The organism is Arthrobacter pityocampae, assembly GCF_002927275.1.
GTDB classification, from domain to species: Bacteria; Actinomycetota; Actinomycetes; order Actinomycetales; family Micrococcaceae; genus Arthrobacter_D; species Arthrobacter_D pityocampae.
Genome location: NZ_PRKW01000005.1, coordinates 283230 through 338051, shown reverse-complemented (window position 1 = coordinate 338051; position 54822 = coordinate 283230). Strand labels below are relative to the sequence as shown.

59 protein-coding genes (1 of these 59 cut by a window edge) are annotated in these 54822 nt (G+C 68.8%); 27 read left to right on the top strand and 32 right to left on the bottom strand.

Annotated elements, in window-relative coordinates; translation table 11 throughout:
- Nucleotides 1–115 precede the first annotated feature (115 nt).
- Complete coding sequence (locus tag C4K88_RS13050) at nucleotides 116–1270, top strand: MFS transporter (RefSeq protein ID WP_104122054.1); 1155 nt, start codon at nucleotides 116–118, stop codon at nucleotides 1268–1270.
- 10 nt (nucleotides 1271–1280) lie between these two features.
- Here the strand turns inward: C4K88_RS13050 and C4K88_RS13045 are convergent, their stop codons facing one another.
- Entirely contained in the window at nucleotides 1281–2660 is a 1380-nt protein-coding gene (locus tag C4K88_RS13045) for an MATE family efflux transporter (protein ID WP_104122053.1), read from the bottom strand.
- Between the two features lie 76 nt (nucleotides 2661–2736).
- Between C4K88_RS13045 and C4K88_RS13040 the strand changes: the two genes are divergently transcribed.
- Entirely contained in the window at nucleotides 2737–3093 is a 357-nt protein-coding gene (locus C4K88_RS13040; RefSeq protein ID WP_104122052.1) for a hypothetical protein, read from the top strand.
- Between the two features lie 129 nt (nucleotides 3094–3222).
- Nucleotides 3223–4281: a S1C family serine protease gene (locus C4K88_RS13035; RefSeq protein WP_104122051.1), complete on the top strand. Its 1059-nt coding sequence runs from the start codon at nucleotides 3223–3225 to the stop codon at nucleotides 4279–4281.
- A 24-nt stretch (nucleotides 4282–4305) separates the two neighbouring features.
- Here the strand turns inward: C4K88_RS13035 and C4K88_RS17425 are convergent, their stop codons facing one another.
- Together C4K88_RS17425 and C4K88_RS13030 are read right to left on the bottom strand one after the other, a co-directional pair.
- Complete coding sequence (locus C4K88_RS17425; protein ID WP_167399048.1) at nucleotides 4306–4479, bottom strand: hypothetical protein; 174 nt, start codon at nucleotides 4477–4479, stop codon at nucleotides 4306–4308.
- A gap of 104 nt (nucleotides 4480–4583) precedes the next feature.
- Nucleotides 4584–5318 carry a GAF and ANTAR domain-containing protein gene (locus tag C4K88_RS13030; protein WP_241521918.1) on the bottom strand — a complete coding sequence of 245 codons (735 nt, stop codon included), beginning with the start codon at nucleotides 5316–5318 and terminating at the stop codon, nucleotides 4584–4586.
- Between the two features lie 225 nt (nucleotides 5319–5543).
- On the opposite strand from C4K88_RS13030, the gene C4K88_RS13025 reads away from it, so the two are divergent.
- On the top strand, nucleotides 5544–6377 hold the full coding sequence (locus tag C4K88_RS13025) for a putative protein N(5)-glutamine methyltransferase (protein WP_104122049.1): 834 nt from the start codon (nucleotides 5544–5546) through the stop codon (nucleotides 6375–6377).
- Here C4K88_RS13025 and C4K88_RS13020 read toward each other — a convergent pair.
- From C4K88_RS13020 to C4K88_RS13005, 4 genes are all read right to left on the bottom strand, one after another.
- Nucleotides 6345–6752: a hypothetical protein gene (locus C4K88_RS13020; protein ID WP_104122048.1), complete on the bottom strand. Its 408-nt coding sequence runs from the start codon at nucleotides 6750–6752 to the stop codon at nucleotides 6345–6347. The genes C4K88_RS13025 and C4K88_RS13020 overlap by 33 nt on opposite strands.
- A 223-nt stretch (nucleotides 6753–6975) precedes the next feature.
- Entirely contained in the window at nucleotides 6976–7323 is a 348-nt protein-coding gene (locus tag C4K88_RS13015; RefSeq protein ID WP_104122047.1) for an iron chaperone, read from the bottom strand.
- Between the two features lie 52 nt (nucleotides 7324–7375).
- The gene (locus C4K88_RS13010; RefSeq protein WP_104122046.1) at nucleotides 7376–8254 is read right to left on the bottom strand and encodes a DUF4031 domain-containing protein; all 879 of its coding nucleotides are present in this window, start codon (nucleotides 8252–8254) and stop codon (nucleotides 7376–7378) included.
- Nucleotides 8255–8295: 41 nt separating this feature from the next.
- Nucleotides 8296–8847, bottom strand: a complete 552-nt coding sequence (locus tag C4K88_RS13005; protein WP_104122045.1) for a dihydrofolate reductase family protein — start codon at nucleotides 8845–8847, stop codon at nucleotides 8296–8298.
- A 134-nt stretch (nucleotides 8848–8981) separates the two neighbouring features.
- Between C4K88_RS13005 and C4K88_RS13000 the strand changes: the two genes are divergently transcribed.
- A complete protein-coding gene (locus C4K88_RS13000) occupies nucleotides 8982–10010 on the top strand; it encodes a sigma-70 family RNA polymerase sigma factor (RefSeq protein ID WP_104122044.1) in 1029 nt (342 codons plus the stop codon).
- A 19-nt stretch (nucleotides 10011–10029) separates the two neighbouring features.
- Here the strand turns inward: C4K88_RS13000 and C4K88_RS12995 are convergent, their stop codons facing one another.
- The 3 genes from C4K88_RS12995 to C4K88_RS12985 all read right to left on the bottom strand — a co-directional run bounded on the left by C4K88_RS12995 (nucleotide 10030) and on the right by C4K88_RS12985 (nucleotide 14320).
- Nucleotides 10030–11157 (bottom strand): AI-2E family transporter, encoded by a 1128-nt coding sequence (locus C4K88_RS12995; RefSeq protein ID WP_104122043.1) that lies wholly within the window; start codon nucleotides 11155–11157, stop codon nucleotides 10030–10032.
- A 25-nt stretch (nucleotides 11158–11182) separates the two neighbouring features.
- Nucleotides 11183–11602 (bottom strand): SHOCT domain-containing protein, encoded by a 420-nt coding sequence (locus C4K88_RS12990; RefSeq protein WP_167399047.1) that lies wholly within the window; start codon nucleotides 11600–11602, stop codon nucleotides 11183–11185.
- A 99-nt stretch (nucleotides 11603–11701) separates the two neighbouring features.
- Nucleotides 11702–14320, bottom strand: a complete 2619-nt coding sequence (locus tag C4K88_RS12985; protein ID WP_104122041.1) for a LuxR C-terminal-related transcriptional regulator — start codon at nucleotides 14318–14320, stop codon at nucleotides 11702–11704.
- A 269-nt stretch (nucleotides 14321–14589) separates the two neighbouring features.
- On the opposite strand from C4K88_RS12985, the gene C4K88_RS12980 reads away from it, so the two are divergent.
- Together C4K88_RS12980 and C4K88_RS12975 are read left to right on the top strand one after the other, a co-directional pair.
- Nucleotides 14590–15018: a DUF6325 family protein gene (locus C4K88_RS12980; RefSeq protein WP_146065688.1), complete on the top strand. Its 429-nt coding sequence runs from the start codon at nucleotides 14590–14592 to the stop codon at nucleotides 15016–15018.
- Between the two features lie 163 nt (nucleotides 15019–15181).
- Nucleotides 15182–15517, top strand: coding sequence for a histone-like nucleoid-structuring protein Lsr2 (locus C4K88_RS12975; RefSeq protein WP_104122039.1), 336 nt, complete (start codon nucleotides 15182–15184; stop codon nucleotides 15515–15517).
- Nucleotides 15518–15560: 43 nt separating this feature from the next.
- On the opposite strand, the gene C4K88_RS12970 is transcribed toward C4K88_RS12975, so the two are convergent.
- The gene (locus C4K88_RS12970) at nucleotides 15561–15908 is read right to left on the bottom strand and encodes a hypothetical protein (protein WP_146065687.1); all 348 of its coding nucleotides are present in this window, start codon (nucleotides 15906–15908) and stop codon (nucleotides 15561–15563) included.
- A gap of 286 nt (nucleotides 15909–16194) precedes the next feature.
- On the opposite strand from C4K88_RS12970, the gene C4K88_RS12965 reads away from it, so the two are divergent.
- From C4K88_RS12965 to C4K88_RS12955, 3 genes are all read left to right on the top strand, one after another.
- Nucleotides 16195–17289: a WD40/YVTN/BNR-like repeat-containing protein gene (locus C4K88_RS12965; protein ID WP_104122037.1), complete on the top strand. Its 1095-nt coding sequence runs from the start codon at nucleotides 16195–16197 to the stop codon at nucleotides 17287–17289.
- Between the two features lie 13 nt (nucleotides 17290–17302).
- Entirely contained in the window at nucleotides 17303–17599 is a 297-nt protein-coding gene (locus tag C4K88_RS12960) for a MoaD/ThiS family protein (RefSeq protein WP_104122036.1), read from the top strand.
- A 169-nt stretch (nucleotides 17600–17768) separates the two neighbouring features.
- Nucleotides 17769–19055, top strand: a complete 1287-nt coding sequence (locus C4K88_RS12955) for an ammonium transporter (RefSeq protein ID WP_104122035.1) — start codon at nucleotides 17769–17771, stop codon at nucleotides 19053–19055.
- Between the two features lie 54 nt (nucleotides 19056–19109).
- Here the strand turns inward: C4K88_RS12955 and C4K88_RS12950 are convergent, their stop codons facing one another.
- The 5 genes from C4K88_RS12950 to C4K88_RS12930 form a co-directional block, all read right to left on the bottom strand.
- Complete coding sequence (locus C4K88_RS12950; protein ID WP_104122034.1) at nucleotides 19110–19481, bottom strand: GNAT family N-acetyltransferase; 372 nt, start codon at nucleotides 19479–19481, stop codon at nucleotides 19110–19112.
- Between the two features lie 110 nt (nucleotides 19482–19591).
- Entirely contained in the window at nucleotides 19592–19858 is a 267-nt protein-coding gene (locus tag C4K88_RS12945) for a CDGSH iron-sulfur domain-containing protein (RefSeq protein ID WP_306418619.1), read from the bottom strand.
- Nucleotides 19858–20889 (bottom strand): iron-containing redox enzyme family protein, encoded by a 1032-nt coding sequence (locus C4K88_RS12940; protein ID WP_104122033.1) that lies wholly within the window; start codon nucleotides 20887–20889, stop codon nucleotides 19858–19860. The genes C4K88_RS12945 and C4K88_RS12940 overlap by 1 nt, the downstream gene beginning before the upstream one ends.
- Before the next feature lie 199 nt (nucleotides 20890–21088).
- The gene (locus tag C4K88_RS12935) at nucleotides 21089–21550 is read right to left on the bottom strand and encodes a DUF4383 domain-containing protein (RefSeq protein WP_104122032.1); all 462 of its coding nucleotides are present in this window, start codon (nucleotides 21548–21550) and stop codon (nucleotides 21089–21091) included.
- Between the two features lie 33 nt (nucleotides 21551–21583).
- Nucleotides 21584–22465, bottom strand: coding sequence for a manganese catalase (locus tag C4K88_RS12930; RefSeq protein ID WP_104122031.1), 882 nt, complete (start codon nucleotides 22463–22465; stop codon nucleotides 21584–21586).
- Between the two features lie 279 nt (nucleotides 22466–22744).
- Here C4K88_RS12930 and C4K88_RS12925 point away from each other — a divergent pair, with 279 nt between their 5' ends.
- Genes C4K88_RS12925 through C4K88_RS12915 form a run of 3 tightly spaced genes read left to right on the top strand, consistent with a single transcriptional unit; the run spans nucleotide 22745 to nucleotide 24770 of the window.
- Nucleotides 22745–23605 carry a hypothetical protein gene (locus C4K88_RS12925; RefSeq protein ID WP_104122030.1) on the top strand — a complete coding sequence of 287 codons (861 nt, stop codon included), beginning with the start codon at nucleotides 22745–22747 and terminating at the stop codon, nucleotides 23603–23605.
- Complete coding sequence (locus tag C4K88_RS12920) at nucleotides 23605–24057, top strand: phage holin family protein (protein WP_104122029.1); 453 nt, start codon at nucleotides 23605–23607, stop codon at nucleotides 24055–24057. Before C4K88_RS12925 ends, C4K88_RS12920 begins: the two co-directional genes overlap by 1 nt.
- Nucleotides 24054–24770 (top strand): DUF3618 domain-containing protein, encoded by a 717-nt coding sequence (locus C4K88_RS12915; protein WP_104122028.1) that lies wholly within the window; start codon nucleotides 24054–24056, stop codon nucleotides 24768–24770. Before C4K88_RS12920 ends, C4K88_RS12915 begins: the two co-directional genes overlap by 4 nt.
- Nucleotides 24771–24850: 80 nt before the next feature.
- On the opposite strand, the gene C4K88_RS12910 is transcribed toward C4K88_RS12915, so the two are convergent.
- The gene (locus C4K88_RS12910) at nucleotides 24851–25444 is read right to left on the bottom strand and encodes a cysteine hydrolase family protein (RefSeq protein ID WP_104122027.1); all 594 of its coding nucleotides are present in this window, start codon (nucleotides 25442–25444) and stop codon (nucleotides 24851–24853) included.
- A complete protein-coding gene (locus tag C4K88_RS12905) occupies nucleotides 25431–25811 on the bottom strand; it encodes a hypothetical protein (protein WP_104122026.1) in 381 nt (126 codons plus the stop codon). Before C4K88_RS12905 ends, C4K88_RS12910 begins: the two co-directional genes overlap by 14 nt.
- A 415-nt stretch (nucleotides 25812–26226) precedes the next feature.
- Between C4K88_RS12905 and C4K88_RS12900 the strand changes: the two genes are divergently transcribed.
- Together C4K88_RS12900 and C4K88_RS12895 are read left to right on the top strand one after the other, a co-directional pair.
- A complete protein-coding gene (locus C4K88_RS12900; protein WP_104122025.1) occupies nucleotides 26227–27099 on the top strand; it encodes a DUF2382 domain-containing protein in 873 nt (290 codons plus the stop codon).
- Nucleotides 27100–27305: 206 nt separating this feature from the next.
- Nucleotides 27306–27728, top strand: a complete 423-nt coding sequence (locus tag C4K88_RS12895; RefSeq protein WP_167399046.1) for a MarR family winged helix-turn-helix transcriptional regulator — start codon at nucleotides 27306–27308, stop codon at nucleotides 27726–27728.
- On the opposite strand, the gene dnaB is transcribed toward C4K88_RS12895, so the two are convergent.
- The 6 genes from dnaB to C4K88_RS12865 form a co-directional block, all read right to left on the bottom strand.
- Complete coding sequence (dnaB, locus tag C4K88_RS12890) at nucleotides 27725–29101, bottom strand: replicative DNA helicase (RefSeq protein ID WP_104122023.1); 1377 nt, start codon at nucleotides 29099–29101, stop codon at nucleotides 27725–27727. The two genes, C4K88_RS12895 and dnaB, sit on opposite strands and share 4 nt — an antisense overlap.
- 668 nt (nucleotides 29102–29769) lie before the next feature.
- Nucleotides 29770–30219, bottom strand: a complete 450-nt coding sequence (gene rplI / locus C4K88_RS12885) for a 50S ribosomal protein L9 (RefSeq protein ID WP_104122022.1) — start codon at nucleotides 30217–30219, stop codon at nucleotides 29770–29772.
- A 15-nt stretch (nucleotides 30220–30234) separates the two neighbouring features.
- Nucleotides 30235–30474, bottom strand: coding sequence for a 30S ribosomal protein S18 (gene rpsR, locus C4K88_RS12880; protein ID WP_005273147.1), 240 nt, complete (start codon nucleotides 30472–30474; stop codon nucleotides 30235–30237).
- A gap of 116 nt (nucleotides 30475–30590) precedes the next feature.
- Nucleotides 30591–31154 carry a single-stranded DNA-binding protein gene (locus C4K88_RS12875; protein WP_104122021.1) on the bottom strand — a complete coding sequence of 188 codons (564 nt, stop codon included), beginning with the start codon at nucleotides 31152–31154 and terminating at the stop codon, nucleotides 30591–30593.
- 60 nt (nucleotides 31155–31214) lie between these two features.
- The gene (gene rpsF / locus C4K88_RS12870; protein ID WP_043442549.1) at nucleotides 31215–31520 is read right to left on the bottom strand and encodes a 30S ribosomal protein S6; all 306 of its coding nucleotides are present in this window, start codon (nucleotides 31518–31520) and stop codon (nucleotides 31215–31217) included.
- A gap of 165 nt (nucleotides 31521–31685) precedes the next feature.
- Nucleotides 31686–32969 carry a M18 family aminopeptidase gene (locus C4K88_RS12865; RefSeq protein WP_104122243.1) on the bottom strand — a complete coding sequence of 428 codons (1284 nt, stop codon included), beginning with the start codon at nucleotides 32967–32969 and terminating at the stop codon, nucleotides 31686–31688.
- A gap of 243 nt (nucleotides 32970–33212) precedes the next feature.
- Between C4K88_RS12865 and C4K88_RS12860 the strand changes: the two genes are divergently transcribed.
- Together C4K88_RS12860 and C4K88_RS12855 are read left to right on the top strand one after the other, a co-directional pair.
- Nucleotides 33213–33872, top strand: coding sequence for a TasA family protein (locus tag C4K88_RS12860; RefSeq protein ID WP_104122020.1), 660 nt, complete (start codon nucleotides 33213–33215; stop codon nucleotides 33870–33872).
- A gap of 78 nt (nucleotides 33873–33950) precedes the next feature.
- Nucleotides 33951–34388: a hypothetical protein gene (locus C4K88_RS12855; RefSeq protein ID WP_104122019.1), complete on the top strand. Its 438-nt coding sequence runs from the start codon at nucleotides 33951–33953 to the stop codon at nucleotides 34386–34388.
- Between the two features lie 27 nt (nucleotides 34389–34415).
- Here C4K88_RS12855 and C4K88_RS12850 read toward each other — a convergent pair whose 3' ends face one another.
- The 8 genes from C4K88_RS12850 to C4K88_RS12815 all read right to left on the bottom strand — a co-directional run bounded on the left by C4K88_RS12850 (nucleotide 34416) and on the right by C4K88_RS12815 (nucleotide 43395).
- Nucleotides 34416–35117 (bottom strand): response regulator, encoded by a 702-nt coding sequence (locus C4K88_RS12850; protein WP_104122018.1) that lies wholly within the window; start codon nucleotides 35115–35117, stop codon nucleotides 34416–34418.
- The gene (locus tag C4K88_RS12845; RefSeq protein WP_104122017.1) at nucleotides 35065–36387 is read right to left on the bottom strand and encodes a sensor histidine kinase; all 1323 of its coding nucleotides are present in this window, start codon (nucleotides 36385–36387) and stop codon (nucleotides 35065–35067) included. Before C4K88_RS12845 ends, C4K88_RS12850 begins: the two co-directional genes overlap by 53 nt.
- A 34-nt stretch (nucleotides 36388–36421) precedes the next feature.
- Entirely contained in the window at nucleotides 36422–37300 is an 879-nt protein-coding gene (locus C4K88_RS12840) for an ABC-2 transporter permease (RefSeq protein WP_104122016.1), read from the bottom strand.
- Nucleotides 37301–37302: 2 nt separating this feature from the next.
- Nucleotides 37303–38250, bottom strand: coding sequence for an ABC transporter ATP-binding protein (locus C4K88_RS12835; RefSeq protein WP_104122015.1), 948 nt, complete (start codon nucleotides 38248–38250; stop codon nucleotides 37303–37305).
- Nucleotides 38251–38394: 144 nt separating this feature from the next.
- Nucleotides 38395–39180, bottom strand: coding sequence for an ABC transporter permease (locus C4K88_RS12830; protein WP_104122242.1), 786 nt, complete (start codon nucleotides 39178–39180; stop codon nucleotides 38395–38397).
- Nucleotides 39181–39269: 89 nt separating this feature from the next.
- Nucleotides 39270–40259, bottom strand: coding sequence for an ATP-binding cassette domain-containing protein (locus tag C4K88_RS12825; RefSeq protein WP_104122014.1), 990 nt, complete (start codon nucleotides 40257–40259; stop codon nucleotides 39270–39272).
- Between the two features lie 34 nt (nucleotides 40260–40293).
- The gene (locus C4K88_RS12820) at nucleotides 40294–41484 is read right to left on the bottom strand and encodes an MFS transporter (protein ID WP_104122241.1); all 1191 of its coding nucleotides are present in this window, start codon (nucleotides 41482–41484) and stop codon (nucleotides 40294–40296) included.
- A gap of 228 nt (nucleotides 41485–41712) precedes the next feature.
- Complete coding sequence (locus C4K88_RS12815; RefSeq protein WP_104122013.1) at nucleotides 41713–43395, bottom strand: ABC-F family ATP-binding cassette domain-containing protein; 1683 nt, start codon at nucleotides 43393–43395, stop codon at nucleotides 41713–41715.
- A 155-nt stretch (nucleotides 43396–43550) separates the two neighbouring features.
- Here C4K88_RS12815 and C4K88_RS12810 point away from each other — a divergent pair, with 155 nt between their 5' ends.
- From C4K88_RS12810 to C4K88_RS12765, 10 genes are all read left to right on the top strand, one after another.
- Nucleotides 43551–44531: a sensor histidine kinase gene (locus tag C4K88_RS12810; RefSeq protein WP_146065686.1), complete on the top strand. Its 981-nt coding sequence runs from the start codon at nucleotides 43551–43553 to the stop codon at nucleotides 44529–44531.
- Complete coding sequence (locus C4K88_RS12805; protein ID WP_104122011.1) at nucleotides 44531–45217, top strand: response regulator transcription factor; 687 nt, start codon at nucleotides 44531–44533, stop codon at nucleotides 45215–45217. The genes C4K88_RS12810 and C4K88_RS12805 overlap by 1 nt, the downstream gene beginning before the upstream one ends.
- A gap of 148 nt (nucleotides 45218–45365) precedes the next feature.
- Entirely contained in the window at nucleotides 45366–46424 is a 1059-nt protein-coding gene (locus C4K88_RS12800; protein WP_104122010.1) for an ABC transporter substrate-binding protein, read from the top strand.
- 53 nt (nucleotides 46425–46477) lie between these two features.
- Entirely contained in the window at nucleotides 46478–48217 is a 1740-nt protein-coding gene (locus tag C4K88_RS12795) for an ABC transporter permease (protein WP_241521917.1), read from the top strand.
- A gap of 35 nt (nucleotides 48218–48252) precedes the next feature.
- A complete protein-coding gene (locus C4K88_RS12790; protein ID WP_104122009.1) occupies nucleotides 48253–49404 on the top strand; it encodes an ABC transporter ATP-binding protein in 1152 nt (383 codons plus the stop codon).
- Between the two features lie 45 nt (nucleotides 49405–49449).
- Nucleotides 49450–50850, top strand: coding sequence for an MFS transporter (locus C4K88_RS12785; protein ID WP_104122008.1), 1401 nt, complete (start codon nucleotides 49450–49452; stop codon nucleotides 50848–50850).
- A 451-nt stretch (nucleotides 50851–51301) separates the two neighbouring features.
- Nucleotides 51302–52297 carry a hypothetical protein gene (locus C4K88_RS12780; RefSeq protein WP_241521915.1) on the top strand — a complete coding sequence of 332 codons (996 nt, stop codon included), beginning with the start codon at nucleotides 51302–51304 and terminating at the stop codon, nucleotides 52295–52297.
- Entirely contained in the window at nucleotides 52298–53920 is a 1623-nt protein-coding gene (locus C4K88_RS12775; RefSeq protein ID WP_241521913.1) for an efflux RND transporter periplasmic adaptor subunit, read from the top strand.
- On the top strand, nucleotides 53917–54594 hold the full coding sequence (locus C4K88_RS12770; protein WP_104122006.1) for an ABC transporter ATP-binding protein: 678 nt from the start codon (nucleotides 53917–53919) through the stop codon (nucleotides 54592–54594). Before C4K88_RS12775 ends, C4K88_RS12770 begins: the two co-directional genes overlap by 4 nt.
- Nucleotides 54591–54822, top strand: partial view of an ABC transporter permease gene (locus C4K88_RS12765; RefSeq protein WP_104122005.1) — the beginning only. Its footprint extends 1097 nt past the window's final position; only the first 232 of its 1329 coding nucleotides appear in the window; it begins with the start codon at nucleotides 54591–54593; the stop codon falls past the right edge of the window. The genes C4K88_RS12770 and C4K88_RS12765 overlap by 4 nt, the downstream gene beginning before the upstream one ends.

Here is a 54822-nt window from a genome sequence, read left to right as displayed (position 1 = left end):
TGCCGCTCCGCCCCCGGGACGTGGCGTGGCGACCATCGATCCGACCCGCCGTGTGCCCTCGCCCATGGCCGGGATCGTCGGAACACCAGTGCACGACCGAGGATGAGGGGTAGTCATGACGCTTTCGGCAGGTGGCCGTGTCGGTCTGGCAGGAGCGGCGGTGGTCGGGGTCGCCTTCGGCATGGCCCGCTACGGCTACGGTCTGACACTGCCGGGAATCCGGCAGGATCTGGGACTCTCGGAGCTGGTCCTCGGCCTGATCTCCAGCGCGACGTTCGCGGGCTATCTGGCGGGACTGCTGCTCGCCGGGCCGCTCGCGGCGCGCCACGGTTCACGTGCCCCGACCACCGTGGGCGGCATCTGCGGCGCCCTGGGCGGGGTAATCGTGACGCTTGCCCAGTCCCCGTGGCTGCTCGCCCTCGGTGTGATCCTGGCTGGCAGCGCGGGCGGCTGGGTGTGGGCGCCCTACTCCGACATCGTGACCCGGTCGGTCCCCCTGCAGCAGCGGCCGAGGACGCTCGCGATCATCACGACCGGCACCAGCGGCGGACTGGTGCTGCTGGGCGGTCTGGCCGTCCTCGCCGCGCTCGGCTCGTGGCGACTGGTCTGGGCCGGTATCGCGATCGCCGCCGTGGTCGCCGCGGTGGTGAACCTCCGCCTGGTGCCACGCAACCGACCGGACCGCCGACCGGAGAAATCGGCGGGCACCTCCTCCCTGGCGAAAGCGCTTCGCGTCCCGGCTGCCTACTCCGTCGTCTACTTCGCGGTCGCGGTCATCTACTTCACCTACGCGGCGGACATCCTGGACAGCGGCCCCCTCCTCGCGGCGGCCGTCCCGGCGCTCTATGCCGCCATCGGCCTCAGCGGCATGGTCGGCATCGCGACCGGGGCCGTCGCCCAGCGGGTGGGCACCTCGCGGGTCGCTGCCCTGTGTCTCGTGACGGTCGGGGCGGCCCTGGCGCTCCTCGGTCTGGCCAGCGACTCCCTGGCGGCGATGGCGGTCTCGGCATGCATTTTCGGCGTCGGATACATGATGGGGTCCGCGGTCCTCGCGGTCTGGACCGCGGAGCTCGTGCCCGACCGCGCAGGCACGGCCTTCACCGGCTGCCTGGTCGTCGGAGCCTTCAGCTCGGTGGCAGCGCCCGCCCTCGCCGGGGCAGTGATCCCCGGTCTGGGACTGGGCCCGCTCCTCGTCCTCACCGCCGCGGTGTCGCTGCTCGGCGGGATGGCCCTGATGCCGTACCGGTCGCTGCGGGGAAGAACCGCCTGACGGTCCACCCTCACGGCGGTCCGGGCAGCCGGGCGTCCCGCGGCACCGCGCTGCGCGTCGCCCCTGTCACCATCCAGCGGTCATCCCTGACCCGCCACCCCAGCGTCGCAGCGCGTGCCAGCATGTACCCGCCGAACGCGAGCCACAACCAGACGATGCCGGCACCCCCCGTCAGGTCCGCCAGACCGACGAGGCCGAGCAGCGGCAGGTACACGATCAGGTTCACGACGCCGGCGATCGCCAGGTAGCGTGCGTCGCCGGCGCCGATCAGGACACCGTCGAGCACGAAGACGAGGCCGCAGGCCGGCTGGAACGCGGCCAGTACCCACAGTCCGGCCGCGAAGGCCGCCTGGACCGCCGGGTCGGACGTGAAGATCCACCCGGCGAACGGCGCGACGACGGCCAGAAGGCAGCCGGTGACACCACCGAACGCCACACCCCACACGATCATGCGTCGCGTGAGCGCCGCCGCGAGCGGCCGGTTCCCGGCCCCGAGCTCCTTGCCGATCAGGGCCTGCGCGGCGATCGCGAGGGCGTCGAGGGCGAAGGCGAGGAAGGTGAAGACCGTCATGACGAGCTGGTGCGACGCGAGACCGAGAGGCCCCTGCGCCGTCGCGACGAAGACGGTTACGAGGATCGCCACGCGGAGCGACAGCGTACGCAGCATGAGCCAGGAGCCGACGCCGGCGGTGCGCCGGATGCCGCGCAGGGACGGCACCAGGGGCACCCGCTGCCCGCGGGACGCACGGATGATCATGACGAGGTAGACGGCCGCCATACCCCACTGGGCGAGGCTCGTCCCCAGCGCCGACCCGGCCACGGACATCCCGGCGCCGTAGACGAGCAGGTAGTTAAGCACGATGTTGACGCCGAACCCCGCGCCCGCGACGATCAGCGGCGTGCGCGTGTCCTGCAACCCGCGTAGCACGCCGGTCGCCGCGAGCACCACCAGCATGGCCGTCAGCCCCGGCATCGACCAGCGGAGATAGTCGACGGCGAAGGCGTGCACCGCCCCCTCGGCGCCCATGAGCGACGCCAGCCGCGGAGCGGTGGCCCAGCCGAGAACGGACAGGAGGACCCCGAGGACGACGGCGAGGCCCACGCCGTCGCGCCCCGCCGCGAGCGCCTCGGGCAGGCGTCCGGCACCGAGCAGGCGGGCGACCGCGGGCGTGGTGGAGTAGGCGAGGAAGACCATGAGCCCGACGGCGGTCTGCAGCACCGTGGACGCGAGCCCCACGCCGGCGAGCTCCTCGACGCCGAGGTGTCCCACCATCGCCGAGTCGGCGAGCAGGAACAGTGGCTCCGCGATCAGGGCGCCCAGTGCTGGGACGGCGAGCCTGAGGATACTGCGGCTGAGCCGGCGATTACTGGGCAGGGAGGAACGCACCAGTCCAGCGTAGGGCTGTCAGTGCCAGGGCCTAAGCTGGAGGGAGCCCGCCCCGACCGCTAGGACACCCTGGGAAACCATGAAACTCGGCGTCAAGCAGTACCTGACAGGCCTCGCCCTACTGTTCGTCAGCACCCTCTTCGTTCCGCAGGCGGTCTCGGACTTCGCCCGGGCCGACTCGACGGGCACGCCGGCGCCCGCGGAGGCGCCGATCCTCCTGGCCATCGGGTTCCTGATCATCCTCACTGCCGCAGCCGTGATCGGCTGGGGGTACTGGCTCAGCCACCGCGCGGGCGCACCCCGCAGCCCGCACCCCGAGGACGATCCCGACGAGCCGCTGCTGCGCCCGGGTTACGGCCCGGCCCCTTCGGACCGCCCGGACTGGCGTGAGAATCCGCTCCGCCGACGCGACCAGGACACCGACCGGCGCTCCTGACGCCACCATCCTCCCTGCCGCGGCGGGGTCCTTTCGGCCCTTGTCACGGGCTGCTGCCCTTCATAGCGTTCCAGACAGCGACCGCGCGGAAGCCTGCCGGCCTCCGCCGACAGTGGAGAGGACCCGCTCATGCCCCGGACCTGCACGTTCCTGCCCGCCCTGGTATGCGCCGTCCTGCTGGGCGTGACCGGCTGCACGGCCACCGGCGGAGATGACGCCGACGCCCCGGCGCAGGTGCAGGGCGGCACCGACTCCGGCGGCGGTACGACAGGCTCAGGGACCGGGCAGGACCTCGGCATCCCCGAGATCGTCGAGGCCGTGCAGCCCTCGGTGGTGACCATCTTCACCGGGGAAGGTCTCGGCAGCGGTGTCATCTACACCGAGGACGGGCTCATCCTCACCAACGAGCACGTGATCCGCGGCAACGAGGACGTCGAAGTGGCCTTCGCCGACGGCCAGCGCGTGTCCGGGACGGTCGAAGCCGCCGACACCGTGACCGACCTCGCCCTGGTCCAGGCAGAACGGACCGACCTCCCGGCCGCGACGTTCCGGTCCGATCTGCCGCGCATCGGTGACCTCACCGTCGTCATCGGGTCCCCGCTCGGCTTCGAGAACACCGCGACGTCGGGGATCGTCTCCGGACTGCACCGGGAGATCCCAGGCTCGGCGGCCACGAGCCAGTCCCTGGTGGATCTCATCCAGACGGACGCGGCCATCAGCCCCGGCAACTCCGGCGGCGCCGTCGTGAACGGGCAGGGCGAGATCATGGGGATCAGTGAGGCCTACATCCCGCCCTCGCAGGGCGCCGTCGCGCTCGGTTTCGCGATCCCCGCCGCCATCGCCACGGAAGTGGCGGAGGAACTCCGGGCGGACGGCACCGCGGACCACGCGTTCATGGGACTGGTGCCCGGCCCCATCACGCCCGAGATCGCCGCGCAGCTGGATCTCGGGGACACCCGCGGCGCGGTGGTCCTGTCCGTATCGCAGGGCGGGCCCGCCGACGACGCCGGCATCCGACCGGGCGACATCATCACGAAGATCGGGGACCAGGAGATCGCCACGGCCGAGGACCTCCTCTCCGCGCTGCGCCAGTACGATCCGGGGCAGACGGTTCCCGTCGAGATCCAGCGCGGCGCAGATACGCAGTCGGTGGACGTGACGCTCGCTGATCGTCCACCGGAGCCCTGACGGGCCCATCCGGGACAGCGCGGCTCAGAACAGGTTCCAGGCCTTCCAGCCCGGAAAGACCTCGTGCTGCATCTCCTGCGCGTCGCGGCCGATCAGGGCCAGCGTCGCGATCTCGCAGCCGAAGCGCTCCGCCGCACGCCGGGTGATCGCATCGAACCGCTCCTCGGCTGGCGTGTCGAGGAGGCCCAGCTGCTCCAACGAGTCGAGGCGCCCGCGTTCTGCCGCCTCCGCGTCGAGGAAGACGGAACCGGCGGTGCCCAGGGGGCGGAGGAAGTCCGGGGTGCCGCCGTCGGCCGCACTGGCTACTGGAAGTGCGACTTCACCGGCCCCTGGCCCAGGGACTGCAGCACGGACGCGGCGACGTCGCGCAGCTTGATGTTCCTGGCGCTGGATGCGGCCTTGAGGATGGACATGGCGGCATCCTGGGAGCACCGGTTCTGGCCCATGATCACGCCCACGGCGAGGTCGATGGTGGTGCGGCTCTGCATGGCGGCACGCATGTCGGCGCTGGACTCGGTCAGCTCCGCGATGCGCACCGCGAGGCGGAGCGACGCCGAGACCTCCTCGGCGAAGGCGCGTGCGTCAGCGATGGAATCCTCGGTGAAGGCGTCCACGAGTGGTGAGTAGAAGTTGAGGGCCGCCTTCGTCTCGCCCTCGAGCGGGATGGGCACGCCCAGTGCGGACCTGATCCCCTGGCCGGCGATCGCCCGGCTGTACTCGGGGAACCGTTCCTCGACGTCGAAGTCGCAGACGTACTGGACGGAGCCCTCGCGCGCGGCACGGAGGCATGGACCGTCGTCGTATGCGTACTGGACCTCGTCCAGTTTCTGGGCTTCCGGACCGTTACTGGCGACCGTGGTCTTGGTCCGCGCCCTCAGGAGCGTGACACCGCACAGCACCTCGTCGTCGGCCGACAGGCTCCGGCCGGCGACGGTGACGAGCTTCGTCAGGAATTCCTCGACGTCGCGGCTGTCGAGGACCATGTCCTGCAGCAGGCCCGGAACTCCTGGACCATTGTCATTCTGGTAACCACCCAACAGGCAACCCTTTGCATCAACCCCTGCCGGTGGCGTGTGCTGCCGGTCATGGGGAAGGTGAGGAGCCGCCTGCTGCTAAACGACCAAGAGAATAGTACCCGCAGAAAACCGGTCCGGGCACCGTGCCCGGAGTCCCCTCCGTACGTGGGGATGCCTGTACCGACAGGGACCCCGACCGCCGCTATCCTCGTGGTGGCCAGGTCGCCTCCCCTGAAGGGCCCTCCCATGCACCAGCCGAACGGGCGCGCCGCGCCCTCCCGCCCGGACGAGCGGGAGATCGCGGCGCGACTCCGGGCTGCGGGCTGCGTCTTCGCGGAGGACGAGGCACGCCTGCTGGCAACCAGCGGGGCCTCCGACGAGGCTCTGGCGGTCATGCTCGCCAGGCGCGTGGCCGGGCATCCCCTCGAGCATGTTCTGGGTTGGGTGGACTTCTGCGGGCTGAGGCTGGACGTGGCCCCCGGTGTCTTCATCCCACGGCAGCGCTCCGCCCTGCTCGTGCGCTGCGCGGCGGAGCTGACCCCGACGGGCGCCACGGTCCTCGATCTATGCTGCGGCTGCGGCGCGCTCGGCGCTGCCCTCGCCGCCGTCGTCGAGGACCTCCGCCTGCATGCTTCGGACATCTCGGGCACCGCGGTCGAGCTCGCGCGGCACAACCTGACCCCCTGGCGGGCCGCATGCTACGAGGGGGATCTCTTCGACCCTGTACCCCGGGCGCTCAGGGGCAGCTTCGACACGATCCTGTGCAACACGCCCTACGTCCCCACCCGTCGCCTGCCGTCACTGCCCCGCGAGGCACGGGTGCACGAGCCGCGGGCGAGCCTCGACGGCGGGCCGGACGGGCTGGACGTGCAGCGGCGCGTGGCAGGCGAGGCCCGGGAGTGGCTGGCGCCCGGCGGCCATCTCCTGTTCGAGGTGGCGCAGGATCAGGAACGTCGGAGTGCCCGGCTGCTCGAGGACGCGGGCCTGCGGACCCGGGTGTGCCGCCTCGAGGAGATCGACGCCACCGTGGTGGTGGGGCGGGCGCCGTCAGCGGTCCCGACGGAGGGGCGGCACGGGTGATAGCCCCTGGGGCCGGCGCCCGGAGGATGAGGCCGGACGCCCCGGGGTGGCGATCCGCCGTCCCCACCGGCCGCGCCGGGACACCCTGCACGACGGGTAGGCCAGGGCGCCGCGCGCCGTCGCGTCCTCGTCGACGGCGCTGTAAGGCGCGCGGCAGCAGGCACTGTGGCCCGCCGCCTCCTCATCGTCGAGCAGCTCGTTCACCGCCTGGGTGAGCGCATTGCGGTCGCCGCGCGGCAGGAACATCAGCCCGTGCAGGTAGGCGTCGACCTCGAGGTGACCGATGGCGCCGCCCAGGTTCTGGAAATGGTCCCAGACGGCCGGCAGGGTGAGCCCGGCGTGTCTCATGGCGGTATGGGTGTGCAGACCTTGCATCAGCGGATTCCTTCGGGTGGCCCGGACGGGGCGAGAAGCCCGTCGATGGCCATCCCCGGGACGGCGACGCGACAAGGCTTCCCGGCAGCCGGCTTCCTGACTGCCTGGACAGGTGCCGACGCACGCCGGCTGTCCTCGATCCATCCATCGTGGCATCGGCCCGGACGCCGGGACAGCTGTACTCCTCCGTCTGGGCGGGGTTGCGCTCCGGATCGGCACCCTGTTATGTGCCCTCGATCTCCCGGCTCCGCAGGCGGACGATCTCACGGACCAGCTCCTCCGGGAGCGGGTGGTCGGCCGTGAAGCGGATGGTCCCCCGCGACCGGGAGAAGCCCTCGAGCCGCGGCGCCACGGCCTCGATCACGGTCGACGAGAACGGGTACAGCGAGAGGTGCCGGGCGGTGGCGCCCACGGCGAGCAGGGGTTTCCCGGCGAGGACGAGGGCCGGCATGCCGTAGCTCACGCCGTCGACGGCGTCCGGACGGGCGTCCCGGGCCGTTGCGACCACGGCGCGCAGGCACCTCTGGTCCGGTTCCCCTACCACGGCGAGTGCGTCCTCCACTGATCCCATGCGGTGAGCATAGGGACCTCGGTGGAGCCCGGGCAGGGCCGATGGACCGGTGTCACAGCGACCCGAGCTCCTGCGCCAGGTTCCCGCGCGCCCGTTCCGTCCACTCCACCTGTGCCCTCGCCGTCCGGTACAGCGGGTCGAGCGCCAGGAGGCGCTGCAGTACGGCGCGCCGCCCGTCGGCGAATGCTTCGGGCGGAAGATGGCGGTACTCGGCGCGGATCGCGGCGGCGTAGCGGGCGTAGTCCTCCGGCGCGCCGGCGAGGACCGCGAGGTCGGCGTCGCACAGGAGGTGGCCGGCGCGGTCCTCCGGCGCCGGGTCGTGCGTCGCGGTCAGGAGGACCAGTCGCTCGACGTCCCGGACCGCGGCGTCGGGCATGGTGCCCTCGAGGCGCTGCACGGCGAGCGACGCCGATGCGCGCTCGTCCTCGCCCGCCCTCCCCTGGTACACGGCGTCGTGGAACCAGGCCGCCAGGAGCACAGGGCGCCGCAGGGGGTCGTCGGCGGGCTCCAGCAGCACGTCCAGCGCCTCGAGGACCGCCAGCAGATGGGCGGGCGTGTGGTACGCGCGGTGCGCCTCGGCCCAGCGGTCGAGCAGCTCCCCGCCGAGACCCGGCGCCCCCGGCAGCAGCGCCTCCCAGCGGGCCAGCAGCGCGGCGCGGAGCTTCGGCGGGCGCCGTCGGGCCGGGATCCGGAGGCCGCTGGCGATCAGGGCGCGCACCAGGTCCGCCCCGGCGACCTCCTGTGCCCCCCGTGCCACGAGGTCGCGGTACCGCCGTTCCGGGACGTCGTAGTGGTCTTCGTCGAAGGCCCGGCGCGGGATGCCCGCGGCGGCGGCGAAGGCATGGAGTTCCTCGAGGGAGGAGGTCGAGACCAGATGGGAGAACACGGTTCCGTGCGCGGGCCACGTCGGCGGATCGATCAGGACGGCCATGACCAGCAGTCTAGGCGCGTCAGCACGCCGCCGAGGAGCAGCTAGTCCGTGCGGAGGCCGTAGGAGGCCAGGACGTTGCCCTTGCTGGTGACGCTCGTCTCCTGCAGCTGCAGCCTGGTGACGGGATCCGAGGGCTCGAACAGGCGGCGGCCCGCCCCGGCGACCACCGGGTGGATCATCAGCATCAGCGAGTCGAGCAGCCCGGCGAACAGGAGCTGCCGGACCAGGGAGATGCTGGCGCAGACCGCGATGTCCCCGCCGTCGGTCTCCTTCAGATCGGCGACGAACTCCTCGAGGGGCGCCGGCATGAGGGAGGCGTTGGTCCATTCCAGCGCGCCGCCGAGGGTGCGCGACGCCACGAACTTCTGCACCGGTGTGATGAAGCTGCCGAACGGGTCGTCCGCCGCGGCCTGCGGCCAGTAGCCGGCCCACTCCTGGTAGCCCCGCCGGCCCAGCAGCACCGTGTCCACCCTCTCGATCATCGCGCCCATGCCGGCGCCGAGCTCCGGGTCGAAGCTGTCGAACTGCCACAGATGCGGGGATTCGACGACGCCGTCCACGGAGGAGAAGAGACCTGCTGTGAGTCTGCGCATGAAGTGCTCCTGATCGGGGGTCGTGGTGGTGTGTCCACACAGTAGACGGTGCGGCAGGCCCGGTCTCATCGATCGGACGAGGAATTCCCGGCGGTACCCTCCCGTTCGCCGAACAGCGTGGCTAGGCTCGGGGCATGCAGCAGCCTCCTCCTCCTCCGGTACAGGACACGGTGCAGGACGCAGCGCCCGGAGCGGTGCCGTTCGAGCAGCTCATGGAAGCGTCGCGGCGCGAGCTGACCGGCTACTGCTACCGGATGCTCGGGGCGGCGTCGGAGGCCGAGGACGCGGTGCAGGAGACGATGCTCAAGGCCTGGTCCAGGAAGGACACCTTCGGGGGCCGGTCCACCCTGCGTACGTGGCTCTTCCGGATCGCCCACAACGTCTGCGTCGACATGCTCCGCAGCCCGCAGCGCCGCGCCCGCCCCATGGACCTCGGCCCGTCCACACCCACCGCCGACGCCGTCCTGGGCGCGCCCCTCACCGAGCGCGTGTTCGTGCAGCCGATCCCCGACGAACGGGTGATCGACACCTCCGGTGATCCCGCCGTCGTCGCCGAGGTCCGCGACACCGTGCGCCTGGCCTTCGTGGCGGCCCTGCAGCACCTTCCACCGCTCCAGCGCAGCGTCCTGATCCTGTGCGAGGTGCTGCGGTGGTCCGCGGCCGAGGTCGCGGCACTGCTGGACGTCACCCCGGCGTCCGTCAACAGTGCCCTGCAGCGGGCACGCCGGACGATGGCCGACCAGGAGCCCGCACAGCGCATGCCCCTGGAGGACCCGGCCCACAAGCTCCTGCTCGCCCGGTACCTGCGGGCCTTCGAGGCCTACGACATGGACCTGCTCGTCTCCCTGCTGCGGGAGGACGTGGTCCTCTCCATGCCGCCGTTCGACCTGTGGCTCCGCGGGCCCGCGGACGTCCGGGCCTGGTTCGTCGGTGAGGGCAGCGTCTGCGAGGGCGACCGCCTGATCCCCCTCGCCGTGAACGGTGCCGCCGGGTTCGCCAACTACCACCTGGTGGAGCCCGGCCTGTGGGAGCCGTGGGCCATCCAGGTCATCGAGACCGACGGCGAGCGCATCATCGGACACCACAACTTCCTCTTCCCGGAGATGTTCGAGGCCTTCGGCCTGCCGACGGTCATCGACGAGCGGCAGGCCCCGGAGGACTAGACCCGCACGGGATCGTGGCCTACTGGATCCGACGGAGCGGGACGACCAGGTTGTCGACGAGCAGTCTGCACGCCGCGGCGGTCGGGATGGCGACGAGCGCCCCCGGCAGACCCAGCAGTGCCCCGCCTGCCGTCGCGGCGATCAGCACCCAGGCCCCAGGCACCTGCACGGCCTTGGTCATCACGCGGGGAGTCAGAATGTATGCCTCGATCTGCATGTAGATGAGCATGGCGATCAGGACGATGATGGCTGCGGTCAGCGAGTCCAGCAACGCCGCGAGGGTCATGACGATGGTCGTCAGGATGGTCCCGATGAGGGGGATCAGGGTGATGAAGAAGGCCGCGATCGAGATGAGCGCGGCGAACGGGACCCCGGTGAGGGTGAGGAGGATCAGGCTGTACGTCGCGTTGAGGAGCGCCAGGACCACCATCCCGCTCAGGTACTTCCCGACCGAGTCGGCGATCCTCTCGGTGAGGTACACCGAGGTCCTGCGCCGGGACGCCGGGAGGAGGGCGTAGAAGCCGTGCTTGATGCGCGGCAGCCCGGCCAGGAAGTAGAGCGTGAGGATGGCGATGAAGATCATCGACGCGACGACGTTCGCGGCTCCCACGCCGGCCCCGACCACGCCGTTGGCGATGGTGGTCAAGGAAGCCGGGGTGACGAGCGACTGCCCCGCCGATTGCAGGGCTCCGGTCAGCGCCCCGCCGGTCCGGCCGTCGATCCGCTGGAACCACTCGTCCTCCGTAAGGCCGCGGATCGCCTCCGGCAGCGCCTGGGCGAAGGCGGCCAGCTGCGTGACGACGAACGGGACGAGGACGGCGACCAGACCTGCGGCGAGGAGGGCGACGGCAACCCCGATCACGGCCACTGCGCTGTTCTTGCGTAGCCCGGCGCGGCGGAGGCGATGCACCAGCGGATTGAGGCCGAGTGCGAGGAACAGCGCGGCGCAGACGGACAGTACGACCGAGCGCAGGGAGAACAGGACGAAGGCCAGGAGGATCGCCGTGAGGACCCCGCCCGTGACCCGGAACCCGATGCCGAAGAGAGTCGGTGTCCGCACCCGAGGGGGCTCCGGCGTCGACGGCTTCGGCGTCGACGGCTCCGCAGGACCGGCCGGGACGTGAGCCGGGCCGCCGTCGGGCTCCATAGGGCCTCCTCCGCCGGCCGGGTGGTCAGCCGGCCGGCGGGTGCGCCGCGGGATCGGTGGGACGCGGGCCGGGTGCCTGCTCGAGCGCGTGCCGTTTGAGACGCTCGTACTCCTCCTGGGTGATGGCGCCCTGGCGCAGCAGATCGTGTGCGGAGGCGACCTGCGCCGTCGGATCGTGGGAGACCGGGACAGTTGCGGCGCCGGGATCGGGACGGGTCCCTCGGGCGTTCCGCAGGACCATCGTCTGGCCGTGGGCGAAGAGGTAGGCGAGCGCGGCGAGGAAGGGGAGGAGTACCAGCAGGACCACCCAGATGGCCCGCGACCAGCTGGAGAGTGACTCGTTCCTGAAGATGTCGACGAGGACGATGAACAGGAAGGCCAGATAGGCGGCGAACAGGGCAGCACCGAACACCACCCACACGACTTCCCAGAAGTTGATGTCCACGCCACGTCCTGTTCTCGACTGTCCCAGCATGGTACGGGGCCTCACCCTTCCAGGGCGGGCCTCCTGGCAGGCTCATCCTTGGGGGGTGAGTCTGCTGCGCTAGCGTGCCCCTGCACTCCTCAGGACGCGCAGCGGCGCAGGCGTGGGTGCGAGGAGCCCGAGCTTGTCGGCCGCCGCGATGGCTTCGCGTCGTGTCCCGACCCCCAGCTTGCGGTAGATGCCGCGCAGGTGGGTCTTGACCGTGTTCGTGGAGATCTGGAGATCCAGCGCCAGCTCGTCGACGGTCGCGAAGGTCGGCAGGAGGGCCACGAGTTCGATCTCCCGCGGGGTGAGTGGCGGACCGGCGATCTCCTGGACCGGCCGGCGCCGCTGGTTCACGAGCAGGTCCACCTCCCGGGCGAAACGCGGGTAGTGATGCCGGTCCCGTTCCAAGGCACTCCTGACGGTCTCACCGGCGAACCTGATCCCGCGCACGGATCCGCGCGCGGAGGCCAGGGCGAGGGCACGCTCCAGTGCTTCCCTTGCCTTGAACGGCCGGTTCTCGAGCAGCTCGAGACGCGCGAGCATCGCCAGGGCTGTCGTCATGCCGACCTTGCTCTGGCTCTTCACGTACTCGGAGGCCACCGGGGTCAGCAGTTGCCGTGCGCGGTTCAGCTGTCCGGCCAGCAGGTGCTCCCAGGCCGAGATGACCTGCAGCTCCCCGCTGATGCCCTGGTACCTGCGCAGGTCCACCTTCAGCATCGTCAGGTCCTCCACCCGGCGCAGGGACAGCATCATCTCGGCGACCTGCAGCGAACACACGGCGACGTCCTGCGGCTGTGCGCCGTGCGCGAGGTCGAAACGGATCCGCTCCAGCAGCCCCTCGGCCACCTCGACCGGTTTCGCCGAGGAGGGGAAGGACAACATGAGCCGGAGCTTGGACGCGGAGTGCGCCACGCTCGGCGGGGTGGACGTCGCCCTGAAGACGAAGGCGTTGTGGAACCGGGCGCCGTCGTCGTCGAGCTGGTGGTAGGCGCCCCACGCGAGGACGAGGTGGGCGGGACGCAGTCGCGGACTGTAGCGCAGCCCCTGCAGCTCGCCCTCCCGGATGGCGGTCCAGGCGTCGCGGGCAGCGGGAGTGAAATCCTCCATGGCCGTGGCAAGTGCGGCACGGGTGATGTGGGCGTCGATCCGGGCGCCCGGATTGTCCCGTTCGTCGGCGGTGGCAACACAGCCCCGTGCGGCGTCGGCGGCCTCGTTCAGGCGCGTGGTGGCGATCAGCGCCGCAGAGAGGGCGTTCGACACGAAGAGCCCCACGTCGGGTGGCAGGGCCTCCACGGACACTCCCCGGAGATGCTCGAGAGCTTCCTCCGGGCGCCCCCGGCCGAGCATGAGGTGCGCCTCGAGCGCGGTGCGCAGCGCACTGAACGGCGCATCGAGGCTGCCCTGCTGATCCATCTGGTCGGCGCGTTCGAGCTTGCGCCGGGCACGCCCCGGCTCGCCCATGGCGAAGGACAGGAGGCTGTCGAGCAACCCGAGCTCCACCGACTCGACCGAGCCCAGATCGCGCAGGACCGCGTCGAGGGCGGCGAGGTCGTTGCTCCACAGCAGGTGCAGGCCCGAGACGGCGGCGACGTCACGCAGCAACCCGCCGTCGCCGGCCCGACCGGCATGGGCGAGCGCCTCGGCATGCCGCGCCTGACGGAGGCGGCGGCGCGCCATGCGGGCATGCACGAGGGGGCGGTCGATCGCGGTAGCACCCGACCCTCCGTCCAGGAGCCACCGGGACAGCAGGCGGTGCAGCCGGAAGGACCCGGGGGCGTGGGCGGGGACGACGAGGCCGGACGCCCGGACGGCGGCGTCGAACACCCGCGGGGCGTCCGTGCTGGCAAGCGCCGTGCAGAGGTCGTCCACCGTGAAGGGTTCGATCAGCGCCATGACGGCGAGTGCGCTGCGGACCTCCTCGGAGAAGGACGGGAAGAGCTGCCCGCACAGCCGGTCGAGGTAGGCCGTGGAGTGCGTGACCGCGGCCGCCGGGGCCTTGCCGTCCCCCATCGCCTGGGCGAGGACGACGGCGGCGGGCCAACCCTCCGTCGCATCGAGAAGCAGGTCCACGTCCGGGCACGCGGACGCGAACAATCGTGCGACCTCTCGCCGCCGCAGCATCAGTTCCTCCTGCCCCACCCGCCCGAGGGCGCCGTCGAGGTCCAGGCGGTAGAACGAGGGCAGCTCCGGCAGCTGACGGCCGCAGAAGACCACGGTGAAGCCCTGCGGTGCTCGCTGGACCGCGTAGTCGACTTCGAGGAGCAGCCCGGTGTCACGCAGGTACTCACAGTTGTCGAGGACCAGCACGGAGTTCACGGTTCCCCCGCCCGCATGGTCCAGGAGGGCATCGAGCCAGCCGATCCGCGCGGCCGGTGCGGCCGGCGGGGGTGAGGTCCAACGGCCCGGTGTCCCGTCGGAGGGTTCGAGCGCCTCGGTCACGAGACCCCAGAAGCGCGCTGGGACGTCGTCGGAGGGATCGAGGGACACCCACGCGACGTGGTCCCCGGAACCCACACGCTTCCGTGCCCACTGGACGGCGAGCGTCGTCTTCCCCGAGCCTGCAGCAGCACCGATGGTGACAGCGCCGCACCCGGCCTCCCTGAACGCGTCCAGGCGCGCGATCAGTCGGGGCCTGTCCAGCTCGTGCGCACCGATCCCGGGAACGGTCGTCTTCGCCCTGATGATGCTGTTCATACCTGACCACCTGTCCGGCGTCGTACTCCTGCCGCGCACTCACCCGTACGGGCGGGTGAAGCATCGTCGACCGGAGGGCGCCCACCTCCAAGGGTTCACCCCCGACCCGATTCCGGCCTGAGTCAAAAGTCCCGCGTCGCTGGGCCAATCACCCCGGGCGGGTGGCGATCTGCCGCCCGCCCGGACGGACGATTACACCATCGGTGGCAGCACGGAATGCAGGACAGGGTGCAGCGACGAACAGGATCCGGCCGGGCGGGAGGGAAGTCATGAGGGTTGGCCCCGTGGACGTCCTGGTCTTCTCCACGCCGACCCTGGACGGCTCCTCGTGGATGGTGGAGGCGCTGCGGGACGTCCTGGACAGCGGCGCCGTGGCGCTGATCGACATCGTGCTGATCGCCCGCGCGATCGACGGCACCGTGTCCTTCGCCGACGCCGACGACGGCCTGCCGACACCCCTGCAGGACCTGCTGGCCCACCCCTCGCCGATGACCCTGCTCAGCGACCGGGACGTCGCCTTCGCCTCCGCCTCCGTCCCGGACGGGGAGGTCGGCCTCCTGCTCGTCCTGGAGCACCGGTGGGCGCGCCGACTGACCGAGCGGATCCAGGACGAGGGGGGCGCCACCCGGCTCCACCAGCGCGTGCCCCACGATGCGGTGGTCCGCGCGTTCAACGCCGACGGCGCGGCAGCCACCTGACCCGCCCGTCGAATAACACATCGACGCCCGGACGCATCATTCCCATTCCTGCATTCACCCCCAATGGGGAATGTGCGGCTTTCTTCCGTTCGAACTGCTCCTCGCGATAGAGTCGACACAATGGGGCTAATGATCTGGACGTCGGACGACACAGGAGAAAATGATGGCCCAGCGTGTACAGGTGCAATTGGTCGATGACCTCAGCGGCGATGAAGCACAGGAGACCGTGCGCTTCGCCCTCGACGGCACCGATTACGAGATAGATCTCACGGCCCAGAATGCGGAATCCCTGCGCAACGCTTTGTCCGCCTATGTGGACAAGGGACGCAAGGCCGCCTCCGGCAAGCCGCAGTCCTCCGGCCAGAAGGCGGCATCGTCCCGCTCGAAGCGGGAGGACACGCAGCAGATCCGTAAATGGGCCCAGGAGAACGGATACAACCCCAGTTCGCGGGGGCGGATCACGCAGTCGATCATCGACGCCTACAACGAAAGCCGCTGAGGCGGCCCTTCCTTTTCCGATCGCAGGAATCGGACGGGACTATTCACCCGTTGCAGGACGATACTCCACGAGCCCATGCTTCAGCGTCGGAGACGCTTTCCGAATAGAGCGTCTCCGACCGCGCATGTGCCAGGAAAGCCGCCAGAACCTGGTCCACCGGCCCGCTTCCCACGAAGGCGATACGTGAGGTCAACGATCCCTCGAGGATGACCAGCCGGGCCGCCGGGTCGATCCCGGCCAGCCCGCGCAGATACATGACCATCGGCAGGACGTAGCCGTCGGACAGGCTCCGGATCCCCTCGTAGGCCGCCAGGACGTCGGGCGCGTTCACGCGAGCGCCTGACACCCACCAGAGGACGAGCAGCCCGTCGTGCACCTCGATACAGTGCATGCCGGCGCAGTGCCGACGCGCACGGGGCGCATGCCCGGGGCCGGGACACACCCGCGACCGCGCGGGGGTCCCCAGATCGATCTGATGCAACGGTGCCTCCAGGGTGTGATCTCCGCTCCCCAGCGACAGCACCATTCCACTCTGGCACAGCCCGTGGCCCCGGGCTCCGCCTGCGGACGAAAGGGGGTAGCCGGCTCTGTACAAAACGAGTGCCCGATGGCAGTCTCCCAAGTGACATGCATCACACGCGCGGTTCTTCCGGCCGCCCACCTGCACGGGGGACGCCATGCCAGCTCCAGCAACGACACTCCTTGCCATCGGCACCAAGAAGGGTCTGTGGCTCGCGTCGAGCACCGACCGGCAGGAGTGGACACTCTCCGACCCGATGTTCCTCATGGAAGAGATTCCGAGCGTCGCGATCGACACCCGGGATGGGCGTACCCGCCTGTTCGCGGGCAGGATGTCCTGGCACTTCGGCCCCTGCATCGCCCACTCCGACGACCTCGGCGGGACCTGGGCGGAACCCCGCGAGGGCGGCATCCGGTTCGGAGCGGACGACGACGCCGCCCTCGAGCGGATCTGGCAGATCCAACCGGACGCGGAGGGGCGTCCCGGCGTGGTGTGGGCCGGGTGCCAGCCGATCTCCGTCTGGAAATCCACCGACCACGGCGAGACGTTCACCCTCAACCGTGGCCTGTGGGACCACCCGCACCGCAGTGAATGGGGCGCGGGCTTCGGCGGTGCAGCTGCCCACACCGTCCTGCCGAGCCCCGCCGACGACACGCTCCATGTGGCGATGAGCACGGGCGGCGTCTACCGGTCCGACGACGGCGGAGCCTCCTGGGAGCCCCGCAACAGGGGCATCAGCGCCTACTTCATGCCGGATCCCGACCCGGAGTTCGGCCAGTGCGTGCACAAGGTGGCCCGCGACGCCGTCGACCCCGACCGCCTGTTCGCCCAGAACCACCACGGCGTCTACACGAGTGCCGACCGCGGTGATTCATGGCAGTCCATCGCCGAGGGCCTGCCTGCCGACTTCGGATTCGTCATGCTCACGCACCCGCACCGCGGCGGCACGGCCTGGGTCATCCCCCTCAAGGCCGACGGCGAGCGCATCCCGCCCGACGGTCGGCTCCTGGTGCACCGGACGGACGACGGCGGGAGCACGTGGGAGGGCAGCGGCACCGGTCTGCCGCAGGCCGAGTACAACGCGGTGCTGCGCGACGCCGCCTGCGTGGACACGGCGGAGATCCCCGGCGTGTACTTCGGCACGCGCGGCGGCTCCGTCTACGCGAGCGCGGACGAGGGCCGCACCTTCCGGGAAGTGGCGAGCCATCTGCCGGACGTGCTCTCCGTGCGCGCCGCGGTCCTGCCCGGCTGAGCGGGTGGACGCGATGCCCCCGCCGCCCTCGGTGATCGTCCTGATCCCGGCACTCCTGCGCCAGTACGTCGACGGGCGCAGCGCGGTCCGCCTGGACGTGGCCGACGACGCCGACGTGGCGTCCCTGCTCGACGGGCTCGGCGAGGGGCGACCCCTGCTCGAGCAGCGGATCCGCGAGGAGACCGGCGCACTGCGGCGCTACGTGAACATCTACGTCGACGGCGAGGACGTACGCCGGCTGGACGGCCTGGCAACAGCGGTTCCCGCGGGTGCGACGGTGATGATCATGCAGTCCGTGGCCGGTGGCTAGGGTGGGACTCCGGGTAACCCAGAATTCATCGGACCCGCCGGAACCTGAAACCTGCCGCTGCCTACCATGACTCAGCGCGGCGTGCCATCCCGGGTGCACACCCCCGCAGTGTGGTCCCGGGCCCAGTCCCGTCCGGTACGCCCAGGCGCTGTCACGGAAAGGACTTCCCATGGATTCCGGAAACGTCGCTTGGATTCTCGCCAGCACCGCGCTCGTCTGCCTCATGATCCCGGCGCTGGCCCTGTTCTACGGAGGAATGGTGGGGTCCCGCCGCATCCTCAACATGATGATGATGTGCTTCGGCGGGGCGAGCCTCGTCGCCGTGCTGTGGGCCCTGTTCGGGTACTCCCTGGCCTTCGGTTCCTCCGTCGGGGGGCTGGGCCTCCTCGGGAACGTCACGGAGTACGCCGGGCTGGGCCAACTGCTGGCCGAGGATCCCTCCGCGCCCATCCCCGTGATCCTGTTCGCGGGCTTCCAGCTCTTCTTCGCCTGCGTTACGACGGCGCTGGTCGCCGGCGCAGCCGCCGGCCGCATGAAGTTCGGCGCCTGGATGGTCTTCGCGGGCGTCTGGGCCACGCTGGTGTACTTCCCGATCGCCCACTGGGTCTTCGCCTTCAGCTCCGAGGACGGCACGACGGCGGGCGGCTGGATCGCGAACAGCCTCGGCGCAATCGATTTCGCCGGCGGGCTCGCCGTCCACATGAACGCCGGGATCGCCGCCCTCGCCCTGTCGATGGTCCTCGGCCGCAGCCACGGCTGGCCGAAGGTGGACCATGCCAGGCCGCACAGCCGCCCGCTCGTCCTCGTGGGTGCGGGCCTGCTGTGGGTCGGCTGGTTCGGCTTCAATGCGGGCTCCGCCCTCTCCGCCGGCCAGTCCGCGTCGGTCGTCCTCCTCAACACCGCCGTCGCCGCGTCGGCCGGCCTGCTGGCCTGGGCCGCCGTCGAGCGGGTCCGCAACGGCGCGGCGACCAGCATGGGGGCCGCGTCCGGGCTGATCTCGGCGCTCGTCGCCATTACCCCCGCGTGCGGTGCGGTCAGCCCGATGGGTGCCCTGGCCATCGGTGCGATCGCCGGTGCGGTCTGCTCCCTCGCGATCGAGCTGAAGTTCCGGCTCGGATTCGACGATTCGCTGGACGTGGTCGGTGTGCACCTGGTGGGCGGCATCCTGGGGACGCTGCTGATCGGCCTGTTCGCGACTCCGGACGCCCCCAACGGGGTGTCGGGCCTGTTCTACGGCGGCGGCTTCGAGCTGCTGGGCATCCAGGCGCTCGCGACCGTCGCGGTGCTGGCCTACTCCTTCGTGGTCACGTGGCTGATCGCCGTGGTCCTGCAGCGAACCGTCGGCCTGCGGATCGAGGAGGCCGACGAACTGCGCGGTATCGACCTGGCCGCGCACTCGGAGTTCGCCTACCTGACGGACGAGGACCCGGTGGATCTGGGCGCTCCGCGCACATAGCCGGCACCGGCGGCGCCGAGGGGCCCCGACCTGCCCGCTCGGCGTCGTCCTGGCCTACAGGCGCAGCGCTGCCGGGCGGGCGGGGTCACTCAGGCCCCCGACGGCGATGCCGCGTGCCACCGCCCAGGCGGCGAGCTCCTCCGTGATGGAAGAGGACACCCCGGACCATCGGGCGTACGGAAGCACGTAGAGGTGGTCGACGGCGGTGCTCCCGTCGGCGTTCACGCTCAGGCCCCCGCACCCGACCGGTTGGCCGCTGGCCAGTTCGTAGACGATCAGGAAGACGACGACGCCCGCGCCGTCGTCCTCCGGTCCTGCGGCGGCCGAGGGCGCCCGACCACGGCCGGCCTCCGCGCGCAGGGCCTCCCGCAGACCCCGACCGACGGGGTTGCTCCAGGGAACCTGTCTGACCCTCAACGTCTGCACGGCGGCCTCCTGTGGAAGTGGTGTGCTTCCCAACGCTAGAGGGCGAGGATTTCGGTGAGATTTCGTGCAGCGAAACTCCACGCGCCCGCGGCCCGGGCACGTCGCCGGGATCAGGGATCGGAGCGGAAGCCGGTCAGCTTGTGGGAGCCGTCGCAGTAGGGCTTGAGCACGGATGCCCCGCACCGGCAGAGGGCGACGGTGCGTCGGGTGCGCGGCAGTTCCGCCCCGTCCGTGCCGACGAGCGTGAAGTCGCCGCGGACGAGCAGTGGGCCGTTGGGGCACGCGACGACCGTCACGGGGGCGTCGGCACCGGAGTTCAGCGGGTGGTCGGAGCGTGCGTCCTCGGCATCCGCAGCCGTGTCCATCTCCGCGCCCATCAGACGGCCACCTCCGCCGTCCGCAGCGAGGACCGGTTCGATTCCCAGGCATCCATGATGTGCACCGTCATGAGGGTGTCGATCGCCAGACCGGCGGCGGCCCCGAACAGGACGTCCCCGAGCAGGCGCGGGTCCGACTCCACGAGACCGCCCGCCATGTCCCGTCCGGCGATCTGTTCGTGGACGGCGTCCGCCTCGACGTGCTCGTCGAAGTACTCCGTGACCTCGGAGCCGTAGCCGAGGCGCCCGAACCCCCGGGAGTACAGGCGGTTGGGCTGGGAGGAGGTCATCTCGTAGGCGGCGAGGTGCCCCACGATCGCGCCCCGGAGGCGTCGGTGGAGGCCGAACAGCGACATCAGGTTGTTCACGGCCAGCGTGATCGCCGGCACGGCGTCGAGGTAGGCCCCGTAGGTGTCGTCCAGGCCCACTCCGCGCATCGTCCGGGCGAAGAGCACCGAGTGCATGCGCGCGAGCAGTCCGTTGCCGTATTCGTCCGCCTGGATCTCCACCAGCGCGGCCTTCGAACGGCCGGACAGGCGTGGAATCGCGAAGGTGTGCGGATCGGCCTCCCTCAGCTGACTGATCGACCTGTGGACAAGCAGCTCCCGCAGCTGGTCATCCGTGGCCGACTTCGCCACGAAGCGGGACATACTGGGCCCGCCGTCCTCGCCGGTCATCCGGAACAGCTCGGCGCAGACCGCCGCGCTCGTGGGTTCGGGAGGCGGCCCGACGACGGTCTCGTCGCGGACCCTCTGCTCGAAAGCGGCTTCGATGCGGTGCCGGACCCGCAGGAGGTCCGGATCCCATTCCCAGTCGTCCCCCGCCTCGTCGATGCCGCTGTAGTGCAGTTCGTACAGGCAGAAGAGGGTGAGCTGCAGGTCGTCGTCCAGGAGGATGTCCGGCGTCCGGGAGATCGCCTCCACGGCGAGCAGGTCCAGCCGGGCGAGGGCGTCCTGCCCTGATCCCCTGGATCCGGCGAGGACGGACAGGACGAGGGCGCTGAGTTCCCCGCGCGGGGAGGGCTGCTTCACCAAGGACCTCTTCGATGGTCGGATGCGCCCCTCGGAGCCGGGGCCGGTAACAGTAAGCATACTTCGCGTTCGTGGGCGCTCGGCGGTACCTGCCACACCCACGACGACGCCGGGCCGGCCGGTACCCGTGGGCACCCGTCGGTCCGGCGTCGTCGTGGGTGTGGTCGATGTGCGGAACCTTCCGGAGGGAAGGACCGGGTCAGGCGCGGTTCGTGCTCGTACGGCGGTCGCGGCCGAGGAGCAGCGCGAGAGCGATCATGCCGACCGCGAGCAGGAAGTGGAGCCAGTTGTCGGCACTGTTCAGCGGCACGAAGTTCGCCGCGGAGTCCTGGTCGATGATCAGCCCGTAGATCCACAGGATCGCGTAGACCACACCGCCGCCCAGCAGGTAGGTGCGGGCGCCCGAGGCGGTCCTCGCCATCGCCAGGCCGGCGACGCCGAAGAGCAGGTGGACGATGTTGTGGAGGATGGACACCTGGAAGATGCCCAGCAGCAGGGCATCGGACTGGTGCCCGGCGAACATCATGCTGTCGTAGTTGGACGTGATGCCCGGGATGAAGCCCAGGATGCCGACCAGCAGGAAGACGATGCCCACCGCCTGGGCGGCGCGCTGCAGGGCGGTACGACCGGCGTCCACCGTGCGGTTGTTCGTGTTCGTCATGGGACTGCCTTTCTCTCGGTGGACCGCGAACGTCTATTCGCGGTTCAGTTTGTCCTGCAGGGTGCCGGCCATCTTCTCGACGGTGTTCGGGATCTCGGTGGTCCCGTAGAACCGCGCATCGGGGTGGGTGGCCGGCGGCATGGGAGCGCTGGTGGTGGGGCCGTCGTGGTAGGTGAACTCGCCCTTGCCGTCCGGGGTGGGACCGGAGGCCCAGCTGCCCTCCGATGCCGCCGTGCCGTCGGAGAAGTTCAGGTACTGGTACGCCACGCTCCGCTCCTCCTGCTTCAGGGGGAAGTTGCTCGGCACGGGCAGCTCCTCCATCTTCGATTCCTGCAACTCCCGGGCCGCGGCCAGCCACTGGTTCTGGTGCATGGTGTCGCGGGCGAGGAGGAAGGAGAGCATGTCCCGGATCCCGTGGTCGTCGGTCATGTGATAGAGCCGCGCCACCTGGAGCCGGCCCTGCATCTCGGCGTTCGCGTTGGCCGTGAAGTCCGCGAGGAGGTTCCCGCTGGCGGTCACATAGCTGCCCTGCCAGGGGTTGCCCATGCTGTCCACCGGCCGGGCGCCGGCGCCGGCGACGATGGCGTGCTGCATGTCCGTGCCACCCAGGACCGCGGCCACGGCCGGATCGGACTGCACGGCGTCCTCGGTGATCCCCAGCGGAGCCTTCTCCAGGAGCTGGGCGATCATCGTGGCGAGCATCTCGACGTGGCCGAACTCCTCCGCGCCGATCCCGAAGAGGAGGTCCCGGTACTTGCCGGGAATGTGGGCGTTCCAGGCCTGGAAGCTGTACTGCAGGGCCACGGTGATCTCGCCGTACTGACCCCCGAGCACCTCCTGGAGCTTACGGGCGTAGACGGCATCAGGCTTGTCAGGGGTGGCTTTGTACTGAAGTTCCTGCTTATGGAAGAACACGGGTGTTCACCTTTCCGCATCGTGACCTCCGGGTGGATTCGCTCCTTCTTGAAGCGACCGATGGAAGTCCTCTCGTGTCGACGCTAGCGGCGCGTCCACACGGTCAGTAGGATGCTAAGCCTACTTGTGTTTCTCGTGCGGATCTGTAGAAAGAGCTTGCGGGAGTGAAGCTAAGCATGCTTAGCTTCAAGGAGAAGGCAAGCACGAACTGCCGGACTGTCGCATCGAGAACACGATGGAGCATCCGCTTTAACGGCAATATCAACGTTAGGAACAACCATGACTACGCAGAATTGGCCGAAGGATCCCCTGGTTCCCTCCACCACCGGGCCTGAGTCGTCCACCGCGGACCTCAGCACCCACGAACTCGGCACCACCGAGTTCTCCGGCAGCACCACCGACACCGGAGACTCGAAGAAGTCCGCTGCGAAGGATCAGGCCAAGAAGGTCGGTCAGGACGGCAAGGACGCGGCGAAGAACGTCGCCGGGACCGCCGCAGCCGACGCCAAGGATGTAGCCGGCACCGCCGCTAGCGAAGCGAAGAACGTCGCGGCCGAGGTCGGCTCGCAGGCGAAGGACCTTCTCGGCACCGTGACGTCCGAGGTCAAGAGCCAGGCCGGTACCCAGCAGCAGAAAATCACCGAGGGCATCCGCGGCGTCTCCGACGAACTGCGGTCCATGGCCGACAAGTCGGACAACCAGTTCGTCTCGGGCCTCGTGCAGCAGGCGTCCCAGCGCACGGGATCGGCTGCGAGCTGGCTCGAGAACCGCGACGCCTCCGACATCCTCGAGGACGTCAAGGCGTTCGCCCGCCGCAAGCCGGGCACGTTCCTCGCCATCGCGGCAAGCACCGGCCTCGTCGTCGGCCGCCTGACCCGTGGCGCGAAGGGCAACAAGGACTCCGCCGGAACCACCGGCCGCCACCAGGACTCCTCCACCGGCACCTACACCGGCTACGGCCAGGTCGACTCCGACGCCTACACCGGCACCCCCGCCTCCGCGGGCTTCGGTGGGACGACCGGCGGACAGCACGTCGCCGGATCCAACCCGGCCGTCGTCAACCCTGCGGACGACTACCCCACCATCGCGCCTGGCACCCCTCCCGTGAGCACCTTCCCGAATGACGGGGGTCTGCGCTGATGGCTGAGGCATATACCAGTGGCGCCCACCAGGCTGCCGCGCCCCTGCCGACGGAGGCCGAGCAGCGCTCCGCCAACGCGTCGGTAGGAGAACTTCTCGGGGAGGTGACGAAGGACCTCTCCACGCTCATGCGCCAGGAAGTGGCCCTGGCCAAGGCCGAGGCCACCGAGTCGGCCAAGAAAGCAGGCAAGGGTGCGGGCATGTTCGCCGGTGCGGCCGTGGGCGGCCACTTCGTCCTCCTGTTCCTGTCGCTGGCCCTCATGTGGGGGCTGGGCGCCCTGATGCCACTCGGCTGGGCCGCCGTGATCGTCGCCGTCCTCTGGGGCATCGTCGCCGCCGTGCTGGCCGCCATGGGCAAGAAGGAAATGAAGCAGGTCAAGGGTCTCCCCCAGACAGCGGAGACCATCAAAGAAATCCCGCCGACACTGAAACCAGGTGAGCAGACACGATGAGCCAGACGCCAGATGAGATCCGCGCAGATATCGAACGCACCCGCCTTGAGCTGGGGACCGATGTCGACGCCATCGCCGACAAGGTGAACCCCGCGAACATCGCGCAGCGCCAGACCGACAAGGTCAAGCACAGCTTCAGCAATGTGAAGGAGACCGTCATGGGCAAGGCCGAAGACGTCAAGGATTCCGTGCTCGGCAAGGCTGACGATGTGACGGGCGCAGTCAAGGACAAGGCCGGACACGCCAAGAACACGACCGGCAGCGGCCTGGACAGTGCCCACTCGGCAGCCGGTACCGCCAAGGACAAGCTCCAGCATGCCGGCCACACCGTCCAGGGAGCACCCGGCCAGATCTCGAACAAGGCCGCGGGCAACCCCCTCGCCGCAGGCCTGATCGCCTTCGGCGCCGGTCTCCTCGTGGGTTCGCTCATCCCTGCCAGCCAGAAGGAGCAGGAGGCCGCCTCGCACCTCAAGGAGCAGGTCGCGCCCCTGAAGGACAAGGTCACCGAGGCAGCCAAGCAGGTTGCCGAGGAGGTCCGCGAGCCGGCGCAGGAAGCAGTCCAGTCCGTGAAGGAATCGGCCGCAGACTCCGTGCAGACCGTCAAGGACCAGGGGCAGCACGCCGTCAACGACGTCAAGGGCGAGGGCAAGCAGGCCGCCAGTGATGTCAAGGGCAGCGCCCAGGACGCCAAGCAGAACGTACAGCAGCGCTAGATTCACTCCGCGCAGTCGGCAATGGCCACCGGATTCGATCCGGTGGCCATTGCCGTCGATGCACCCTCAGCCCTCGCGCGTCAGGCGAACAGCGCCTCGGCCTCCGCCTGACCGACGACGGGCTGCCGGTAGCTGTCGGAGAGGATCTCCAGCATCGCGTCGGCGTACTGCTGGTTCGTGCTGCCCATCGCGTCGCGTGCATAGCTGACCTGGAAGTCGTGGGCGAAGGCGTCAGCCCCTGTCTGCGCCACGCAGCTGTGCGTGGAGACGCCCGCGAGCACCAGGTGGTCCACACCCAGGCCTCGAAGTCGCGCCGCGAGATCCGTCCCGAAGAAGGCACTGTCGCGCACCTTCGTCACGACGTCCACCTCCTCCACATGGAGGCCGGCGACGACGTCGGCCTGGCGGGTGCCGCGGAAGATGAATCCCTGACCGTCGTCGAGCATGGACCGCGTCCAGGTCGAACCGTCCTGCAGGTGCTCGGTGAGTGCCATGAGCACGGGGGCCTGTGCGCCGTGCGCGGCCTCGATCAGACCGTTGCAGGCCGCAACGATGTCCTGCTGCTGCCCGGCGAGGGCTTCGTCCTCGAAGAAGGCATTCTGCATGTCGATGATGAGCAGGGCAATCCGCGCTCCGGCTCCTGCGACAGCGGATCCCGCGTCACTTCGAAGCATCCGACCCTCCGACCGCGTCTGCGGTCAGGTCGATCAATGCCCCTTTGTCATCGGAGTCGAGACGGTGCGCCGGCAACGGATCCAGGCTGATCGGCGAGACTTCCCCGATCGGAGGGATTCGCATCGGCGACACCGGATCACCGAGGGGATCAGGACCGCAGACAGAAGCCCCTGCGAGGCGTCTCACCTCGTCTTCGGGCAGACTGGCGGCCCGCCCGATCTCGGCAGGCGTGAGCCCCGTGGCAAGGGCCTGCCGGACCGCCTCGCCGCAGGCGATCAGCAGGCGGTCGCGCTCGAATTCGGCGGCCTCGAGGTTCGCGGCGGCGATCATGACCTCGGTGATGTACGGGGGACGTGGTGCGGACATGGGCGTCCTTTCACGGGGGATCGGCCGACACGTCTCGCTCGGGTTCCGGACCCCTGGGCCATCGACGCCGAGAGACCTACCGGGCTATCGACGCTGACGACTGCAGCGGATCCTTCGCCTCGAGCACACGTGGTGGTCGATTCGACGGGTGATAGGCCGGTGGCTGGACCTCCACCCAATGGTACGGAAGTGATCGCCGCCGAGGAAGCCGAGGGTCCTGGCAAGCCCTGGATGACGGCCGAGGATGCCCCCCGATCCGAACAAGACGCTAAGCCTGCTTCCCATTCGGTACTAAGTATGCTTACTCTAGAGGCCGGTGGTCTCGGGGGCTCTTGCCCCCGGTGGAACCTCCCGGTGGAACGTACAGCCGAGAAATCCATGCCCTCACAGTGAGATTACTCAGAAGGAGAAGGAAATGATTACTCAGGAAAACATCGACACCATGCTCGGCAACGGCGGCAACGTCCTCGGTTCGGACGGCGAGAAGATCGGCTCGATCGGCCAGGTCTACCTCGACGACCAGACCGGTGAGCCCAGCTGGGTCACCGCCAAGACGGGCCTGTTCGGCACCTCTGAGTCCTTCATCCCGCTCCAGGGCGCCGACGTCGAAGGTCATGACGTCCGCGTTCCCTACAGCAAGCACCAGGTGAAGGATGCCCCGCGCATCGAGTCCGACGGCAACCTCAGCCCGGAGGAAGAGGATCGCCTCTACCGCCACTACGAGATCGGCGGCGGCACGAGCAACTACACCGACACGACCCGCACCACGACCGACACGACGACCGGCACGACGACCGGCACTACCGGTCACCACGACCGCGACGTCGACATCGACACCAGCAGCCGTCACGCCGACACGGACCGTGGAACCGTGGGTCACGACACCTCCGGCCCCACCACCGACGATGCGATGACCCGCTCCGAGGAGCAGCTGCACGTCGGAACGGAGCGTCGCGAGGCCGGCCGTGCCCGCATGCGCAAGTACGTCGTCACCGAGAACGTGACGAAGACCGTGCCCGTCAGCCACGAGGAAGTCCGCGTCGAGCGCGAGCCCATCACGGACGCCAACCGCGGCGACGCCATGGGCGGCCCGGCCATCAGCGAGGAAGAGCACGAAGTGACTCTCCACGCCGAGCGCCCGGTCGTCGAGAAGGAAGCAGTCCCCGTCGAGCGCGTACGCCTCGACACGGAGACCGTCACCACCAACGAGACCGTCAGCGAAGAAGTCCGCAAGGAGCAGATCGACGTCGACGGCGAAGAAGGCACCCGCCGAGGCAACAACCTCTAGCCTGTGCTGACGCAGGAGGGCCCGGGGCATCGCCCCGGGCCCTCCTGCCGTTGGAGGCACCCTCGCGGCGCCCACGAGATCGAACGAAAGAATCTTGCCTATGGTGCAGGATTTATCATAAGCATGCTGTCTATTTCGGGTAGAGTTGGACAGTAGCAGGAACGAGCGGATCCTCCGCTGACGACCTAGGGGAAGGACACGCTATCGTGCCGGAATTGAACGATTGGTCGACCAGCCGCCTATTGACGACCGCCGCCCGCATCGTCGAGCATTCCTGGAACGAGAAGCTCCTGGGCATCGGCATCACCCACGCCGGGCTGACCACGCTGGGAGTCCTCGAACGCGAAGGAACCCTCACCGGTGTGCGCCTTGCCCAGCTGGTCCACGTGCAGGCGCAGACCGTGGGACGCACCCTCGACCGCCTCGAGAAGCGGGGTCTGGTCACCCGGCTCCGCAACTCCGCCGACCGGCGCAGCCAGCGCATCACGATCACCTCGGCCGGAGTCAAGGCCCTGGAGCGTGCGAAGAATATCGAGAACGAGTTGATGGTCGAGGACGGCCTTGCCTCGGAGGACCTGCGCCATCGTCTCCAGACGGTCATCAACGAGCTCGGGCCCAAGAAGGACTAGTAGCCCCCGCCGTCCGCTGCCATGTTGTTGAACCGCGAGTAGTGGCCCTGGAAGCCGACGACGAGCGTCTTGGTGGGGCCGTTGCGGTGCTTGGCAACGATGACGTCGGCCTCGCCGGCCCGCGCCGATTCCTTGTCGTACACGTCATCGCGGTGCAGGAGGATGACCATGTCGGCGTCCTGCTCGATCGATCCCGATTCACGCAGGTCCGACACCTGTGGGCGCTTGTCCGTCCGCTGCTCGGATCCGCGGTTCAGCTGTGACAGGGCGACCACGGGGACGTTGAGCTCCTTCGCCAGCAGTTTCAGGGCCCGTGAGAACTCCGAGACCTCCTGCTGACGCGATTCCACCCGCTTGCCGGAGGACATGAGCTGCAGATAGTCCAGCACCACGAGCTTGAGGTCGTGACGCTGCTTCAACCGCCGGCACTTGGCCCTGATCTCCATCAGCGACATGTTCGGGCTGTCGTCGATGAACAGCGGGGCATCATTCATGCGCCCCATCGTCGTGGCGATCTTCCCCCACTGCTCGTCCTTGATCGTCCCCTTGCGCAGATCCTGCAGCCCGATGGTGGCCTCTGCGGACAGGAGGCGCATCGCGATCTCATTACGGCCCATCTCGAGGGAGAAGAAGACCGTGGTCATGTTGTGCTTGATGGCGGCCGATCGGGCCCAGTCCAGGGCGAAGGTGGACTTGCCCATTGCGGGGCGGGCAGCAACCACGATCATCTGACCGCCGTGGAGGCCTTGCGTGAGTTCGTCCAGTTCGTAGAACCCGGTGGGCACACCCGTCATGCCTTCGCCCTTGTGCCCCGCGGACTCGATCTCGTCCACGGTGCCCTCGATGATGTCCTTGAGCGCCACGTAGTCCTCGGCCGTACGGCGTTCGGCCACCGCATACACCTCGGCCTGCGCGGCGTTCACGAGGTCGTCCACCTCGCCGTCGTTGGAGTAGCCGAGCTGCACGATCTTCGTGCCGGCGTCGACCAGGCGGCGCAGGACGGCGCGCTCACGCACGATCTCGGCATAGAAGCCCGCGTTGGCAGCCGTCGGCACCGACTGGATCAGCGTGTGGAGGTAGGCCGGGCCGCCGATGCGTGAGATCTCTCCACGCTTCGTGAGCTCGTCGGAGACCGTGACGGCATCGGCAGGCTCACCGCGTCCGTAGAGGTCGATGATGGCTTCGTAGATGCTCTCGTGGGCGGGCCGGTAGAAGTCCACGCCGCGGAGGACCTCGACGCAGTCGGCGATCGCGTCCTTGGACAGCATCATGCCGCCGAGCACGGACTGTTCCGCCACGAGATCCTGGGGCGGGGTGCGCGAGAACTCGGGGTTTCGGGTGTCCGATGATGAGTCTGCATGTGCCAGGGACACGGAAGGGCCTTTCTCCTACTGTCGGAGCGGTGACGCCGGGGCGTCGACCGGACACCCAGTGCGGGTCCGACAGGACAGGCCTATCACCCGACACCCTCGTTTTGGGGAATCTTCCGCAACGCTAGCCCCCTCCCGCGGCGGTGCAAAGTGCTGTACCAACAGGGGCTGTGGGTAAGTTTCCATAAGCTGTGGATTACGCCGCGTATCTTGTGCACAGGATGGGGACAACCCTGTGGACAACACCTGCAATTCAAACTCAACAGCCCTCTGACCTGCGACGACGTTGTCCACGCCCTGTGGACCAAAATCGATCCTGAGACGTTGGTCATCCACAGGACTGCTGTTGACAAGACCGCCACAAGCACCGCGCGGGCCGCTTCGAGCCCTGTATACCAGCGGGTTCACGCTTGCAGAGCGCCATGATCCGGGACGACGGGCGCCTGAGGACGGCATATACCGTGGGATGCACCTTCAGCGCCGCTGCACGAGAAGCACATGGAGTCGCCGCGCGGCATGGACGGCGACGGAGACACCGGAAGCATGCCCTCCCACGGATGACCGGACGGGCGGGATTAAACAGCAGGGAGCCCCCGCTGATACGCGGGGGCTCCCTGCTCGATCCGGTGGTGCTGTGCGGCGCAAGCGCCGCGCGACTTTTCCGAATCCGCCTAGCTGGCGACGACGTCCAGGTCGATGACTGCTGCGACGTCCTCGTGGAGACGGACGTTGGCCTGGTACGAACCGACCGACTTGATGTGAGCCGGGAGTTCGACCTTCCGCTTGTCGATCGTGCCGAGGCCTGCGGCCTCGACGGCCTTCGCGACGTCGTCGGCCTTGACCGTGCCGAACAGGCGGCCGGAGCCACCCGCCTTGACGGTCAGGGTGACGGGCTTCGCCGACAGTGCGGCGGCCTGGCGCTGGGCATCTTCGAGCGATGCGTGCTCGCGGGCGGAACGGGCAGCCTTGATCGACTCGACCTGCTTCTCGCCACCCTTGCTCCACATCAGGGCGAAGCCGCGGGGCAGAAGGTAGTTACGTGCGTAACCGTTCTTCACCTCGACGACGTCGCCTGCGGCACCGAGTCCGGTGACTTCCTGGGTCAGAATGAGCTTCGACATAGTGTGTCCCTTTCCCTAGCCGCGGCCGGCGCCGGAGTACGGCAGGAGGGCGACTTCGCGGGCGTTCTTGATTGCCTGAGCGATCTTGCGCTGCTCCTGGACGGTCACACCGGTGACGCGGCGGGCACGGATCTTTCCGCGATCGGAAATGAACTTACGCAGCAGGGCTACGTCCTTGTAGTCGATGACGGTGACGTCAGCGGCCTTCAAGGGGTTGGACTTTGGTTTGGGCTTACGGAGTTCAGCCTTAGCCATCGTGGTGCTCCTTTGTATGGTGGAGCCCGCAGAACGATTCTGCGGGATGGGACGTGCCAGTCACCCGACGGTGACTGCGGCAGGAGTTCCGGGAGCGGAACCGCTGCCTGGAGGTGCTAGAAGGGAGGCTCGGAGTCGGGGCCGTTGCCCCAGCCCTGCGAATTCCCGCCCGAGGGAGCACCAGAAGGAGCACCCCAGGGATCATCCGCGGGCTGCTGGGCCTGCTGGCCCCCACCCCAACCGGATCCGGAGTTCGAACCGCCCGAGTTGCCGCCGGAGTTACCGCCGAAGCCGCCACTGTTCCCGCCGCCGGAGCGCTGGGTACGGGTGACCTTCGCGGACGCATAGCGCAGGGATGGACCGATCTCGTCCACCTCCAGCTCCATGACGGTGCGCTTCTCGCCCTCTTTGGTGTCGTACGAACGTGACTTGAGTCGGCCCTGGGCAACCACGCGGGTTCCCTTGGTCAGGGTCTCGGCGACGTTCTCCGCGGCCTCACGCCACACCGACGCCCGGAGGAACAGCGTTTCGCCGTCCTTCCAGTCGTTGCTCTGGCGGTCGAAGGTGCGAGGAGTGGACGCGATGGTGAAGTTGGCAACCGCTGATCCCGACGGCGTGAACCGCAACTCGGGGTCGTTGGTGAGATTGCCGATCACCGTGATGACTGTTTCGCCTGCCATGGTGCCTCCTTGAGTTCCTTCCCGCCGGAGCGGGGTGGATGAATGAGGGATCTACCGAGATTACTCGGCGGAAACCTTCTGCTCCTCGGGGCGGATGATCTTGGTGCGCATGATCGTCTCGTTGAGGCTCAGCTGGCGGTCGAGCTCGGAAGCCACGGCCGGGGTCGCGGTGAAGTTGACGACGGCGTAGATGCCTTCGGTCTTCTTCTGGATCTCGTACGCAAGGCGCCGGCGTCCCCAGATATCCACCTTGTCCACGGTGCCGCCGCCGTTGCGGACGACATTGAGGAACTTCTCGAGTGTTGGGTCGATGGAGCGTTCCTCGACGTCGGGGTCGATGATTACCATCAATTCATATGCACGCATGTGTGAACCCACCTCCTCTGGGCTGAGCGGTCGCGGTCTTTCCGCAACAGGAGGTTCTTTTGCGTTGGTCCGGCCGCCGTCCTCGGTACTGACCGGAACGGCTGTGGCACAGACGTCCCAATCCTACCGGACGGACGGAGCGCGACGAACTCCTGGGGATACGTCCTACCGGCCACCGCGGAAGAACGCCGCGCTGACCCGCGCGAGGTGGCCCGGATCGTCGACGCCGCAGAGTTCACGCGCCGAGTGCATGGACAGCAGTGGGATGCCGACGTCGACCGTGCGGATCCCGAGCCGGGTGGCGGTGAGCGGTCCGATCGTGGAGCCGCACGGCATCACGTTGTTGGACACGAACTCCTGGTATGGCACACCCGCCGCGCGGCAGAGTGATGCCCAGTACGCCGCGCCGGGGGCGTCGGTGGTGTAGCGCTGGTTGGCGTTGATCTTCAGCAGCGGACCGCCGTTGAGGACCGGCAGGTTCGCCGGGTCGTGCCGCTCCGCGTAGTTGGGGTGCACGGCGTGGCCGGCGTCGGCGGAGACGCAGAACGACGCCGCGAGGGCCCGGAACCGCTCCTCCGTCCCCGCGCCGAGCCCCAGGGAGATCCGCTGGAGCATGTCCTCGAGGAAGGGGCCGCTCGCCCCGGACCGGGACCCGCTGCCCACCTCTTCGTGATCGAACGCCGCGAGGACCGCGATCGGCCCGTCCGCGGACCCATCCGACGACGCCCCGATGAGCGCCGTGAGCCCGGCGTGCACGGAGGAGAGGTTGTCGAGCCGCCCGGAGGCGAAGAACTCGCCCTGCGCGCCGAAGACGCGGGGGTCCTGCGTGTCGGCGACGACGACGTCGAACCCGCCGACCTCGCGCGGGTCGACCCCGGCGTCTGCAGCGAGGAGCCCCAGGAGGTCGGCGCCCGCCGGGTCCCCGAGGCCCCACACCGGGTTCATGTGGCGCTGCTTGTCGAGGGCCAGGCCGTCGTTGACCGCGCGGTCGAGGTGGATCGCGAGCTGGGGGAAGCGCAGCATCGGCCCGGTGGCCACGAGGTGTTCGCTGCCGTCGTGGAGGGTCAGGCGGCCGGCGAGCGCGAGCTCGCGGTCCAGCCACGAATTCAGGAGAGGCCCGCCGTACACCTCGACGCCGGCCTGGAGCCAGCCGTACTTCCCGGTGGTGGGTCGCGGCTTGAGCTTGAAGGACGGCGAGTCGGTGTGCGCGCCGAGGATGTGGAATCCGGTGGTCGGGCCCGCCGCGGACGGGACGGTCCAGGCGATCAGGGCCCCGTCGCGGAGAACGAAGAAGCTGCCCACGCCGCCCTCCCAGGCGTCCTGCTCCGCCAGCTGCCGGAATCCTGCGGCCGAGAGCCGGCGACCTGCCTCCGCCACTGCATGGAAGCTCGACGGCGACGCCGAGACATAGTCTCCGAGGTCCTGGATGTGCGCGGGTGCTGGGCTCATCCACCGATTCAACCAGATGCCGTCATGCCGGGCGCTCCCCCGGCGCGGCACGGGCACGAGCCGCAGCGTCGGGTTCACTTCACCTGCCCTTCGGACTTCGTTCGGTCTTCGGTGTTCCTTCGCAGAGGGTTCGCGGGGTTCGCGGGCTCTGCTTCGGTCAGGGACTGCACAGTTGGTACCAGAAACGACCGGGCCCACTGGGGGAACCGGGAACCGAATACTCGACAGGGAACAGGTCTCACCATGGCACGCACCGCACGCACCTCCTCGACGTCCGCCAAGCGGATCAGCATGAAGTCCACCTCGGGCAAGGTCCTCGCCTCCGTCGCCCTGCTCGGCGTTGCGGCGTCGGTCGCGGGACTCGGCACCTACGGTTCCTTCACCTCCACGACCTCCGCCAGCGAGACCGTCACCGCCGGTACCGTGGACGTCCAGCTCGGCGCCGCGGGCACGGCCACCAACCGCCTCACCGTCCCCGCGTCCGGCATCGTCCCCGGCGACTCCATCCAGCGCGCCGCCACCCTCACGAACGCCGGCAACCAGAACTTCGGCGGCGTCACCCTGAGCACCACACCCGCCGGCACCGCCTCGAAGCTCACCACCGACACCCTCAACGGCCTCCAGGTCACCGTCGACGCCTGCAGCGTCCCCTGGACGGAAACCGGCACCGCACCCGCCTACGCCTACACCTGCGCCGGCACGGTCACCGGTGTCCTCGCCACCCGCCCGATCATCGGCACCGACGTCGTGCTCTCCAACCTCGCCTCGGTCACCACCGCCAAGGCCGACAACCTCCGCGTCACGGCCACCCTCCCCGCCGCAGCGGACAACACCTTCCAGGGCCTCACCGGCACCGTGAACTTCGCCTTCACCGCCACCCAGCGCGCGGCTACCAGCCGCTAGTCCCCGCCCCGGGTGTCCTGGACGTCCTCCAGGACACCCGGGCATCGGCATGCCACGACGACACGAGGAGGGAAGACCATGGACCGTCGCCTGTCCGGGCGCACCACGCGCCGGGTTCGCTTCCTCGTGCAGCTCGTCATCGGCGTCGTGGTGTTCATGTGGGCTCCGACGGTGGCGCAGGCCGCGTTCTCCGATGCTGCCGCGGCGCCGATGAGCATCGGGACGTACGACATCCCCGCCCCCGTGGGCATCACAGGGTCCTTCACCTGCAACGGGACCAGGACCTCGGTGACTGCTACCATCACCGACTTCGGCGCCGTCACCCGGGCCACCGGCTACACCGTCACCCTGACGGCGCCGACCGGAACGGTGACCACCAACAATCTGCCCGCGACGACACGCTCCACCACCATCACGCGCTCCACGACACGGACGGGCACTTTCACCCTCAGGATCCGGGCGACCGTCGGCGCCTGGACGGGTGATGATCAGGTGAGCAGTCTCACGTGCCCCTGATCCTGCACCTGAGCATCGGGCCCCGCATCAGTGCGTCGGCCCCGGCACCACGATCGCGTTCTCGTAGGCGTACACGACGGCCTGCACCCGGTCCCTGAGACCCAGCTTCGTCAGGATCCGCCGCACGTGGGTCTTGATGGTCGCCTCGGACAGGAAGAACCGGGCCGCGAGTTCGGCGTTGGACAGACCCTCGGCGATCGCCTCGAGCACCTCGCGTTCGCGCGGGGTCAGCTCCGCCAGGCGACGGTCCGGGGTCGGGGTCCGCTGCACCGGCGGCAGGGAGCGCACGTAGGTCTCCAGGAGCCGCTGCGTGACGCGTGGCGCGACGACGGCGTCCCCGCTCGCCACGACGCGCACTGCCTGCACCAGGCCCTCGGGTGCCACGTCCTTGAGCAGGAACGCCGAGGCTCCCGCTTGCAGGCCGGCGAAGGCGTACTCGTCGAGGTCGAAGGTCGTGAGGATGATGACGCGCGCACACGACCCGGAGGACGTGATCCGGCGCGTCGCCTCGATGCCGTCCCCCTGCGGCATCCGGACGTCCATCAGCACGACGTCGGGTGACAGGTCGGCGGTGAGCCGGACGGCCTCGGCCCCGGTGGATGCCTCCCCGGCGATCTCCAGATCGGGCTCGCCCTCGAGGATGAGCCGGAAACCCATCCGCAGGAGCGGCTGGTCGTCAGCGAGCAGAATCCTGATGGGCGTGGCCGGCGTGCTGTGCTCCGTGATCATCTTTCTCTTTCCCCCGTTGATTGCCCGTTCCGCCGACGGCGTCCGGGACGGTCAGCCGCACCTCGACGAGCCAGCCACCCGAGGGGCGGTCGCCGCACTCGACGGTGCCTGCGTAGATGGCGGCACGCTCGCGCATGCCGGCGATGCCCCGGCCGGAGCCGAGGGACGCGACGGGGCCCATGGCGCCCCGTCCGTCGTCCGCCACGCGGAGCTCCACCCCGTCCCCGGCCCTGGCGATGGTGACGTCGACCAGCGTAACGCCCTTGCCGTAACGCAGGACATTGGTCAGGGACTCCTGCAGGATCCGGTAGACCGTCAGGTGGAAGGCAGGATCATCCGGCAGCCTCGGCCCGGTGGTGGTCACCCTGAGCGGCAGGCCCGCTGCGCGGAAGCCGTCCAGCAGTTGCATCAGCGAACTCGACGCCGGCAGCGGCTCAAGCGACCCGCTCACGGCCTCCGCGCGCAGCACGCCGAGGACCCGGCGCATGTCGGCGATGGCCGTGCGGCCCGTGCCCGACAACTCGCCGAGCACCGCGGCCGCACGCTCAGGGTCGCGTTTCATCACGACGGCGGCGCCGTCGGACAGTGCCACCATGACGGTCAGCGAATGCGCGACGACGTCGTGCATCTCCCGCGCGATCCGGTTGCGCTCCCCCGCGGAGGCCAGCTCCGCGTTACGGGCAGCCCATTCGCGCAGCACGCTCTCGTGTTCGCGGTCGCGACGCACCGTGACGCCGACGCCGACGGCGACCGCCAGAAACATCACGATGAATCCGCTGAGGAGCCAGATCACGCCCGGTGCGTCACCGAAGGTGCTGACCGGGATGAGGAACAGGGCGCTCACCGAGAAGGCCGCCGCCACCGCGGCGGCGAGAAGCGTCTGCCGCAACGGATAGGCTACCGCCACGCTGTAGAGGGCGAACATCGTCGCGATCCCGCTGCTCCCGGCACCCTCGGTCACCACACTCACGGGGACGTCGAGGGTCGCGACGAAGGCGAGGACCAGGAGCGGCCGGTCCCGGCGGAACGCCAGCGCCACGGCGGCCAACGCCACACCCGCGACGCCGAACCAGTTCTCGCCGTCGAACAGGACGAGCAGGGCGTTGGGGAGGGAGAGGAGCACGAACACCAGGACCACGACAGCGTCCATGGCCCTCGGATGGCTCCGGAAGAACCGCCGGAAGGGACCCAGCCGGCGGGCGTTGAGCTCGGTGAAGGAGACCGCGGCCGTTCGTTCCGCGGTCTCCTTCACCAAGGGTCTGTCAGTCATGGCAACACGTCACAGGTGCTGAACGGGGAATGCCCTACACATCCCGCTTCTTGGTGACGATCAGGGAGATGACGAGGAGGACGAGCGCCCACCCACCCAGCACCAGCGCCCCCTGCCACTGGTTGAGCGCGCCCTCCTGAATGGTGGTCGCGACCATCTGCTCGCCACCCGAGCTCGGGAGGAATCGTGCTGCGTCCACGACCCACTCGGTGCCGCCTCCGAAGATGGCTACGACGATCGGCAGGACGAGCAGGACGCCGATCGACGTGACGACACCTCCTGCGGTGTTCCGGACCAGGGTGCCGATCGACATGGCGAAGATCGACACGAGCGCCAGCACCGAGCCCGTGTTGATGATGTGCAGGAGCACGCCCTCGTCACCCAGGCCGAACCCGAGGTCGGAGGACCCGAGGATGGGTTGGGCGATGAGGTAGCCGAGGAAGGCGGCGCCGGCACCCACCACGAAGGAGACGAGCGCCATGATGAGCTGTTTCGCCAGCAGTGCCGGAGTGCGGCGTGGAACTGCCACCATGGTGGAGCGGATCATGCCTGTGGCCCACTCCGAGGCGATGAGGACGACCGCGAGGGACGCCATGAGGAGCTGTCCGATGACGAGCCCGGAACCAGGGATGTCACGAGAGATCTCCGCGGCGTCCGGCGCACCCTGCATCTGCGAAGCCATGTCCGGGTCGCTCTGAGCATCGAACAGGATGGTGGTCTGCCACGCGAGCAGGGCCGCGATGCCGATCATGACCAGTACCGTCGAGGCGATCAGGATAACGGTCGAGGGGACCGTGGTCACCTTGATCCACTCTGACTTCAGGACGCGGCCGAAGTTCACGCCGGAGCCGGACGTCGGGCCTGCCTTCCGGTGCGACTCCCGGGCGGGGGCGGGATGGGTCGAGGTTGCCATGATCAGCGTCCTTCCGCGGGTGCAGGAGCCTCGCCGGAGGCGGGCAGAGCATGCGAGTGGTATTCGACTTCGGTCTGGGTGAGCTCCATGTAGGCGTCCTCGAGGGAGACCTGCAGGGGCGTGAGCTCGTACACGAGGACGCCCTCCCGGAGGGCGATCTCCGCGATGCGGCGGGGCTCGACCCCGGTGATCTCGAACAGTTCGGGCTCGAGCACCTGGGAGCTGACGCCCTCACCGGCGAGGCTGCCGAGCAGGTCCTGGGGGCGGTCCGCCCGCACCCTGACACGGACCTTGCCCTGCCCGTCGATGATCGTCTGGATGGGGGCGTCCGCGATGATGCGCCCGCGGCCGATCACGATGAGATGGTCCGCGGTCAGGGCCATCTCCGACATGAGGTGCGAGGACAGGAAGACCGTCCGCCCCTCGGCCGCGAGTCCTTTCGCGAGATGGCGGACCCACTGCACACCCTCCGGGTCGAGGCCGTTCACGGGCTCGTCGAGGATGACCGTGTGGGGGTCGCCGAGAAGGGCGGCCGCGATGCCGAGCCGCTGGCCCATGCCGAGCGAGAACCCGCCCACCCGCTTCTTCGCCACCGGGCCGAGCCCGGTGAGCTCGATGACCTCCCTGACCCGGCTGTTCGGGATGCCGTGGGTTGCCGCCATGGCCCGCAGGTGGTTGTAGGCGGAGCGCTTGGTATGGACGGCTTTGGCGTCGAGGAGTGCCCCCACCTCCCGGAGCGGGGCCCTGTGCTGCGCGTAGGGGCTTCCGTTCACGGTGACGCGCCCGCCGGTCGGGTTGTCCAGCCCGACGATCATGCGCATCGTCGTGGACTTGCCGGCACCGTTCGGGCCGAGGAAGCCGGTCACCTTGCCGGGCTGGACGGTGAAGGAGACGGCGTCGACCGCCGTCTTGGCGCCGTACCGCTTCGAGAGGGCCTGTGCCTCGATCATGGCTGCGTCCTTTGCATGGTTCCGCGTCCGGGATGCCGCGGACGCGGCTCCCTCATCAACAGTAGGCCTGGGGCCGGTGAGGTTCACCGGCCCCAGGGATGATCGCTGACACGGCGCAGTACGTCTTTCGGACGACGCGCCCGCCTAGCGGCTGCTGATCGACGCGAACTTGCGTACGCAGAGCGGGACGAAGACCACGAGCATGAACGCCGCACCGATCAGCACGGTCAGGACGGCGTTCTGCATCGGCCAGACATCGGGCGTGGGGACGGTCCCCGTATTACCGAACAGTTCACGGACCGCCTGAACCAGCGCGGAGACCGGATTCCAGTTGGCGAAGGTCTCCAGCGGCCCCGGGAGGTTCTGGGACTGGACGAAGGCGATCGAGATGAACGTGAGCGGGAACAGGATCATGAAGGAGGCGTTGTTGATGACCTCCGGGCTCTTCACCGACATGCCCAGCAACGCCATCACCCAGCTGAAGGCATAGGAGAAGAGCAGTAGCAGGCCGATGCCGGCGAGCACGCTGGAGAACGAGGTAGTGACGCGCCATCCGACCAGGAACCCCGTGCCCATCATGATCGTCACCGAGAGCGTGTTGAGCACGAGGTCGCTGTTGGTCCGTCCGACGAGCACGGCCGACGGACTCATGGGCAGCGTGCGGAAGCGGTCGATGATGCCGTCCTTGAGGTCCTGGGCCATCGCCGAGCCGGAGAACGTTGAGCCGAAGATCACGGTCTGGGCGAAGATGCCTGCCATCAGGTACTGCGTGTAGTCGCTGCCCTCCACCTCGATGGAGCCGCCGTAGATCTGGCTGAAAAGCAGCACGAACATGATGGGCTGCAGAACGGCGAAGATCAGCATGTCCGGCGAGCGCTTCAGTTTGATCAGATTCCGCTTGGTGACGGTCCACCCGTCGGAGAACCACATGGCCAGCTCGGACGGGCCGGCGGGGGTTGCGCCCCGCCGGGCGGGCTGATCGGGGTTCTCTGGCTGCCGGTCCTCGGGTGCCAGGACACTCATGCTGCCGCCTCCTTCTGGGGTGCTGACTGCTCGGTGTCCTCCGCGCGGTGCCCCGTCAGCTGCAGGAACACGTCGTCGAGGCTGGGGCGCCGCATCCCGGCGTCGTGCAGGTGGATGCCGCCCTCACCGAGTTCGGACAGGATGTACTGGAGTGCCCGCGGGCCTTCGGTGACGGCCACCTCGATGCTGCGCCCGTCGGCGCCGACCACGGGCTCCCCTTCTCCGTGGCGTGCGAGGATTTGCGTCGCGGCCCCGGCGTCGGCCGCGTCCACGAGGGACACCACGACACGGTGTCCGCCGATCTGCGCCTTCAGCTGGTCGGACGTGCCCTCGGCGATGGTCCTGCCGCCGTCGATCACCGCGATGTCGTCGGACAGCTGGTCCGCCTCCTCGAGGTACTGCGTGGTCAGCAGCAGCGTGGTGCCGTCCTTGACGAGGTCCTGGATGATGCCCCACAGCGAGATGCGGCTCCGGGGATCGAGACCCGTGGTGGGTTCGTCGAGGAACAGGATCTTCGGATTGATGACCAGCGCGCCGGCGAGGTCGATCCGGCGTCGCATGCCGCCCGAGAAGCCCTTGACGGGGCGGTTCCCCGCCTCGGTCAGCTCGAACTGGTCGATCAGTTCCTGGGCCCGGCGTCGGGCCTCCCGGGCGCCCAGGTGGTACAGCCTGCCGACCATCTCGAGGTTCTCGAGACCGGTGAGATTCTCGTCCACGGCCGCGTACTGGCCGGAGACGCCGATGATGCGACGTGCCGCCTTCGGGTTCCGGCGGACGTCGATGCCGTCGATGTGCGCCGTGCCCGCCGTCGGTTGGATGAGGGTGGTGAGGATCTTGACCACGGTGGTCTTTCCTGCGCCGTTCGGCCCCAGCAGGGCCTTGACTGTTCCCTGGGGAACGGACAGATTCATGCCGTCGAGCGCATGCACGGGGCCGCTCTTCGACGAATAGATCTTCTTCAGACCTTCTGCTTCGATGATCGCCATGCAGAACAGGGTAGAACCCACCCGTCGGCGTGTCCTACGGGATTCGGTCAGGATCTGTCCGCAATGTCTCCGTGGCATGGACGGTGCGCTCGCGGGCGACCGGCGCGACGAGGAAGGACGCCAGCACGGCCACCCCCACGGCGAGCAGTGCCGTGCGGATCCCGACGGCGTCGCCGAGGAATCCGAGGAGCGGCGGACCGGCGAGGAACGCCGTGTACCCGATGGTGGACACCACGGAGACCCGGGCCGCGGCACGCTCGGGCTCGTCCGCCGCGGCGGACATGCCCATCGGGAAGCCGAGCGCCGCACCCGCACCCCAGAGCACGGCGCCGACAGCGGCCAGCGGCACGGAGGGTGCGAGGACGAACACCACGAGCCCCACGAGGGAAGAGCCGAGGCCGGCCTGGAGGACGCGGACCCGCCCGAACCGGTCGATCAGGGGACCGCCGACGAAGCGCAGCGCCGTCATTGCGGCGACGAAGACGGCGAACATGATGGCGCCGGTGCTCTCCGTGGTCCCCAGCCCGTCCACGGTGGCCTTCGCCACCCAGTCGTTCGCGGCACCCTCGGTCAGCGCCGCGCCCAGCACCACGAGCCCGATCAGCAGGGTGCGCGGCTCACCCCAGGCGCCGAGGCCCCCAGGCCGGGTGCGGCGCGGCGCCGTGCCGTCCTCCCCTCCCGCGTTCTCGGGCAGGAAGTACCGGGGCGTCCACAGGGAGACGGCGAGGCTGAGGACGGCGACGGCGGCGAGGTGCGTGGACAGCGGCACGTCGAGCGCGGACAGTCCCGCCCCGATGAGGGCACCGACGAAGGCTCCGCCGCTGAACGCGGCGTGGAAGCGCGGCATGATGGTCCGCCCGACCCGGCGTTCGACGTCGGCCCCCTCGATGTTCTGTCCCACGTCCCAGAGGGCGATGCCGCTCCCGAACAGGAACAGCCCGACGGCGACCACCGGCACCGAGACGGTGACGAGGCCGAACGCGACGGTCAGGGCGGCCACAGCCGCCGCGGTTCCCCCGAGGCGGACCGTGTTGCCGATGCCGAAGCGGGCGGCGACGAGACCGGCCAGCGGCAGGGACAGGACCGAGCCGACGGCCCCGATGAGCAGGAGGGTCCCCGTCTGGCCGGAGCCCAGGCCGAGGGTGCTCGAAGCGGCCGGGATACGCGCGGCCCAGCTCGCGAACACGAGACCGTTGAGCCCGAAGATGGCGTAGGTGGCGATCATGGCGGCGCGGACGGCGGGTTTCACCCTGTAACCGTAGGCGGGTGCGATAGTGCTCCACAAATGGCCGCACGTCGCACAGGCTTATCCACCGATTGTGGATAAGCCTGTGGAGAGCGTGTGGACGAGCGGACCGGGACTACTCCCAGTCGGTCTCCACGGTGAGGGTGTCACCGCTAATGGTGACGGCGGCCCGCAGGACGCGCGCGCATCGGCGCGTCCTGCCGCGGCTCAGCGCGCCCGGACCACCCGGCTCTCGTCCCACACGGGCTCCTTCGTCTCGTACACCTTGCCGTCGGAGCCGAAGACCAGGAAACGGTCGAAGCTCCGGGCGAACCAGCGATCGTGAGTGACGGCGATGACCGTCCCCTCGAAGGCGTCGATCGCGCGCTCCAGCGCCTCCGCCGAATGGAGGTCCAGGTTGTCGGTCGGCTCGTCGAGCAGCAGCAGGGTGGCGCCGGAGAGTTCGAGCAGCAGGATCTGCAGCCGCGCCTGCTGGCCGCCGGAGAGGGAGTCGTAGGGCTGCTCGGCCTGCGGGGCGAGTCCGTAGCGGTCGAGCACGGCGGACGCGGCCTCCCGGCCCAGCCCCGAGCGGTGCTCGTCACCCCGGTGGAGGATGTCGATGAGGGTCCGGCCGAGGAGATCCGGGCGGGAGTGCGTCTGCGCGAAGAATCCCGGTCGGATCCGCGCGCCCAGCTTCACCGAGCCCTCGTGCGGCACGGCGGCGATGTCGACGTCGGACACGGGCTGGTGCTCCTTGTCCGGATCCGACCCGCCGGCGGCGAGCAGCCGCAGGAAGTGGGACTTGCCCGAGCCGTTGGAGCCGAGCACGCCGACCCGGTCACCGAACCAGATCTCCGTGCTGAAGGGCTTCATGAGGCCGGTGAGTTCGAGCTTCTGGGCGACGACGGCGCGCTTCGCGGTGCGCCCGCCCGCCAGCCGCATCGACACGTTCTGCTCGAGGGGGATGGCCTCCGGGGGGCCGGCTTCGAGGAACTTCGCCAGCCGCGTCTGCGCCGCGTGGTAGCGGTTGGCCATGTCCGAGCGGAACGCCGCCTTGTTCTTGTACATGTTGACGAGTTCCTTGAGCTTCAGGTGCTCCTCGTCCCAGCGCTTGCGCAGTTCCTCGAACCGCGCGTTGCGGTCCTCCCGCGCCTTCAGGTAGGTCTCGAAACCGCCGCCGTGCGTCCACGACGACGCCCCGAGGACGCCGGGTTCCAGCGTCACGATGCGGGTGGCCGCATTGGCGAGCAGTTCGCGGTCGTGGCTGACGAACAGCACCGACTTCTTCGACTCCCGCATTTTCGCCTCCAGCCAGCGCTTGCCGGGCACGTCCAGGTAGTTGTCGGGCTCGTCCAGGAGCAGGAGTTCGTCGGGACCCGAGAACAGGGCCTCCAGCACCAGCCGCTTCTGCTCTCCGCCCGAGAGCGACGACGCCGCACGGTACTGCGCGCGGTCGAAGGGGACACCGAGGGCGGCCATCGTGACCTCGTCCCAGGTGGTCTCCAGTTCGTACCCGCCCGCGTCGCCCCAGTCGGCGATCGCCTGCGCGTACCTCATCTGCGTGGGCTCGTCGTCGGCCTCCATCATGGCGAGTTCGGCGTCGTCGATCCGCTGCGCGGCGGCGGCGAGCCTGGGCGGCGCGGCGGAGACGAGGAGGTCGCGGACCGTCGAGTCGTCGCGCACCTGGCCGACGAACTGCCGCATGATGCCCATCGCCCCCGAGCGGCTGACCGCTCCCTCGTCGGCCGTGAGGTCCCCGGCGACGATCCGCAGGAGGGTCGTCTTGCCCGTGCCGTTCGGGCCGATCAGGGCGGTCTTGTGGCCGTCGCCGACCTTGAAGGCGACACCGTTGAGCAGTTGCCTGCCGTCGGAGAGGAAGTAGTCGATACCGGATACGTCGAGATGAGCCACGCATCAAGTGTTTCATCCGGCACCAAGTCGATGTTCCTGCGCCGGCCCGGGCATACCGGCTCCGTACCGGCCACACCCTATGCCCCATGCCCCATGCATCCTCGGCGGTCGCCGCCCGGCCACCTCGGGCAGAGGGGCACCTCTACACTGCTTAGGTGAACTGGCTCTACTACTGCTCGGCCGCTGGAGCGGTGCTCGGCCTGTTCCTCGTGTGGCGGATGCCTCTTCCCCTGGCCGTACGGATGGCTGCGGGAGCATTCTTCGTCCTGCTGGCGGGACTCTTCCTTGTCAGCGCCGTCGTAGCCTCCGGGGACACCCTTGCTGCGTTGACCTTCGACACCCTGGCCATCGGTTCGATGGTTGCTCTCTTCCTGATCGTCCGGTCGTGGCTTTCCGATCGCGCCGAGATCGAACGTCTGCGCAGCATCGCCCAGCGGAACGCGGACCAGATCTCGGTGGTCAGTCACGAGATCCGAACACCTCTGGCCCTCATCCGGGGAGCGGCGGACCTTCTGGCCGAACGTTCCCCCGGCCCGTTGACGGACAGCCAGGCCCGCTTCGTCACGACGATCAGCGGCAACTGCCACGCTGTCATCGCTCTTGCCGAGGACCTGCTGACGCAGGCACGGATCGACGCCGGCATGTTCGAACTCCACCTTCACCGTGTGAACCTGCGAACCCTGGCGTCCACGGTCATCGGCGAACTGCGCCAGCTGCACCCCACCCAGTTCGCCCTCGACTGTCCGGGCGCTCCCCCGCGCGTGTGGGCCGATGGTGCACTGATCCGCCAGGCGATGACCAACCTCATCAATAACGCCGTAGCCCATGCGACGAACGCGAGTCTGATCACGGTCCGTGTCGTGAATGCTGACGATCAGGTGCTGATCTCGGTCAGCGACGACGGCGAGGGCATGGAGGAGGATCAGCGCCGTGAGCTGTTCACGCGGTTCTCCAGCGGCCGCCCGCTACAGGACGGAACAGGTCTCGGTCTGGTGATCACCCGGCAGATCGTCCAGATGCACGGCGGTGACGTGTTCGTCGACAGCACGATAGGGCGCGGGACCACCATGCTGTTCAGCCTGCCTGAGCGCACCCCCGCCATAACAATGGAACCCACCCCGGCAGGGATCACCTGATGGAGCACCAACACCTCGCCCTCGTCGTCGACGACGAACCCCAGATGCTCGACATCGTCACTTTCGCCCTCGAGACACAGGCCTTCTCGCATGTGTCGGCCAAAGACGCTGTGACTGCCTGGCAGCTCTTCCGTGCCCGGCACTTCGACCTCGTCGTACTCGATGTGATGCTGCCGCAGTCGTCAGGACTGTCGCTCTGCCGGCGTATCCGTGAGGTCAGTGACGTGCCGGTGCTGTTGCTGACCGCCAAAAGCGGGGTGCAGGACCGCATCGCGGGCCTCGAGGCCGGCGCCGACGACTACGTGACAAAACCCTTCCACCCCAGGGAACTCGCCCTGCGCGCCGAAGCCATCGTGCGCCGATCGGCGCCGACCCCGGAGTCCTCGGAGCTGGTGCACGGACCACTGCGCATCAGCCAGGAAAAGGCAACGGTACACGGACGCTATCTCCACCTCTCGGCGCTCGAGTTGAGGCTCCTGCGGCGGCTGGCCAGTGCGCACGGCCAACCCGTGTCCTTCCGTGATCTCCTGCTCTCCGGCTGGCAGATCGACGAGGGTCCCGGCGGACGCGAAATGCTCAAGACCGCCCTGTACCGGGTCCGGAAAGCCCTGCACGGCGAAGGACTGCCCCGCGCGATCCGCGCGGTGCGGGGGGTCGGCTACGAGCTGGGTGGCCCTGGCGGGTGACCGGCCCCAAAGTCACAACGCTGTGACCGAGCGTGACCATCACCACCACTTCCGCCTACCACGGCGTCGATACCGTGGACAACGCTCCCATCCGGCTCCGGATGATCGACGGGCAGCGACGACGCCGCCCCCCACGAAAGGCAAGCCCATGAAGCGCAAAGTAGCGCTCTCCATGGCCATTCTCGGCTCCACCGCGCTCAGCCTCACAGGCTGCGTGGTCGACGACACCCAGCAGGCCTCAGCGGACGGGGAGCTCAGCGGAAGCCTGACCGTCGCCTGCGGCGCGATGGAGGACTGGTGCCAGGCGATGACGACCGCATTCACCGAGAAGACCGGGGTCCAGACAGACTTCGTCCGTCTGTCCTCGGGCGAGACGGTAGCCCGCCTCGAAGCAGCGAAGAGCTCCCCCGAATTCGATGTGTGGCACGGCGGACCGGCCGACGGCTACGGAACCGCCAGCGACGCGGGCCTGCTGGAACAGTACGAATCGCCCAATGCCGCGCAGATCCCTGCGAAGTACCGTGATGCCGAGAACTTCTGGACCGGTGTCTATGTCGGAGCGCTGGGTTTCTGCTCCAACCAGGCGAAGCTCGACTCACTCGGCGTGGATGTTCCGACGGCGTGGGATGACCTGCTGGACCCGAAACTCGCCGGCCAGGTCTCCACGGCGCATCCGTCGACGTCGGGTACCGCTTTCACCACCATGTGGACGCAGGTCACCCTCGCGAATGGTGACGAGGACGCGGCGTTCGACTACATGCGCAAGCTGCACAACAACGTACTGCAGTACTCCAAGAGCGGCACCGCCCCCGGTCAGGCTGCCGGACGCGGCGAGGCCGCCGTCGGGCTCGTCTTCACCCACGACTGCGTGAAGTACAAGGAAGCGGGCATGACCGACCTGCAGGTCTCCCTGCCGGAGGAGGGCACAGGCTACGAGGTCGGCGGCGTCGGCATCGTCAAGGGCACCCAGAACCTTGCCGCCGCGCAGGCCTACATCGACTGGTCGCTCACCCCGGAGGCGCAGGACATCGGACCGACGGTGGGCTCATATCAGGTCCTGACCAACCCGGAGTCCGTGCAGGACGAGCGCATGATCGACCTCGGGACCACCAACCTCGTGGACTACGACTTCGCCGCCGCCGCGGCCGCGAAGAAGGAACTCACGACACGCTTCGACGAGGAGATCGCGGCGCAGCCGCGCGAGTAGCGCAACCCCAGGCTTCTCGCCCGTTCACCGTCCCGTCCCTGCAAGGAGCCCCCGTGAGCCTCGACACGCTCCCACCCGCCACCCTCCCGGCGGTTGCCCCACCCCGGAAGGAGTCCCGCCGGGGCGGGGCGAAGTTGGACACCGTCACCAAACTGGTCATCGCCGGCGTCGTCCTGATCCTCATGATCCTGATCGGCTACCCACTGGTACGCATCCTCACCCAGGCGTTCACCGTGGAGGGTCTCGGCACGCTGCAGGACATCTTCTCGTCCTCGGCCAACCGCACCGTCCTGGTGAACACCGTGATCCTCGGGGTCCTCGTGGGGATAGTGGGTACCGCGGTCGGCTTCGCGTTCGCCTATGCGCAGGCCCGGCTGGATTTCCGCGGGAAGAGGCTCCTGCATCTCATCGCGCTCCTGCCGATCGTCTCGCCTCCGTTCGCGGTCGCCACCGCGGTGATCACCCTCTTCGGCCGCAGCGGACTGATCACCAACAAGCTGCTCGGGCAGGACTACAACATCTACGGGCTGACCGGACTGACCCTGGTCCTATCCCTGTCCTTCTTCCCCGTCGCCTACATGAACCTGCTCGGGATGCTCCGCAGCCTCGACCCGGCAACAGACGAAGCAGCACTCAGTCTTGGCGCCAACCGTTGGAAGATCTTCCGCAGCGTCACCATCCCCATGCTCATCCCGGGCTTTGCGAGCTGCTTCCTGCTGCTCTTCGTCGAGGCGATCGCTGACCTCGCGAATCCACTGGTGATCGGAGGGGATTTCACCGTCCTGTCCTCCCGCGCCTATATCGCGATCACCGGCGAGTACGACGTCGCCAGCGGAGCCGCCTACTCCCTGGTCCTCCTGGTCCCCGGCCTGCTCGTGTTCCTCATTCAGCGGTACTGGGCCGAGCGACGCAGTGTGGTCTCGGTGACGGGCAAGCCCTCCGGCAACATCACCCTGCTCCGCTCGCCCCTGGGACGCGTCCCCCTGCTCGCCGCGGTGTTCGCGATCGCCACCCTGATCATCGCCATCTACGTCACCGTCTTCGTCGGGGCATTCACCGCGATCCTTGGGGTGAACAACACGTTCACCCTCGCGAACTACCGGTACGTCCTCTCGGGCATCGGATCCGATGCCATGTTCACCACCACGATCCTCGCCCTGATCGCCACCCCCATCGCCGGGGCACTGGGCATGATCCTTGCCTGGCTGGTCGTGCGGAAGATCCGGCGCGGCCGCGGTGCCCTCGATTTCCTCGGCATGCTCGGGCTCGCCGTCCCCGGGACGGTCCTCGGCATCGGTTACGCGGTGGCCTTCAACAGGCCCCTCATCATCGGCAACATCCAGTTGCTGCCGGCGCTCGCGGGCGGAGGTGCCATCTTCGGCGGAGCCCTCGCCATCGTCATGGTGTACGTGATCCGGTCGATGCCCTCGGGTCAGCGGTCCGGCATCGCCTCGCTGCAACAGATCGATCCTGCGATCGACGAGGCATCAACGTCCCTGGGAGCATCCGGCTTCAGGACCTTCTGGAGTATCACGCTGCCACTCATCCGCCCCGCCCTGCTCTCCGGGCTGACCTACGCCTTCGCCCGGGCCATGACCACGCTCTCGCCCATCATCTTCATCACCACACCGCAGACGAAGATCATGACTTCCCAGATCCTCTCCGAGGTGGATGCCGGCCGGTTCGGCAACGCCTTCGCGTACTGCACCATCCTCATCGCGATCGTCCTCGGGGTCATCGGCCTCATGAACCTCATCATCCGCGACCGCAGCGCACCGACGCGCACCAGCTGACTCCTCCACTGCCTGCCCAACACCGGAGAACAACCATGGCGACAAGCCTCAGTACCACCCGCGAGACCCCCCGGACTGCATCACCCGCCGGAAGCCTGCAGCTGACGGACCTCGTCAAGCAGTATCCCGGCAGCGCCGGCACGGAGCCGGCCGTCGCCGGCATCACCCTCGATATCCGGCCGGGGGAGTTCCTCACCCTCCTCGGCCCCTCGGGGTGCGGCAAGACCACCACCCTCCGCATGATCGCGGGATTCGAGACGCCGTCCCACGGCACTCTGACCCTCGACGGCGAGGACATGATCGCGCTCACCCCGGACAAGCGGCCGATGGCCATGGTCTTCCAGTCCTATGCGCTCTTCCCGCACATGAGCGTCTTCGACAACGTCGCCTACGGGCTGCGGCTGCAGAGATTTCCCAGAAAGCGGGTCCAGGAGGAAGTCGACTTCGCCCTGGCGTCCATGAGCCTCACGAAACTCGCTGACCGGGCACCCAACCAGCTCTCCGGGGGCCAGCAGCAGCGCGTTGCCCTCGCCCGCGCCATGGTCATGAAGCCGAAGGTCCTGCTGTTCGACGAACCGCTGTCCAATCTCGACGCGAAGCTCCGCGTCCAGATGCGCACGGAGATCCGGGCGCTCCAGCACAAGCTCGGTATCACCAGCGTCTACGTCACCCATGACCAGGACGAAGCGATGAGCCTGTCCGACCGCATCGTGGTGATGCGCCAGGGACGGATCGAGCAGGTTGCCACACCCGATACCGTCTACAGGAAACCCGCGTCCGTCTTCGTGGCGGACTTCATCGGTCGCGCGAACTTCCTCGACACGACCATAGACACCCTCGTGACCGACGGCGGCGGCAACCGCGCCACGGTGCGGGCCCTCGGTGCAACCTATGTCGTCCCCGCGCACGACGCCCTCGTGACCGGTAGCCCGGTCTGCCTGATGGTGCGCCCCGAATCCGTCGCCCTCTCTCCGGCGCCCGAATCCCGCGAGGTCACCGGCAGTTATGGGCGCGTCCTGAAATCGGTGTTCTACGGCGCCTGGGTCGAGTACGAGATCGAGACCGTCGACGGCAACGTCACCGCCGTCATCCACGACCCCGCCCCGGGGGACATCCTCGCCTCCGGCACCTTCGTCCAGGTGTCCTTCGAGCAGGACCGTGCCTGGCTGCTCCCCGCCGATGACTAGGCCCCTCCAACCACCCACCAGCAGCATCTACGAAGGACACGCACCATGACCCAGACCACGACCAGTGGCACCTGGGCCGACAAGGGACTCATGAGGTTCCTCGCCGCGCCCCCACCCGCAGAACGCCTCGACGACGCCACCGTGCAGAAGCGCTACCCCAAACTCCGCCTCCAGGTCTTCCTCGGCATCTTCATCGGCTACGCCGGCTATTACCTCGTCCGCAACAACGTGCCCCTCGTGGCGACGATCCTGCGCGACGAGGAAGGGTTCACCACCCTTGGACTCGGCATCGTCACCAACGCCGTCCTCGTCGCCTACGGGCTCAGCAAGTTCCTCAGCGCGATCGTCAGCGACCGCAGCAGCGCCCGGCTGTTCCTTCCCATCGGGCTGGCCCTTTCCGCGCTCGCGAACCTGTTCATCGGGTTCGTTCCCGGAATCGGGGCGAGTGTCGCGTTCTTCGCCGTCATCATGATCTTCAACGGCTTCGTCCAGGGCATGGGGTGGCCTCCCAGTGGACGCACCCTCGTCCACTGGTTCTCGACCTCCGAGCGCGGATCGAAGACGGCACTCTGGAACATCGCGCACAACATCGGCGGGGCCGGCTCCGGCGCTCTTGCCGGGCTCGCGCTGGCCACGTTCGGCAACTGGCAGGCTGCGTTCTGGTTCCCGGGCATCGTCTGCCTCGTCATCGCCGTCATCGCGTTCTTCCTCCTGCGCGACACCCCGGAGTCCGAGGGCCTGCCGCCCATCGAGGAGTACCGCGCGGATCCCGCCCCGGTTTCATCCGATGCGGCCGACGACGACGCCACGACGTGGCAGACCGTCAACCGCTATGTGCTCCGCAACGCGACCATGGTCAAACTCGCGATGGCCAACGTCTTCGTCTACACGCTCCGCTACGGCGTGCTCGTCTGGGCCCCCGTGTACCTGGCCGACGAGCGCGGGGCGAGCCTCGGCGAAGGCATCGCCGGCTTCTCCCTCTTCGAGCTCGCCGGGATCCCGGGCACCCTGCTGTGCGGCTACCTCAGCGACAAGGTGTTCCGCGGACGCCGCTCCCCCGCGGGGATCACGTTCCTCATCGGAGTCTTCCTCGCTGTCCTCGTCTACTGGCTCTCCCCGGTCGACTGGCCGCTCGGGGTCTCCTACGCGGCCCTCGTCGTCATCGGCGGACTGATCTACGGGCCGGTCATGCTCATCGGCCTGCAGGCCCTGGACCTCAGCCCCCGCAAGGTCGCCGGCACCGCGGCGGGCTTCACCGGGCTCTTCGGCTACGTCCTGGGCGCAACGCTCGCCTCGACCGGCATCGGCCTCGCGGTCCACAACTTCGGCTGGGACGTCACCTTCATCCTGATTCTCGCGTGCGTCCTGCTCGCCATCGCCTTCATGTACTCGGTAGGCCGTGACGAGCAGGCGATGCGCAAGCGGAACCTCGCCGAACGGGTCTGACCTCGTTTTCCACCCCCGGGATCAGACAAGGACCGGCACCAGCCCTGCGGGGTCGGTGCCGGTCCTTTGCGTTGGACTGTCCCGGAGCACCATCACCGGGCGCCGGGAACACCTCCGCGGCGGGCGGGCGACCATGAGCGGACGGTCCGAGGGACCAGATGAGCATGCAGACCACGGCGAGCAGGCCCCGAACCACCAGCGGAGTGGCGGCCATGGCATCGAACAGTGGCGTGAGGACGGACGAATCACACGAGGTCGGGGCGGGTAGGGTCGGCCTTTTCCGGAGATATGTCCACTGAAATGCACGTCGTCGCCGAGCGAAATATCGACACATCCCCGGCCGAGACGGAATTGTTACCCTTCCGGAGCAGAATTCAGCCCAAGGGCTGATGGGTTTCGAGGTGCTCGATGGTTAGCCTGCTTCCAGACCCAGAAATCAGGAAGAGGATCCGTGCGCCTTTCACCCCGCATCATTACTGCTCTCACCACCACAATGTGTGTCTCCGCCCTGTTCGTAGGATGCGCGGCACCCGCCGAGACCTCTGCTGATATTGAGGAGTCGCCCCTGTCGGAATTCTTCTCGAGTGCGTCCGGCGGTGATCTCAGCCCGGAGGAGCAGGAGAAGAAGTTCGCCGAGGACGAGCGCCAGCGGGAAGAGTTAGTGGCGCAGTGCATGACGGAGGAAGGCTTCGAATACACCCCGAACCTCCAGAGCGCCTCGATGTCGATGATGACCGACGGCGAGGAATGGGATCCCGAATCGCGCGAGTGGGTCTCCCAGTACGGGTACGGGATGATCAATTTCCCCGCACGGGACGACATGCCGACAGGCGATGAGGGCGAATACGTCGACGCGAACGCCGACTACGTCGAGAGTCTTTCCGAGTCGGAGCAAATGGCCTTCAACGAAGCGCTGCACGGTGCCCCGATGAATCCGGAGGAAATGCCGGAGGAGGGCGAGAGCATGGAATGGGACTGGACGACGGCGGGCTGCTACGGCTGGGCGGAGAACGAACGAGGCGTCGAGGATCCTTCGGCGTCCGAGGAGCACAAACCCCTCATGGACGCCATGACCGCGTTCTACGAGGACATGGGAAGCTCCCCCGAACTCGCGGACCTCGATGCGGCCTGGTCCTCCTGCATGGCCGACGCCGGTCAGCCGGGTTTTTCTGCCCAGGTGGATGCCCAGACCAGCATCAATGAAGAGATGAATGCACTGTACGAGGATGCCGGTGAGATGGGCGGCGAGACGGGGCCGGACGAGGCCGCCATGGAAGAGCTGGGCGAGAAGGAGATCGAACTGGCCCTGACCGACCTCGAGTGCCGGGAGAAGACGGACTATCAGGAGAAGCGGCAGGACGTGCAGAACGAGCAGGAGCAGCAGTTCATCGACGACCACAAGGCTGAACTCGAGGCATTCCGGGCCGATCTCGAGCAGGGAAGCTGAGTGGGACGGTTCCTGCGCCGCCGTTCGGACGGACTGTCGGACAGGCAGCCGGCGGATACCGGGGGCCTCGACTTCGTCCTCGATCGGGACGATCAGGATCGGGACGCATCATCGTCACCGTCGTCGTCGCGGTCGTCCCTGTCGGCAGGGGCCGGTGCCGTGTTCCGGCGCAATAGGACCCTGTGGATCGTGGCCGCCGCGGCCGTCCTGAGCCTGGTGGCCGGTCTGCTGCTCGGCCGTTTCCTGGTGTCGCCGGCCGACGCCGCCGCCGAGCCTCCGGCCCCGGGCATGATCACCGTCCCGGTCGAGTACGGGCGGTTGAGCAACGACGTCACGATCCGCGGTGAAGTCGCCTACGCCGATCCCGTCGAGGTGCGTGTCGACACGTCGTCCATCTCCGGGCCGGCCGTCGTCACCGGCCAGGTGCCGGACGAAGGCGCGGAACTGGAAGCATTGTCGGTGGCCCTGGAGATCGCCGGACGTCCCGTCATCGTCCTTCCCGGTGAGCTCCCGGCGTACCGGACCCTCCGGGTCGGCGTGTCCGGTCCGGATGTGGTGCAGTTCAAGACTGCTGTGCGCGCGATCGGCCTCGACGCCGGCGACCCTGCTGATCCCGTGTTCGGAGCCGATGCCGCTGCTGCCGTTGCCGCGCTCTATGCGGACGCGGGGTACGAGCCCCCGGCGCCGGAGGACGGCGGTGCGGATGCGGTGCGGGCGGCCCGGGAGTCGCTCCTGGCTGCGGAGCAGGCCCTCGTGGCCGCCCAGGGTGAACTCGCGACGACGCCGGTCGGCGCGACCCCCGTCGAGATCCTGGAGGCCGACAACGCAGTGGCCGGTGCGCGCCGCGAGCTCGCGGCCGCCCAGGACGCCGACCCGCAGGACCCGCTGCAGGTGGGCAACCTGGCGGACGCCGTCGAACTGGCGGAGCTGCGCCGCCAGCAGGTCGGCTCCGATCGTACGGACGCACCGCAGCGGGCGGCCGTCGATGCGGCATCGACGCAGCTCACCCGGGCGCAGGAGGAACTGGTGCGCGCCGAGCAGGCGGCCCTGCCGACCCTGCCGGCCGGTGAGGTGCTGTACCTGACCGAACTGCCGCGACGCGTCGATGCCGTCACCGCGCAGCGGGGCTCCATCCTCGAGGGCCCGGCGATGACCGTCTCCGGTGCCACCCTGGGTCTGTCCGGTTCCGCTGCCGAAGCCGATGCGCGGCTGTTGAAGGTCGACGACAAGGCGACCTTCGACCTCCCGGACGGTACGGCGCATGAGGCCACCATCGAGGCCCTGGCCCCGGGGGAGGGAGAATCGCAGCGGTGGACGATCGAGTTGCGGCCGGAGCCGCTCACCCCGGAGCAGATCCAGGAGCTGCAGGGATCGAACGTGCGGGTCTCGATCGCCGTCGGAACCACCGACGGCGATGTCCTCTCGGTGCCCTATGCGGCCCTGAGCGCCGGCCCGGGCGGCGAGACCCGGGTGGAGGTCGCCGAAGGCGATCCCCGGGACGGCGAACAGGCCAGTACTCGGCTCGTCGTGGTCCGCAGCGGGCTGGCCACACCCGGAGCGGTGGAGGTCACCGCGATCGACGGGGACCTCGCCGAGGGCGATCTTGTCGTGGTGGGTCAGTGAGCGTCCCCCTCGTCGAGCTGCGCGATGTCACGCGGTCCTTCCCGGGGCCGCCGGAAGTGCAGGCGCTGAAGGGCATCAACCTCACCGTGCACGACGGCGACTACGTGTCGATCGTCGGTCCCAGCGGATCGGGCAAGTCCACCATGCTCAACATCCTGGGCCTGCTGGACCGGCCGAGCGTCGGGGAATACCGCCTCGCCGGTCACCTCACGGGCTCCCTGGACGAGGACACGCGGGCGGCGGTGCGCGCCCAGCGCCTCGGCTTCGTGTTCCAGGCCTTCCATCTGATGCCCCGTCGATCGGTGCTGGAGAACGTCATGATGCCCATGCTCTACAGTGGGACGCCCCGCACGGAACGCGAGGACCGCGCGCGTGAAGCCCTCGAACGCGTGGGGCTCGGCCACCGCGTCGACTTCCTTCCCGGGACGTTGTCCGGTGGCGAACGCCAGCGCGTCGCGGTGGCCCGGGCGGTCGTCACTCGGCCCAGCCTGCTGCTGGCCGACGAACCGACGGGCAATCTGGACGGCGCCACCACCGCCGACGTGATGGAGCTGTTCGAGGAACTCGTCACCGACGGCCTCGCGCTCGTCATCATCACCCATGACCAGGCCGTCGCCCGGCGCGCACCCCACTGCGTCCGGATCGCTGATGGACGGGTGAGCACGCTCGCATGAGCCTCCGGAACACGAACCTCGACAGCCCTCCCCCTCCCGGTGAAGCACCCGGATCAGGGACCACGGTCGACGGCGCGGACCTGCTCGGTCTCGTCCGGCCGGTCCCGGCGGCGGACCGGTTCGGTTTCACCGACCTGCTCATCGAGGCGACCGCCGACCTCGGGACCCGGCCCGGCCGGCTGCTGATGACCCTCGCCGGAACCATCCTGGGCATCGGCGCCCTCGTGG

Excerpts from the sequence above, each read along its gene's own strand:
- C4K88_RS13050 (WP_104122054.1), top strand. The coding sequence starts at position 116 with ATGACGCTTTCGGCAGGTGGCCGTGTCGGTCTGGCAGGAGCGGCGGTG.
- C4K88_RS13040 (WP_104122052.1), top strand. The coding sequence starts at position 2,737 with ATGAAACTCGGCGTCAAGCAGTACCTGACAGGCCTCGCCCTACTGTTC.
- C4K88_RS13035 (WP_104122051.1), top strand. The coding sequence starts at position 3,223 with ATGCCCCGGACCTGCACGTTCCTGCCCGCCCTGGTATGCGCCGTCCTG.
- C4K88_RS13025 (WP_104122049.1), top strand. The coding sequence starts at position 5,544 with ATGCACCAGCCGAACGGGCGCGCCGCGCCCTCCCGCCCGGACGAGCGG.
- C4K88_RS13020 (WP_104122048.1), bottom strand. The coding sequence starts at position 6,752 with ATGCAAGGTCTGCACACCCATACCGCCATGAGACACGCCGGGCTCACC.
- C4K88_RS13015 (WP_104122047.1), bottom strand. The coding sequence starts at position 7,323 with ATGGGATCAGTGGAGGACGCACTCGCCGTGGTAGGGGAACCGGACCAG.
- C4K88_RS13010 (WP_104122046.1), bottom strand. The coding sequence starts at position 8,254 with ATGGCCGTCCTGATCGATCCGCCGACGTGGCCCGCGCACGGAACCGTG.
- C4K88_RS13005 (WP_104122045.1), bottom strand. The coding sequence starts at position 8,847 with ATGCGCAGACTCACAGCAGGTCTCTTCTCCTCCGTGGACGGCGTCGTC.
- C4K88_RS13000 (WP_104122044.1), top strand. The coding sequence starts at position 8,982 with ATGCAGCAGCCTCCTCCTCCTCCGGTACAGGACACGGTGCAGGACGCA.
- C4K88_RS12995 (WP_104122043.1), bottom strand. The coding sequence starts at position 11,157 with ATGGAGCCCGACGGCGGCCCGGCTCACGTCCCGGCCGGTCCTGCGGAG.
- C4K88_RS12985 (WP_104122041.1), bottom strand. The coding sequence starts at position 14,320 with ATGAACAGCATCATCAGGGCGAAGACGACCGTTCCCGGGATCGGTGCG.
- C4K88_RS12980 (WP_146065688.1), top strand. The coding sequence starts at position 14,590 with ATGAGGGTTGGCCCCGTGGACGTCCTGGTCTTCTCCACGCCGACCCTG.
- C4K88_RS12975 (WP_104122039.1), top strand. The coding sequence starts at position 15,182 with ATGGCCCAGCGTGTACAGGTGCAATTGGTCGATGACCTCAGCGGCGAT.
- C4K88_RS12970 (WP_146065687.1), bottom strand. The coding sequence starts at position 15,908 with ATGCACTGTATCGAGGTGCACGACGGGCTGCTCGTCCTCTGGTGGGTG.
- C4K88_RS12965 (WP_104122037.1), top strand. The coding sequence starts at position 16,195 with ATGCCAGCTCCAGCAACGACACTCCTTGCCATCGGCACCAAGAAGGGT.
- C4K88_RS12960 (WP_104122036.1), top strand. The coding sequence starts at position 17,303 with ATGCCCCCGCCGCCCTCGGTGATCGTCCTGATCCCGGCACTCCTGCGC.
- C4K88_RS12955 (WP_104122035.1), top strand. The coding sequence starts at position 17,769 with ATGGATTCCGGAAACGTCGCTTGGATTCTCGCCAGCACCGCGCTCGTC.
- C4K88_RS12945 (WP_306418619.1), bottom strand. The coding sequence starts at position 19,858 with ATGGGCGCGGAGATGGACACGGCTGCGGATGCCGAGGACGCACGCTCC.
- C4K88_RS12935 (WP_104122032.1), bottom strand. The coding sequence starts at position 21,550 with ATGACGAACACGAACAACCGCACGGTGGACGCCGGTCGTACCGCCCTG.
- C4K88_RS12925 (WP_104122030.1), top strand. The coding sequence starts at position 22,745 with ATGACTACGCAGAATTGGCCGAAGGATCCCCTGGTTCCCTCCACCACC.
- C4K88_RS12920 (WP_104122029.1), top strand. The coding sequence starts at position 23,605 with ATGGCTGAGGCATATACCAGTGGCGCCCACCAGGCTGCCGCGCCCCTG.
- C4K88_RS12915 (WP_104122028.1), top strand. The coding sequence starts at position 24,054 with ATGAGCCAGACGCCAGATGAGATCCGCGCAGATATCGAACGCACCCGC.
- C4K88_RS12910 (WP_104122027.1), bottom strand. The coding sequence starts at position 25,444 with ATGCTTCGAAGTGACGCGGGATCCGCTGTCGCAGGAGCCGGAGCGCGG.
- C4K88_RS12905 (WP_104122026.1), bottom strand. The coding sequence starts at position 25,811 with ATGTCCGCACCACGTCCCCCGTACATCACCGAGGTCATGATCGCCGCC.
- C4K88_RS12900 (WP_104122025.1), top strand. The coding sequence starts at position 26,227 with ATGATTACTCAGGAAAACATCGACACCATGCTCGGCAACGGCGGCAAC.
- rplI (WP_104122022.1), bottom strand. The coding sequence starts at position 30,219 with ATGTCGAAGCTCATTCTGACCCAGGAAGTCACCGGACTCGGTGCCGCA.
- rpsR (WP_005273147.1), bottom strand. The coding sequence starts at position 30,474 with ATGGCTAAGGCTGAACTCCGTAAGCCCAAACCAAAGTCCAACCCCTTG.
- C4K88_RS12875 (WP_104122021.1), bottom strand. The coding sequence starts at position 31,154 with ATGGCAGGCGAAACAGTCATCACGGTGATCGGCAATCTCACCAACGAC.
- rpsF (WP_043442549.1), bottom strand. The coding sequence starts at position 31,520 with ATGCGTGCATATGAATTGATGGTAATCATCGACCCCGACGTCGAGGAA.
- C4K88_RS12865 (WP_104122243.1), bottom strand. The coding sequence starts at position 32,969 with ATGAGCCCAGCACCCGCGCACATCCAGGACCTCGGAGACTATGTCTCG.
- C4K88_RS12860 (WP_104122020.1), top strand. The coding sequence starts at position 33,213 with ATGGCACGCACCGCACGCACCTCCTCGACGTCCGCCAAGCGGATCAGC.
- C4K88_RS12855 (WP_104122019.1), top strand. The coding sequence starts at position 33,951 with ATGGACCGTCGCCTGTCCGGGCGCACCACGCGCCGGGTTCGCTTCCTC.
- C4K88_RS12850 (WP_104122018.1), bottom strand. The coding sequence starts at position 35,117 with ATGATCACGGAGCACAGCACGCCGGCCACGCCCATCAGGATTCTGCTC.
- C4K88_RS12845 (WP_104122017.1), bottom strand. The coding sequence starts at position 36,387 with ATGACTGACAGACCCTTGGTGAAGGAGACCGCGGAACGAACGGCCGCG.
- C4K88_RS12840 (WP_104122016.1), bottom strand. The coding sequence starts at position 37,300 with ATGGCAACCTCGACCCATCCCGCCCCCGCCCGGGAGTCGCACCGGAAG.
- C4K88_RS12835 (WP_104122015.1), bottom strand. The coding sequence starts at position 38,250 with ATGATCGAGGCACAGGCCCTCTCGAAGCGGTACGGCGCCAAGACGGCG.
- C4K88_RS12830 (WP_104122242.1), bottom strand. The coding sequence starts at position 39,180 with ATGTGGTTCTCCGACGGGTGGACCGTCACCAAGCGGAATCTGATCAAA.
- C4K88_RS12825 (WP_104122014.1), bottom strand. The coding sequence starts at position 40,259 with ATGGCGATCATCGAAGCAGAAGGTCTGAAGAAGATCTATTCGTCGAAG.
- C4K88_RS12820 (WP_104122241.1), bottom strand. The coding sequence starts at position 41,484 with ATGATCGCCACCTACGCCATCTTCGGGCTCAACGGTCTCGTGTTCGCG.
- C4K88_RS12805 (WP_104122011.1), top strand. The coding sequence starts at position 44,531 with ATGGAGCACCAACACCTCGCCCTCGTCGTCGACGACGAACCCCAGATG.
- C4K88_RS12800 (WP_104122010.1), top strand. The coding sequence starts at position 45,366 with ATGAAGCGCAAAGTAGCGCTCTCCATGGCCATTCTCGGCTCCACCGCG.
- C4K88_RS12790 (WP_104122009.1), top strand. The coding sequence starts at position 48,253 with ATGGCGACAAGCCTCAGTACCACCCGCGAGACCCCCCGGACTGCATCA.
- C4K88_RS12785 (WP_104122008.1), top strand. The coding sequence starts at position 49,450 with ATGACCCAGACCACGACCAGTGGCACCTGGGCCGACAAGGGACTCATG.